Genomic DNA, 57671 nt, shown 5'->3' with positions numbered 1-57671 from the left:
GAGCAACACATGGACTGGCGCGATAACGCTGCATGCCTCACCGCTGACCCGGAGCTTTTCTTCCCGGTAGGAAACACCGGTCCGGCCGTTGACCAGATCGAAAAAGCAAAAGCCGTCTGCGGTCGCTGCTCGGTTACTGAAATGTGCCTCCAGTACGCGCTCGAAACCAATCAAGACTCTGGCGTGTGGGGTGGCCTCAGCGAAGACGAGCGCCGCGCACTCAAGCGTCGCGCTGCACGCGCCCGTCGCGCGTCCTAAGACCGCACTGCTCGTAGCACCCTAAAACCGCTGCGCTACTTTGTGCGCGTGAGCCAGGTCAGCGGAATATCGATTGTTACCTCGGTACCGCTGCCCATGAGCGTATGCCAGTCGATAGTTCCACTCAGTTCACCCTGAATAAGGGTGCGCACGATCTGCGTGCCGAGCCCCTCGCCCACTCTTCCTTCAGCGAGCCCAACGCCGTTGTCGCGAACCTGCACGGTGAGCTTGTCTGCGGTGCGGCGAGCATCAATCTCGACTGTTCCATCCGCGCGCCCGGCAAGACCGTGCTCTACCGCGTTCGTCACTAGCTCTGTCAGCGCCAAGGCCAGCGGGGTCGCATATTCGCTGGGCAGTGCGCCAAAACTTCCCACGGATGTCGGGTGCACCGTCGTATTGTGACTAGACGCCACCTCAGCGATCAGTTTCAGTACGCGGTCGAACACCACGTCGAAATCAACGCTCTGGTTGAGACCCTCAGAGAGGGTGTCGTGCACAACCGCAATCGCAGCGACTCGACGCATCGCGTGCCCCAAAGCTTCACGCGCGACCTCGCTGTGGGTTCTGCGTGCCTGAATTCTCAGCAGCGATGCCACTGTTTGCAAGTTGTTCTTCACCCGATGGTGAATCTCACGAATCGTCGCATCCTTCGTGATCAGTTCGCGCTCCTGATGGCGCACCTCGGTCACATCGCGGCACAAGACAATCGCACCAACGCGTTCGCCACGATCGCGAATCGGGATCGCGCGCAACGACACCGTCACACCGCGTGCCTCAATGTCGGTGCGCCACGGTGCCCGGCCAGTAACAACCAGCGGAAGTGACTCATCCACCTCAGGCTGACCGGCGATAAGAGCCGTCGTGACCTCGGCGAGAGATTCCGCCTCCAGCTCACCAGAGAAGCCGATGCGGTTGAACGCCGACAACGCATTCGGGCTTGCGAAGGTGACGAGACCATCAACATCCAAGCGAATCAGACCATCGGATGCCCGGGGTGCCCCACGACGCGGCGACGCAGGGGCGCCCATGTCAGGAAAATCGCCAGCAGCAATCATGGCGAAAAGATCGTTTGCACAGCCGTTGAAGGTGAGCTCTTGCCGGGAGGGCGTGCGGGCATCTCCCAAATTTGTGTGGCGAGTAATGACCGCGATGGGAGTTTCCGTGGTCGCGTTACCGCTGGCTGTGAGCCTGCGCATCACCGGTACGGCACGCACCCGGGTGGGTGTCTCTTCGTACCAAGATGGAGCTGCTGCGTCGACAATGCGCGCAGTCGTGAACGCTTCGGTTACCTGCGTTTTCCACTCGGGCTTGACCTTCTGTCCAACAAAGTCCCGGTAGAAGAGAGTTGCTGAGCTGCTGGGGCGCGCGTGGGCAACCGCAACAAACTGGTCATCATCGCTCGGGACCCACAACACGATGTCGGCAAACGCGAGGTCGGCGAGCAACTGCCAGTCGCCAACCAGCATGTGCAGCCATTCGATATCAGCCTGGCTCGAATGGCCTTGCTCCTGGACTAGATCACTGAGTGTCGACACTCTTACAGATTACCTGCGCACCAGCATCCTGTTGAACAGTGAGCGCCGCGGCTCTGGCTCGTCGGCTTCGGGCACGAGCCGGGAGGTCACGAGGTCGCGCACTGCGAGTCGCGCCGGTGAGCGCGGTGCGGCATCCACCAGCGTCTTGCCGCTCAGCACTGCGCCGTCGAATCCTGCAAGGTCATGAGGAACGAGAATCGGATGCTCAATTCCCCCGAACCGCGACAGCGTCTGAGTCACTTGCCCGTGCGGGTTCATGCCGCTCGCACTCACCCGCACCTTGTTCATCACTACACTCACGCTTCGCGTTGAGACTGTTTCGAGCAGATCTACGTGTGCACGCAAGAACCGCGAGAGGCCCACAGGATCTGCCCCGCCCACCGCAATTAGGTGGTCGGCGGCTCGCACCGCCGTAACCGCTGCGGCGTTGCGCCGAGGCGCGAAAAGGTCGCTCGTGATCTCTTCGTCATTCTCAAGACTCGAGCTGGTATCGAGCACGGTGTAATCGACCCACTGGCGACACTGCGCAATGGTCGTTCCGACTCGCTCTGCGGAGAGCTCTGGCCACCGACTGGGTCTGCCAATGCCGGTGAGCACCCAGAAACCGCCGACTGGTGACTCATAGCGTTGCCCGATGCGGGCCAGCTCGCCAGTCGTGAGGGTGTCGGTTCCTGCAAGGCGGCACGCGGCGGCAAAGCCAGGAGCCTCGTCGAGCATGCCCAAGGCTGGCGCCACCGAAGCCCCATGCGTGTCCACATCGGCAAGGGCCACGCTGTGCCCGAGCGCTGCTAACTCGGCGGCAATCGAGATGGCGACGGAGGTGCGACCGGGAGCCCCTCCAGGACCCCACACCGCGATCACCTGCCCCAGGGTGCTTCGTGCGGCGGTTTCAGATTCTGAACTCCACTGAGATCGGGCGAGCAGTGCATCCACCGCCGACCACCCAGTCGTGGCATCGACGATGTCATAGAGTCCGAGATCACTCGCATAGCGCTGCTCGCGCTCGCTGCTGGCAACCGCGATGAGTCTGACGCCGGCCTGATCGCACGCGGCGATCAGCCGATCAGTCAGGTAGCGTGCCTCGGAGGCGACAAGGGCGATGTCGGTGTGAGCCCCCGCAACGCGCGAAGCAAGCTCGGGCGCGCTCACGGCGCGTAAAATGATCTCATGGCCGTGGTGCACGGCGTCGAACGCGAACTGGTCTTCAAGGTTGACCGGCATCGCCAGCGCGAACGTCGCCATCTCAACCCTTCGCAGGAAGGTTGGCGGGGATCACAGAAAGCACATCACCGTTAGCCATCGCCTCAAGCAATCGGGCAACCCGCGAGCGGGGAACGAGCAATTCAAGCGCGCTGCTTCCTGCAGACGAAACGAGCGAGTCGTTGTCAACAAGTCGCACAACAACAGCATCCGAAATGATAACCCCAGGGGGCCCATACCCGCCGTTTTCTGCCTCGGCACTTGCCCACACATCGACGGATGCTCCAGACGACACCGTCTCAGCCAGACCACCCTGCGGCGACACAACAACTGCGGTCAGCGACAACCCCTCATGGCTTCCCAGGGAGGATGTCGGGATCAGCTCCCCCGCACCGATCGGCCGTGTCGCAATAAAGCCTTCAGCCGGCAGCTCACCTCGCGCAATGTAGAACTCGCTTGATTCGTTGAGTTTTACGCTTCGCACGACGAGATCGCTGCTCATCACGCGGTCACCCGGGGTCAAGGGCGAGGCGGCCGCATAGATCTCAATCGAGTCATCTGCCGTGGCAACCAGGGACACAACGCCCACGATCGATGCCACGACGAGCACGATACCGATAGCAAGGCGGGGGTCGAGGGCAAGAGCTCGTGCACGAGCTTGAGACTGGGTGCGACCGGAACGACGGCTCACAGTGCGCATTCCACGGGTCGGGTGTTGATCATTGCACCATCGTTCGTTACTGCCCACAAGTGGCGCAAGAGTTATCCACATCAGCCCCATTCACAGGCGCACGAGAGCATAATCGAATCATGAACGCGATCAACCCAGCAGATGGTCTCGGGCGATTTCTCACTCTGGCCGATACTGCCGAAGTGCTCAGCGTCTCTCCGCATGAGGTTCTTGACCTAGTGCGTTCGGGCGAACTGCCCGCAATCAAAGTTGGCAGCAAAGGCCAGTGGCGCATCGAAAACTCCGTACTTGAGTCCTACATTGAGGCTTTGTACGAAGAGACTCGTCGCATGAGTCTCTGGAACCAGTCCGACATTGCCACCGTGACCGAAGTGAACTTCGGAGAACAGCGCACGCGCTAGTGCTGCACCGCTAGATTCACCTGCGTTCGGCCCGGGGCAACCGGGCCTGACCGCGCCAGCCGCGCCCTCGCCTACGCCTACGCCTACGCCTACGGTCGCACGAGCACAAGACTCGCAAACGGCACCAACCGGTATTCCGTCACCGCAGTCTCACGCCGCACCACCCCTCGTTCATGGACGGCAATATCTAGGTGGTCTCGCCCCACACGATCAATCGTGCCGTGAACTTCGCCTGCGACCAGCAATAGCGACACAGCACGGCGACGACGACACAGATCGCGCAAAACATAGCTCAGCCCCAAACGCTGCGAGAGGCTCGGATGCCCGCTCGACGGCATTGTGGCGAGGCTCGGCGTGATGTGGGCCGCCCCAAGCGAGATGCCCGCCATCGCCGCGAACGGAATAATGCACTGCGCTGGGCGGCCGCTGTCGTCGACAAGGTCAGCCGACATCCAATCCCGTCCGATGGTTGCCGGGCGGATGATGAGTCGTGTTCCCGTGACCAGCACAACGGAAAGCGTGAGCGGCGATTGCTCGGAGCTGCGCGCGTGCAGCGACACAATACGGTCGCGCATGCTTAGACGGCCTAGGCGCAGCCGTTCCTCCTCGGCATCGACCTCGAGGTCGTCAGCAGTGATTTCGTTCTCAAGCTGACTTTCGAGGTCGTCAAAGAGTTTGTCCCAGCGCATGGGCTGACGGTACTGGCGACAAGGCAAAACGAACAATGTTATCCACAATTGAAAATTAGTCATAGACAATTGGTCTCAGTGCTGGTTGAGTGTGGTCTACCCCCCAACGGGGGTATACATTGCCGTCTTGACCTTTTACCTGGGAGATCATGAGTACCGAGCCGCTCCGCAAGCCTTCGCCCAGTGAAGACACTCCTCCACAGCCGCGACAGCGCACTGGACCCCTTCCCTCCAAAATCATTCGCCCGCGCTTCGTGCCCGACGAGTTTTTTGGCCACCAGCCCACTCCGAGCGCCGAGTTGCCCGACCCTGCTCCCCTGGTCGAAAACCTCACCCGCTGCGTGATCGAGGTTCTTGCCGGCGCTCGCGACCTTGAGCAGATTGCCCGGTGGGTCACCGATGACGTTTACCGCCACCTACTCAAGCGCACCGTATTATCTGCGCGTGCTCGTCGCGCAAAAGGACAGCCCATCACGCGGCCAAGCTTCACCATGGGCTCGATCCTCCTGTGTGAGCCCCGCGATGGTGCGGTCGAAGCTGTTGTGATCGTTCGCGGTCGAGCACGCACTCGTGCTGTTGCGGTGCGCCTCGAAGGCCTCGACAAGCGTTGGCGAGCCACCGCCATTAACGTTCTCTAGCCAGCAGGGTGCTGCAGGTTCAGTGCGCTCTAGGCTGCGGTGCGCAACGGGCAGCACCGTGTCTGAGTATGCACAGCCTCGGCTTAACGACGTATGCCGCCATCGACCGAGCGGTGGGAGCATACGTCGTTGCTAAACCCTATTTCTTGCGCTTGTCCTGCGCACGACGCTGCGAACGGTTAAGCGGCGCGTCGTCTGCACTCTCCGCACGCTGACCGAATGCACCACGCTCGCCACTCTGAGGCTGCTGCGGTTGCTGCGGTGCCGTCTGCTGAGCCTGGCGCTTCTGCGCACCCGCAGTCGCAGCGCGCTCAACCTGGCCGCGCTCGTTGCGAACCTCAACCTCGCCTGCGGCATCAGCGCTGGGCGCCGAGTAGCTGAGCGCTGCGGCCTGTGAGCTTGCCGGATCCAAACCTCGTGCCTGCACGGTGGTGGAGTCGCCACCGCCGCTGACCTCAACATCAAGGTTAAACAGGAAGCCGACAGACTCTTCGCGAATCTGGCCCATCATGGTCTGGAAGAGAGCAAAACCTTCGCGCTGATACTCGATGAGCGGATCGCGCTGGGCCATTGCACGCAGGCCGATCCCGTCTTTGAGGTAGTCCATCTCGTAGAGGTGATCTCGCCAGCGGCGGTCGATAACGCTGAGCACAACGCGGCGTTCGAGCTCACGCATGGCGGTTTCGCCAAGCTGCTGCTCGCGACGCTCATAAGCGATCGCCGCATCAGAGTGGATCTCCTTCGCGACGAACGTGCTTGTCAGCTTGCCGCGCGAACCGCCTTCGGTCAGAACTTCGTCAACCGTGATGCCGATCGGATACATGGTCTTCAGTTCGGTCCACAGAACGTCGAAGTCCCAATCCTCTGAGTGGCCCTCTGCTGTGTGAACTTCGACAACCTCGGTCACAACGTCTGTCAGGAAGCGCTGAACGCGGTCCTTCAAATCGTCACCCTCGAGGATGTGGCGGCGGTCGCTGTAGATAGCCTCACGCTGGCGGTTCAACACATCGTCGTACTTGAGAACATTCTTGCGAATCTCAGCGTTACGCGATTCCACCTGTGACTGAGCACTGCGGATGGCGCGGCTGACAACCTTGGATTCGATCGCCAAGTCGTCGGGAACTGTCGAGCGCCCCATGAGCGCTTCGGCTGCACCGCTATTGAATAGGCGCATCAGATCATCCTGAAGCGACAGATAGAAACGGCTCTCTCCGGGGTCACCCTGACGACCTGAACGACCACGCAGCTGGTTGTCGATACGACGCGACTCGTGACGCTCGGTGCCCAATACGTAGAGGCCACCAACATCGACGACCTTCTTGGCTTCCTTCTCGACCCCGGCCTTGACGTCGGCGAAAACGTCATCCCAAGCGGCTTCATAGTCGTCAGGAGTTTCGGTCGGGTTAAGACCACGGCTATTCATTTCAGCAACAGCCAAGAACTCGGCGTTTCCGCCGAGCATGACGTCTGTTCCACGGCCCGCCATGTTCGTGGCAACGGTGACCGAACCCAAGCGCCCGGCCTGAGCGACGATGGCAGCCTCGCGAGCGTGGTTCTTGGCGTTCAGGACCTCGTGCTTGACGCCTTTCTTGGCGAGCATCCGTGAAAGCAGCTCACTCTTCTCAACGCTAGTTGTTCCCACGAGAACGGGCTGGCCAAGTTCGTGACGCTGAGCGATGTCGGCAACAACCTGCTCGAACTTCGACTGTTCGTTCTTGTAGATCAGGTCGGACTGGTCGATGCGCTGCATCGGCTTGTTAGTCGGGATGGCGACCACACCAAGCTTGTACGTGGACATGAACTCGGCGGCCTCAGTCTCGGCGGTGCCGGTCATTCCCGAAAGCTTGTTGTATAGACGGAAGTAGTTCTGCAGCGTGACCGTGGCGAGAGTCTGGTTCTCTGCCTTGACGGTAACGCCCTCCTTCGCCTCGATTGCCTGGTGGATACCTTCGTTGTAGCGGCGGCCCTGAAGAATACGACCGGTGTGCTCATCGACGATCAGCACTTCGCCGTTCATGACGACGTAGTCCTTGTCTTTCTTGAAGAGGGCACGCGCCTTGATCGAGTTGTTCAAGAACGAAATCAGCGGTGTGTTTGCCGACTCGTACAGGTTGTCGATACCGAGGTAATCTTCGACCTTTTCGATGCCGGGTTCGAGCACACCAACGGTGCGCTTCTTCTCATCAACCTCAAAATCGACCTCGGGGATGAGCTTCTTCGCAAGATTGGCGAACTCAGTAAACCAGCGGTTTGCCTCGCCTGACGACGGGCCCGAAATGATCAACGGCGTGCGAGCCTCGTCGATCAAGATCGAGTCAACCTCGTCAACAACAGCGAAGTGGTGACCGCGCTGAACCATGTCGCTCGCCTGCCACGCCATGTTGTCGCGCAGGTAGTCGAAACCGAACTCGTTGTTGGTTCCATAAGTAATGTCTGCGGCGTACTGCTCGCGACGTTCTACAGGGGTCTGACCTGAGACGATGCATCCGGTGGTCATCCCGAGGGCACGGAAAATGCGTCCCATCAGTTCTGACTGGTAGCCGGCCAAGTAGTCGTTGACGGTAATCACGTGCACACCCTGCGCCGCAATCGCGTTGAGGTAGGCAGCTAGTGTCGCCACGAGGGTCTTGCCCTCGCCGGTCTTCATCTCGGCGATGTTGCCCATGTGCAACGCAGCGCCACCCATGAGCTGAACCTCAAAGTGACGCATGCCGAGAGTACGGCTCGCCGCTTCACGGACGGCGGCAAATGCCTCCGGGAGCAGATCGTCGAGCGATTCGCCTGCGGCATAGCGCTCACGCAACTCAGTGGTCTCATGCTTGAGCTCATCGTCGGTCAGAGTCTTGAAGTCTTCCTCGAGCTGATCGACTGCTTGCGCATAGCCTTTCAAGCGTCGAAGAAGTCGACCCTCGCCCACACGAAGTGCGCGTTCCAAAACATTCGCCACCGAATACTCCCATTCTTGTCGGACGGATCCGACGCTGGCACTGCTCGACGAAGCGCAGCCTTTAGACGCTTACGTCGCGGCAACGCGGTGAGTGCATTCAGCGCACAGCCGCGTTACCGGTTCGTAATCGTATCAAGTTCACGCCAAAAACTTGGTGTGCTTAGCCGTTGGCGACCTTACGCTTGCGCGAACGACCTCCGTCAGCAGCCTCATCGGCCTGCTCTTCTAGGCCAATAACACCATAATCCCAGCCCTTGCGACGGTAAACCACGCTCGGGCGATCGGTCTGGCTATCCACAAAGAGGAAGAAGTCGTGACCGACCAACTCCATGTGATCGAGTGCCTCTTCCACAGTCATATGGCTCGAAGGGAACACCTTTCGCCGGATAACAACGGGCGAGTAGTCGTCGTCGCCAGGCTCTGGCTCGGCGTTCGGTGTCGGAACCGAACCGGTAGCGACACTTTCAATCACTTCCGGACTCGCTGGAGTGATATCAACGACAGCAAATCCACCGGCACTAGCCTCACGCAGAGACGTGGGGCGGTGATTTCCGCGGTGAACTTTCTTGCGGTCGAGGGACTGACGAATGCGCTCAACGAGCTTACCCATCGCCAGATCGAAGGCAACATATTTATCCGAACCAGCAGATTCTGCTCGAACAAGCGGTCCTGGTCCGATCAACGTCAACTCAACACGATCGTCGCCACTTGACCCTTTGGTTTCGTGGTGGCGGCTCACTTTGATCTCGAAGGCGATTGCCTTCTCAGAGAGGTGAGCGACCTTCTCAGACTTTTCGATCGCATACTCACGGAAACGATCCGTGACTCCTACATTTCGTCCGTTGACGGTGATTTCCACGGCGACCTCCTAGCCATCATGCGCGGCCGCCCCGTGAGGCAGCTTTTATTGTGCGCCCTTTTCCTTACCGTAGCCCTCGCCGCTGGCAATGTCACGAGCCGCTCCGGTTCTTGGAGTGAACCCGATGGTTACGGCTGCGATCACCGTGCCGCCGGCCGCAGAAATCGCCCGCGCTGCCTCGTCAATCGTGGCTCCGGTCGTGAGAACGTCGTCCACAATGATGACTTTGCTTGCCCCAAGCCAGCGTGTCGCAACGAATGCGCCCCGCACATTTGTGGCCCGCTGCTGTGCCCCGAGCAGCTTTTGGCTCGTGGTCTCTTTGGCCACCCTCAACACTCGTGCGTGGCGAACTCCTGCCGCGCGCAGCACGAGCGATACCGGGTGATAGCCCCGCGTTCGAAAAGCACGCTTGCTGGTGGGAACGGCGACGATCTGAACCGGGTCTCCACCCCCACCGCCGGCCGCACTCGGTGCGTCGAGCGTCATCCGCAGCGCGGAAAGAAACGCGTGAGAAAGCGGCCGAGCTTGGTCGGTGCGATGCTGATTCTTGAATGCGAGCAGTACTCTGCGTACCGGGCCCTCATAACGCAGGGCGGCGTAGACGCGCACGTGCTGAGGAGTTGAGTGAATCGTGGGCGCCGCGACAAGGCTGCGAGCGCACTCCTGACATAGCGCGCGATCGTGACTCTGACATCCGGCGCACTCGACTGGCATGAGCACAGCCCAGGCATCCCGCAGCGCCTCGCGTGCGGTTGCGATCCACCAGCGCAGAGAGTTGTCATTGTTGTTGTCTGGGAACGTCATGCTCCGAGCGTGCACGCGCGCCCACAAGCGTGTGGGGCCCCGCGTGAGGTTTGTGGAGAGGCTCTACTGCTGCACGGCCATGTAGGAGGCGTCGAGGCCGGTACGCACCCACCCCTGACTCCCCTGCGGGCGCCACACTTCGCCATCCGCAACGAGCCTGAGGCCATCGGTATTGGTTCCGGCGCTCACAAGCTGTCGCGCGCCGTCCACATCGCCAAGGTTCTCTGTTGGTCCACCGAGGCTGAACGCGGTTGCTGCAACAGAATCGTCATTCGCCGAAAGTGTGGCCACCGTACTTGAGCCCACCCAGGCTGCATCAATGGGAGTACCCGACCGGGCCGGCAACGCGGTGGGCTCTACCAGTTGAACGGGCACGTTGCCCTGTTGCCGCACGATTCCATAAACGAGCAACTGCGGCCCAGACGGCGATGAGAGGTACACGAGCAGTCGCGCACCATCGCGCGAAATATCCAGCGACACAATCTCTGAATCTGAAGGCAACGACGACTGAATCGGATGCTCGGTGCCGTCTACCTCGAACGTGGACAGTGACGCGGCATTCCCCCGCTGCGCCGACCAGATAAATCGGAACGGATCGAGCGATGGTGCGGCCAGGCCGGAGCGATCGTCGATGACCCGAGGCGAGACTCCGACCGAAGCGAAGTACGCGGCACCGTCGCCTGCGCGATAGGCAACTGAGAGGCGGTCGGATGAGAGCACTGCTGCGGTTGCCCCGGAACCGGCTACGACATCGCTGAGCTCGCTGATTTCGCTGAGCCCGTTACTGGTGTTGAAACCGAATTCGCTCGCGGTTCCCACCACTAGCGGACCACCGGAGCTAGGCTCGATGACGGCAGCGTTCTGCCCGGAACTCGAACTCTGCAGTTCGCGCCCATCAACGGTGAGCACCACAATCGGTGTGTGCAGCGTTGCCGCGAGCTGCTGTCGCATCCGTTCGCGCGCGACAGTGTCTGCCGACAGCGCTTCTGAGCTGAGATCAACGACAGCCCGACCGCTGATCAGGCTGCTCGCGTTGCCCAGAGTCGTGGCTGTCGGGAATGCGGTCAGTACGACGCCCTGTTGGAGCCACGACGAATCTGCTGAGAGAAGAGCTTGAACCGCTCGCGACTGTGACGATTGACGCACCGCGAACCAGCGCAGATCGGGGATCAGGTAGGCAAAACTGGGGTCGAAATAGTAGAGGACCTGCTGCTCGAAGCTAACCTCGAACCCGTTGCTCGACAACACAATTCCTGGCGGCGCTGAGGCAATTCGCCACTCACCGCCGCGACGTTCAAAATCGAATGTCAAAGTTTGCGATGCCGGTGAACGCAACTCTGAGTACACGCCCCGCTCATCAATCACAGCCTGAGCCGAAAATGAGTAGGTGAGAGCGTCTTCTTCGAGTGCTGGCGAGACCGTCGGAAGCTTGTCTCGCTCTCGAATTGTTGCGCTCGCCGCAGGCTTCCACGAGTCGCTCATATCTTGAGTCAAGAATTCCCGAGCCACGGAGTAGTCCCGAGTTGGTGCACGCACCGCGTTCATAAAGTCGGTAAGAATCTGCTCCTGAGTTGAGCCCGCGACTGGACCCTCCGCAACAATTTCGAAATTGGGATCGAGTTGCTCATCGATGAGAGGACCAGCCTCAACCTCGCTCGAGGTTGGCACGCCAACGCAGCCGCTCAGGGCGGCGATCGCCACGCTCGCGACGATGAGGTAGGCAAGCTTCGATGTTTTAGCCATGTGAAGCCTCCAAGCTCGGCACCTCGTCGCTCGGGGGAAGTTCTAATGGAGACGACCGCAGATCGGTGCCTCGAACGCGCGGGATCGTCAGCCGGAAGCACGAACCGTTGTCCCCATCCGACCACACTTCAAGCCAGCCGCCGTGCAACACCGCATCCTCGAGCGCGATCGCCAAACCGAGGCCTGTGCCACCTGTGGTTCGTTGTCGAGACGGATCAGCGCGCCAGAAACGGTCAAATACGCGCTCAAGGGCAGCTGTGCTCATTCCCACGCCGTAATCGCGCACAGCGATCGCAACGGCATCCGCATCACTATCGACCCAAATAACGATCGGCAGACCGTCTCCGTGGTCAATCGCATTGCTGACCAAGTTCTGGAGGATACGGCGGATGCGGCGAGGATCAACATCCGCCTCAAAGTAGCCACCGGGGGCCACCAACCGCAGCTCAGAGCCCTTGCTTGCCGCCAGCGACGTAAGACTCTCGATTGCATCTTCGACGAGCCGTACGAGGTTCGTAGGCTCAGTCTCCATATCGACCGCACCCGCGTCGTAACGACTCATTTCGAGCAGGTCTGCAAGCAGGAGCTCAAAACGTTCAACCTGGGTATGCAGCAGCTCTGCCGTGCGCGCGGTCGCCGGCGGGAAGCTTTCGCGTTGGTCGTAGAGCACATCACCCGCGAGCCGAATTGTGGTGAGGGGTGTGCGCAACTCGTGCGAGACATCCGACACAAAACGCTGTTGCACTTGCGACAGTGCGGCCAGGCGCGTGATCTGATGCTGCATGCTCGTCGCCATGCCATTGAAGGAGCGTGCCAGTGTGGCGATGACGTCATCACCCTGCACAGGAATGCGCACCTCAAGCTCGCCTGCCGCCAGACGTTGGCTGGTTTCAGCCGCAAATTTCACCGGCCCGACTACGAGCCGAACGACGAGATAGGTTACGGCTCCGATAAGGGCGAGCAGGGCAAAACCACCGAGACCAAGAGTGCGCTGAACCACAACGAGAGTTTCTTGAGTATCGCTGATGTCGTACACGAGATAGAGCTCGTATTGTGCCCCACGAATGTCGAGTGTCGATCCGACGACCAGCCCCGGACGTATCGTGCCATCGGTCGGGTGGTTCAGTGCGACCGACTGCCAGTAAGTGCGTTGCTCGGTTGATTCACCGACAGTGTCTCTGAGTTCTTGCGAGATGACGACGTAAGAACTCAGATCCTGCGACTGAACGTTTGTGGGCACGCGAGCGCCCTCTTGGCCTGGGCTGCGAAGAATGGCATAACTTGTGCCACCGGTGCTCGACGCAACGCTCTCGATGACCCCTGCAGCGTCGCCCATCATGACGTCGAGGTCTTCGAGCCCGAGCCCCTCGTCTGCTGCATCAAAAAACTGTTGACCGGCCAACGTGGCGTTGGCAGAGGTGCGGGTGAGTTGTTCACGACTCGCGTCGAACAGGTTCGCTCCGACGCTCAGCGACATATACCCAGCGATAACCGCAACGGCCACTGACGACAACAGCACCGTGATTGCCACCGTGCGCAACTGGAGCGACGAGCGCCACAGTGCAGCGAGCCGCTGCACTAACTCGCGCCAGTCGAAATAGCGCATACCTGCTACGCGCTGCTGCCCGCGCGGTAGCCAACGCCGCGAACCGTCATAACAATCTTGGGATTGTCAGGATCTTCTTCAACCTTGGCGCGCAGTCGCTGAACGTGGACGTTCACTAGGCGAGTATCTGCCTTGTAGTGATATCCCCACACCTGCTCAAGCAGCATTTCGCGCGTGAAGACCTGCTCAGGCTTCATCGCAAGAGCGAGAAGAAGCTCAAATTCGAGAGGTGTCAGGTTGATTTTGGTGTCGCCGCGGCGCACCTCGTGGCCCGTGACATCCAACTCAAGGTCACCAACAGTGAGGGTGCCCGTGGCCGCATCGCTTGCTGGACGCAACCGGGTGCGCACGCGGGCGACGAGCTCTTTGGGGTTGAAAGGTTTGACAACGTAGTCGTCAGCGCCACTCTCGAGACCTTTAACGACGTCCGCTGTATCGCTCTTAGCAGTCAGCATGATGATCGGAACGCCCGACTCTTCGCGGATGCGCGCACAAATTTCGATGCCGTCCATACCGGGCAGCATCAAATCGAGCAGCACAAGGTCGGGCGCGGCCGACTTGAAAGCGTCAAGCGCCAGGGCGCCATCTTGGCAAAAAAACGGTTCATATCCTTCAGTGCGTAGAACGATTCCGATCATCTCTGCCAAGGCAGTGTCGTCATCGACTACTAGAATTCGCGGGTTCACGTGTCCTCGATACTTTCTAGCTCTCGGGCTAACAGGGTGAGAAGCTTTCGCATAAGAATAGTCGAGTGTGAAAGCATGAGTGCGATTCAATTGACACAGTTCAACATTCGAGGGTGAGACGTGAGCAATAACAGTCCGTGGCAATCGCCAGATAGCAGCGCAAATAACAGCGAGTCCGGGCTCTATTCACCACCGGAGTCTGCCCCGAGCGCTCCGCAGTACGGCACGCCAGCTCCTAGCTGGACTCCTCCGCCCAAACCGGGCCTCATTCCGTTGCGCCCGATGACACTCGGCACGGTGCTCTCGGCATCACTGATGGTATTGCGCCGCAATCCTCGCCCCATCTTTGGGCTTTCGGTGATCATCATGGGCATCATCACTGTCGCATCGCTCGTATTAGTCGGCATCATCACCGTCTCCGGCATTGACCGCACGCTCAGCGCTAGCGAAGCAGACGCCGCAACTATCGAAGCCGGTGCGACAGCGAGCGTCATTCTTGCCGCGCTCCTCGCAGTCTCGCTGTCACTCATCGGCGGCTCAATCCTGCAAGGAATCGTCTCCCTCGAGGTCGCACGCGGCGCCGTCGGCGAAAAGTTGCGCTTACGTGGACTCTGGAACGCCGCAAAAGGTCGGCTGTGGGCTCTCATCGGCTGGTCTGCACTCGTCGCCGTTGCTTCGTTCATCGGCATCGTCGTGTTCGCTCTCGTTGCCGCACTCTTCTTCGCCATTGGCGGCACCGCGGGAACCGTATTCGGAGTGCTCGCTGTTTTTGGTGGAATCGTCATCGGGCTGGTCGTTATGGCGTGGCTCGGCACCAAGCTCGCTTTCGTGCCGAGTGCACTCATGATCGAGCGACTAACTCTCGGGCGCGCCATACTCCGCTCCTGGTCACTCGTTTCTGGAAGCTTCTGGCGCACCTTCGGCATCCTTGCCCTGATCATCGTGATCGTGCAGACAGTGTCTGCCGTTGTGACCGCCCCGCTGAGCTTCATTGGTGGAATCGGGGCGAGTCTGCTCAACCCCACTGGCAACGAAGACGCAGCGTTTGCGTCCTTAATCGGCCTCTACGTCGTGACTATGATCATCTCGGTCGCGATCGGCGCCGTCACGATCATCATTCAGTCAGCCGCCCCCGCATTGCTCTATATCGATTTGCGGATGCGCAAGGAGGGGTTTGATCTCGAACTCACGCGATTCGTTGAAGCGCGTCAGGCCGGCGACAACTCAGTGCCTGACCCCTACCTCACGCACGACAGCAAAGCATCACGCTCAGCCGAGCCGTCACCTTACGCGGCTTCATGACCCTAGAGACTTTCTCGCCAACCGCGCCCGCAGCGTTGCCCCACTGGCTTGCTCGCGCGGTATTTCGCGAGGTTCCTGTCGACCCCGACTCGGGTCAAGCGACCGATTGGCTCATCAACGAGCTATCACAAGCTCCGTATCAGGCAGCCAAGCCAACGCTGTTCGACCGCGTCTCCAAGGCGTTTAGCGACTGGCTTGCTTCACTGACCATTGGCGATGGCAACGCCATCCCAACCGTGGCGCTCGTCGTGCTCATCGCACTAATGGCAATAGCGATAATCGCCGCGATCATCGTCTACGGCCTCCCCCGTCTCAATCGCAAGAGTCGCCACCAAGACATCCTTTTCGGCGAAGCTGATCGCCGAACGGCAGCCCAGCTGCGGGATGCCGCCGAAAAAGCGGCCGCACGAGATGACTTCGCAAGCGCAATCGCGGACATGTTCCGTGCAATCGCTCGCGGCCTCTCTGAACGCACCCTTGTCACCATGACCCCCGGTACCACCGCACACGGTTTTTCCGTACGAGCCGCACATGCTCTCCCAGAGTGCACTGAGGAACTCGCTCGCAGCGCCGACACCTTTGACCTCGTCCGCTACATGCGCAAGCCTGCGACGCGAGAACAATACGAACAGCTGCGGGCCCTAGAACTGCGTGTTCGAGCTGCCAAGCCGAACCTTACCGAGGCGGCACTGTGAGCGCCCCTACGGTAGTTACCCCGCGCATCCGCACCGCTCTCAAACGAGCACTGTTCTGGATCATCGCAGCGCTGTTTCTGCTGAGCGTGGCAATCGTAAGCGTGAGCCTCGTGGGCACAGCAGTCGAAGGTCCACCTCTCGAGCCCACGAGCCCTCACGAATCAGGAACGCAGGCACTCGCTGAGGTTCTGCGGCAACAGGGTGTCGACGTGATTGTCACCACTAGCCTCAACGATACCCGTGACGCTCTGGCAGGGTCAGGCGACAGCGCCCTCTTCTTCTCCAACTTTGACGGCTACCTGACCGACGACCAGACCGCCGAAACTTCCGGCCTGGCCAGCACCGTCGTTCTGGCCGAACCGGGAATCGCCGCACTGCTCGCCGTCGCCCCAGAAGTCGCCAATGCGGGCACAAGGGTCGGTACCGTAACGGCAGAATGCTCTTCGCCTCTCGCGTCGAAGGCCCCCGAGATCACCGCTGGCCCCTCCAGTCTGCGGATCATCGATGCTGATGCCGAAGCTACTGGCTGCTACGGAAGCGACGAGCTCGGCTACGGCCTCATCTCTCTCGATCGAGGCAACACTCAACTACTGCTGCTCGGCGCAACCACTGCGCTGACCAACGGAGAGATCACTAGCGCAGACAACGCCGCCTTCGCGCTGCGGGTGCTCGGCCAGCAGGACACCCTCGTCTGGTACACCCCCAGTTTCGCGGATGTCTCAGACAGCGGCGCGATAAAAACCTACGACGAGCTCGCCCCAGACTGGGTACTCCCCGTCGTCTGGCTCACGGCGCTCACGCTGCTCGCGGTCGCGCTCTGGCGAGGACGTAGGTTCGGGCCACTGGTCATCGAAAAGCTGCCAGTGACCGTGCGCTCGAGCGAAACGATGCAGGGTCGCGCGCGGCTGTACGAAAAGACCGCGGCACGACTTCACGCCCTCGACGCGCTGCGCATCGGATCGATCCGGCGACTCGCCGCCCTATGTGGCATGGCGAGCACAGCATCCGTCGACGACGTCATCAACCGGATCGCTGTTCTCATCGATCTGCCCGTTGCCCAATTGCGAAGTCTGCTTGTTGATGTCGCCCCCACCAACGACAACGAACTGCTTGCACTTTCGGATGAACTGCTCACGCTTGAACAGCGCGTCGAGTCTGCCGTCCGCCCCGTCTAAACACTCAACACCGCCGACACCCTCAGCACCACCGAGCCAAACAGCACCACCGAGCCAAAGATAGAGAAGAATCGAGATATGACTGACGAGCAACTGCGGCACGCATTCACTCAACTCCGCACCGAAGTAGGCAAGGCCGTTGTTGGCCAGGATGCTGCGGTGACCGGGCTCACGATCGCTCTGCTCACCGGTGGGCACGTGCTGCTCGAGGGCGTTCCCGGTGTCGCAAAGACTCTGCTGGTTCGCACTCTCAGCCGCGCGCTTCAGCTCGATACCAAGCGCGTGCAGTTCACTCCCGACCTCATGCCCGGCGATGTCACCGGTTCATTGGTCTATGACTCCAAGTCTGGCGAGTTCGAGTTTCGCAAGGGACCAGTGTTCACAAACATCCTGCTTGCGGATGAGGTCAACCGCACCCCACCCAAGACGCAGTCATCTCTGCTCGAGGCCATGGAAGAGCGGCAAGTATCTGTCGACGGGCAGTCGCTGAAACTGCCTGTGCCGTTCATGGTCGCCGCAACGATGAACCCCATCGAGTACGAAGGCACCTACACGCTGCCCGAAGCCCAGCTCGACCGCTTTCTGCTCAAGCTCGTGCTCGATCTTCCCGAGCGCGACGCCGAGATTGAGGTTCTCACGCGCCACGCTGCGGGCTTCAACCCGCGCGACCTTGCCGCTGCGGGCGTCACGCCCGTGCTCGACGCCGCAATGCTCGCTGCTGCACAGGCCGCCGTCGCCCAAGTAGGGGCGAGTCCCGACGTGATTGAGTATGCCGTAGACCTTGCGCGGGCCACACGCCAGAGCCCCTCGGTAAAACTCGGCGTGAGCCCCCGTGGTGCCATCGCACTAATCTCTGCGGCAAAGGCGTGGGCGTGGCTGACCGGAGCCGACGCGATCACGCCCGACCACGTTCAGAGCATGGTGTTGCCAGTGCTTCGCCACCGCATCCAACTTCGTCCAGAAGCCGAGCTAGAAGGCGTCTCTCCTGACGTCATCCTGCGGTCGATCGTGCAGCAAGTGCAGGTACCGATCTAATAATGGCGCTCTCTGGATGGTTCGTTGCGTTCGTGGCGTTCGGGATAGTTCCGATCGTCATCACTGGCGAACCCGCAGTGCTGATCTTGTGGATTCTCTTTGTGATCGCGCTGGGGCTCATCGACATGGCGCTCGCGGTGTCGGTGCGTTCGCTGCGTTTCGAGCGCACCTCCCCTGACCGGTTGCGCCTCGGTGAAACTACGAGCGCGACACTACGAATCACCAACCCCGCACGACGCCGACTCCGCGCAATCGTGCGCGACGGATGGCAACCCTCTGCAGGCGCGCACACCAACCGTGCGCGGCTATCGGTGCCGGGGCGCGAACGCCGCAAACTCACCACAGTGCTCACTCCGCTGCGGAGGGGAACGCGTGAGGCTGCGCACATCACGGTGCGTTCCTACGGGCCTCTCAGGCTCATCGCTCGCCAGACCACCGTCGTCGTACCCGGTTCGTTCACTGTGCTGCCGCCGTTCAATTCCCGCAAGCACCTGCCATCTCGGTTAGCTCGACTGCGCGAACTCGACGGGGCTACGAGCATCATGATCCGCGGCCAAGGCACCGAGTTCGACAGCCTGCGTGACTATGTTCGCGGCGACGATGTGCGGTCGATCGACTGGCGCGCCACTGCCCGGCGCTCTGAGCTAGTAGTTCGCACTTGGCGCCCCGAACGCGACCGACGAGTCGTAATCGTGGTCGACAGCGGGCGCACGTCGGCCGCCCGCATCGACGATGAGCCACGAATCGACACCGCGTTTGAGTCTGCACTTCTCCTTGCCGCGCTCGCCTCCAGCGCCGGCGACCACGTGGATTTCATCATCTATGACCGCCGCGTTCGCGCCCGCGTTCAGGGAGCCGCTGGCCCCGACCTGCTCTCAAAAATGGTCAACGGAATGGCCCCGGTACAACCAGAACTTATCGAGATGGACTGGAATTCGGTGCCCGGCCTCGTGCGCCAATCCACATCGCAGCGGGCCCTCGTGGTGCTCGCCACAACAGCGGAATCCCCCGGCGCGAGCCGCGGACTGCTCGCAATGCTCCCCCAGCTGACAGCCAAACACACCGTTGTGGTGGCATCCGTCGCAGACCCATCGATTGTGGATGCTACGCGCGACCGTTCGAACCGTGACGCCGTCTACCAGGCTGCGGCTGCAGAGCGCGCTCTACTCGATCAGTCGCGCGTGGCCACCGCGATCAACCAGCTGGGAGCTTCAGTAGTTTCGAAGCGCCCCACTGACTTGCCGCTCGCTCTTGCCGATCACTACATCGCGTTGAAAGCTGCGGGCAAGCTCTAGCCCGAGAAGTGGCGCCCACTGTGTGCGCAACAAAACTCGGTTCCAGCGCCCCACCAGTCAGGTTGATGCGGGCACTCAATTAAGTCCGTGCTGCGAGGACTATAGCGCTCCGCCGGCCGACGCTGGGGCCGACGCATCGTCGCCCTCGCCGACACTCTCGCGCACGAGATAATTCTCGACATCGAACAAGTTCTCTGCCCGGTTCATGATGGTGAGAAGTGTTGTCATCGAGGCGACTTCTTCGACCTGCTCTTTCAGGAACCAGAGCATGAACTGCTCACCTAGCGCGTCATCTTCGGTGCGTGCCGCAGCAAACAGTGCCTCAATTTGCTTCGTGACCCGCTTCTCCTGCGCGAGCGCGAGCGCGATCGGTGCACTCTCATCCGTGAAATCGTTGATAACGGAATCAATGCCCGGGATTGTGATGCCGAGATCCCGATCAAGCCGGTACTGCACGAACATCAAGGCGTGGTTGCGTTCTTCGATGGACTGCCGGTAGAAATGTTTGGCCAGCTGGGGCAGGTCGCGGTTGTCAAACCAGACAGCGATAGCGATGTACTGCTGCGAGGCGGCGAACTCGTGACCGATCTGTTCACCGAGCAGTTGGTCGAAACTTGTTCTCTTCATACCTCAACGGTACTCGCAGCCACCGAAGGTTGCCAGGGTACCTCCCACCAGCGAGGGAGCTGGTGGGAGGCTGACACGCTGGGTGGTGCGGCTCTTGCTAGTCGTTGTTCGACTCGGTGACGTCCGCCTGCTCCTGTGCGAGAACCGATCCATTGCCGGCATCGATCTTCACCTCGGTGACGGTGCCGTCTGCCGCAGTAACCTCGACCTCGTAAACAACGAAGCCGTTCTCATTGCCGAGCTCAGCGGTGCCCGCCGTGCCAGACACCGCTGTGGTGGCTGCAGCGGATGCCTGCTCGGGAGTGATCGTTGCAAGCGACGTCAGCGCTGCAGACTCTGCCGCTTCGTCCGCGGTTTCTTTCGCCGCGTTCTCGGGCCCTTCTGCTCCTTCGGCTGCGTCATTGGCTTCCGCAGGTGCCTTGACGCTACCGACGTACGAGGGATTCTGCTCGTTCGTGTCGCTCGCTCCACTTGGTGCAGGCGACGCGGATGCAGCGACGGCCGCTCCCGCGCCACCGAGGGCGAGGGTTGCGACAAGGGCGCTGGTGACGATCGTCTTCTTGACTGTTGACTTCATGTCGTTCTCCTTCTCATTGTCATGAACCACCACGGGGGCGGTTGCAGACTTTCCTTCGATGAACGACCGGGTGGTTTCCGGCCATAACTCGACGTTACGAGGGTGATGATGAGGCCAACGTGAGAGCTGTGCAGCTCACTGCCCGCTCTCAGGAAATGTCATTGTGATGGCTGTGACCGTCACAGACTCATGGGCGGGTACCCCTAGTTGGCGACGATGTGGGTGGCACCAGCATCGAATTCGCTGAGGTCACCGGTGTTGCCCGCGCGAGCACTGCGCCCACCGAGAATCCACTGGTAGGCCAAGAATCCGGTCAGCGCGATCGTGCCGATGCCAATCTTGATGGGCCACGGCCAGTCTTGACGCGTGACGAAGCCCTCGATGATGCCCGAAACAAGCAGTGCGAGAATCAGCCCGATGACGATAGTGAAGAGCGCGCGACCGTCTTGGGCGAGCGCTTGCGCGCGGGTGCGAGCGCCGGGCGCAACCCACGACCAGAAAATCATCATGCCTGCAGCACCGGCAACGAAGATCGCGTACAGCTCTAGCTGACCGTGCGGTGCGATGTAGAGAAAGAAGACATCGAGTCGGTCGAACTCATTCATGATCGCCGCGGTGAAGCCGAGCTGTTGCGCGGTGTTGAACAGCAGATAGGGCACATAAACGCCGACAATCCCAAAGGCAATGGACTGCGTAGCGATCCACGCGTTATTGGTCCACACGAACCCCGTGAATGACCCGCCCGAGAACTCTGAGTAGTAGCCGACAAAGTCGTCGCTGGCAAGCGCCTCACGCTCAGCTGGGCTGCCGAAGTTGGCGAGCACCTGCGGATTAGAGATCGCCCACCAGGCGAACAGGAACCCGACGAAGAACGTGGCAGCTGCAAGTGCGAGTGACATCCACCGCACCCGATAGAGAGCGGCAGGCAGTTGCACAACAAAAAACTGAGGCAATTGACTCAACAGGTTTGCGGATGCGCCGGTGAAGCGCAGGCGTGCGCGACTGAGCGTGAGCGATAAGCGATCTGCCTGTGCCGACTGCCCGCTGCTGGTCTTCATGGCCGAAAGATTGGTGGCCCCCGACTGGTAGAGGTCGATAAGTTCATCGACTTCTGAACCGGAAAGTCGGCGTTGTGCCCCCAATTGGGCAAGCCGATCCCAGTCTTCGCGGTGCGCGGCGGAGTATGAGTCGAGATCCATCTGCTTAAATGATGTCATGCCCGGCACACAAATGAGCAACACTCTTGCCTATGAGGATGAACCCGACGAGTTGGTCACCGGCGAAGCGGTGGCGTTAGAGCTTCGCTCAGCAAGTTTTGTGTTGCGCGCTGCTGGTTCGATCATCGATTTCTTGGCGTATGGAGCTGCCCTCGTCGGTCTGCTCTATGGGGCGTTCGCGTTTGCTACGAATGCTGGCCTCGACACCGCCATCGGCCAAGCGCTGACGGTCAGTTCGCTGGTGATTTGTCTCGTCGTACTCCCCACCGCTGTTGAAACTCTGAGTCGAGGAAAGTCTCTCGGCAAGCTCGCAATCGGAGCACGCATCGTTCGCAACGATGGCGGCGCGATCGGATTTCGCCACGCTTTCATCCGCGCCCTTCTCGGTGTGCTCGAGATTTTCATGACGGCGGGCGGGCTCGCCGCAATAGTCGGCCTGCTCAATAGCCGCGCGCAGCGCCTCGGCGATCTTGTTGCTGGTACCTACAGCCAGTACGAGCGCGTGACCAAGTTTGCGAACCCCGTTGTGCAACTTCCTGGGAAGTTGACCGAATGGGCTCGCACGGCAGACGTCGCCAAGATGCCGGATGCTCTGGCTCGACGCATCTCACACTTCTTGGTTGCCGCACACGGCTACACCGCTGTTACGCGTCGACAGCACGCGGCCAATCTCGCCAACGAAGCCGCGGCTTTCGTGTCACCACTACCTCACGTCGAACCCGAGGTCTTTCTCTCCGCCGTCAGCGCTCTCAGGAGAGAGCGCGAGACGGTAGCGCTCACCGGAGAAAAAACTCGGCTCGGCATTCTGGAGCCAGCGCTCACGAGTGTTCCGCGTGGCTTCCCAAGCAACCGCGGTTAGACGGCTGCCCCGAAGTGCTCCGTTGTTCGCCGCACCGCGGATCTGCATGTGGCGGCTCAACCGTTTTACTTGGACAGAATGAGGGCAAGTGCGCGGTCGCGAATCTTCTCCAATTGGGCCACCGAACCTGCCTCAACGTTCAACCGCAACAACGGCTCTGTGTTGGAGGCACGCACGTTGAACCACCAAAACGACTCCGCATCACTCGTGATGCCCGTGACCGTGAGGCCGTCAAGCTCGTCGAACTCAGCCTCGTCGGCAAAAGCCTCGCGAATGCGGGCCGTCGCGGCAGGAACATCGTCGACCACGGAGTTGATTTCACCGCTGCTGGCGTAAGGCGAATAGCGCTCGGAGAGCACCGAGAGGAGTTCGGGCTGTGAACCAAACTCGGCAAGCAAATGCATCGCGGCGAGCATCCCGTTGTCAGCACCCCAGAAATCGCGGAAGTAGTAGTGCGCGGAGTGTTCGCCACCGAAAATCGCACCGGTCGCCGCCATCTGATCCTTGATGAGCGAATGGCCAACGTTCGTGCGAACGGGAATCGCGCCAGCGGCAGTGATCGTCTCCGGCACAATGTTCGACGTGATGAGGTTATGGATGACGTGGATGTCGCCCTCGGGCTGTAGCGCCCGCACGCGGTGAATTTCGCGTAGCGCCACCACCGCAGCGACCGCACTCGGAGTCATCGGGTTTCCGCGCTCGTCGACGACGAAGCAGCGGTCGGCATCGCCATCGAAGGCGAGCCCGGCATCCGCACCGTGTTCGATCACAGCTTTCTGGAGGTCAACAATGTTGGCCGGCTCAAGCGGGTTTGCTTCGTGATTGGGGAACGTGCCATCGAGTTCGAAATACATGGGGATGATTTCGATCGGAAGCTCCGGGAGCCCTGCCGCTGTTGAGAGCACCGCTGGCACTGTCATGCCGCCCATGCCGTTGCCAGCATCTACGACGACGCGCATCGGCCGAATGCTGCTCAGATCGACGAGTTCGCGCAGGTAGCCCGCATAACCAGCAAGAACATCAACCTCACGCTGCGAACCAGGCTGGCCAACTGTCTCAATGCCCGACCCGAGATAGGCCTGGGCGCGGTCACGGATCGACCTCAAACCAGTGTTGAAGCTGATGCCCTGAGCACCCGCCCGGCTGAACTTGATGCCGTTGTACGTTGCCGGATTGTGGCTGGCCGTAAACATTGCGGCTGGAGCATTCAACGATCCGGATGCGTAATAAGTTTCATCAGTAGAGCACAGGCCGATCAGCACAACGTTGCCGCCGCGAGCGCGCGCACCCGCCGAGAATGCTGCCGCGAAACCCGGTGAGGAATCTCGCATGTCGTGACCGACGATGATTTCGCTGCCCGCAGCATCCACTTCGTCAACGAAGGCCGCGCCGAGCGCCTCAACCACATCATCAGTGAGCTGAGAACCGACAAGACCACGAACGTCGTAGGCCTTGATGAAGGGGGTTAAATCGATAGCGTCAGCTTTGCTCATGCCCCAAAACTACATGGCGTACGACCTGCCACCCCAGAGGCACAGACAGCCGCTCAGCATGGCGGGCGCACAAATCGTAGCTGTGTGGCTCTGCGTTGTAGCTCAGCGGGCCAAGAACGGCCATCGAGTCTGAGTAGACATACGTGAGAGTGGCTTCGGCTTCTTCGTTGCAGGAGACCTTGCTACACGGGCGCTGATTCATCGTGAGTCCTAGCCTACGACCGCGCACCCACAGGTGGGCAACTACGGACCGTAGAATGGTCTCGTGGTTAGATCATCGAAGCGAGTGCAGACACGCTCTGTACGCGGCAACTGGCGGGATCGCCACGGCCGCGGCATCCGCGCTGCCGTCACCGGGCCGCACCTGCCCCTCTTGCGCAGTCGCCACGGCAACTTCGAGCTCACGGTCGCCTCAGCGGCCCAATTCTTGAAGGAGATGTGGCCAGAAGAACTCGCCAACGCGCGTTTCGAAGTCGGGCTCATGCCGGGCAGCAGCCCAGAAGGCACCAAGGTTAACCGCTGGAAAGTGATTGCCGACGAGCACCGTATCGTTCTCTTCCGCCTGCCCATAGAACGCATGGCCAGGTTGCACCGCGACGACGAACTACACCGACGGATGCTCATCGAGAGCTGCGTCTTCCGTGCTGTTGCCGAATACCTCGGCAAAGACCCGTGGGAACTCGCGCCAGATCGCTTTCGACACTTCTAACGCGCGCAGCGATTCCGACTTCTGCTCCGTTCGCTGCAGCACGAGCGCATCACGTTACGGAAAGACCGTCAACGGTGAAGACCCGGGAGTCTGCGGGTCGATCGCGTATGCCGCGATGAAGCCGTATTGCGCCTGAGTCACACTGACATGCACAGGCGTGCTGTGCCCGAGTGTGTAGGTGGTTCCGTTTGAGACCGGCGCTCGCAGCGCCGCACCCGGTTCAATCGTGAATTCTTCTACGACACCGGCCGCGGATGTTAACGTCACACTCGCTGCATCGTCGCCAGGGTTCACAATATTAAGCATCGCTGCCAGACCTGCTGCAACCGTGAACTGGGTGTCGTCAACTAGCGCTGGGCTCGCCGCGAACCAAGCAAAGTCTGTCGCCGTGACCTTGCCGCCGGCAAGCACGGCAGAAGTTGTGCGCGCCGAGGCGACAATCGGAACATCAGACTCGATCTGCAAAGAATAGGCGCCCGTTTCGAGTTGTTCCATCGGAATATCCGTAACCACACCGGCACTCAGATCAAGGCTGAAGGTGATGGGTGCACGCTTGACATCCGCGGGAGTCAGCGTTGCTGAAATTGAGGCGGCTTTCTCGCCAGGAACGAAAACCCGCACAACGGCGATCAGATCATCAGCTTGAATCACAGTTCCGCGCAGCGCCTGCACCGCCTGAAGATCGGTCACAACGATTCCAGGAATCACCACGGATCGAGAAGCTAGCTGCGTAGGTCCCACAATTTCTACGCCACCAGGATCAAGACCGCGCACGATCGACTGCTGAAGTTCAGCAGTGATCTGGCCGCCCGTGCTTGTGACATGAACCACCGGCGAGGCAACACCCGGAGCAAATCCAGCCAAGGAGAGCACGCGCTGCCCGTTAGGGGGCACCACAATTCCTGCAGTACCCGCCGCCGACACAACGCCGCGCTCATCGAAGATGTCCAGGGTGACCGTTGAGGCGACCTCCGTGGGATTAGTGAGCGAAACGAGAGTAGTGCGACCCGTCGTCGTTGCCCCACCAACGAGCCAACTGTCGCCACCGACAGCCCGGCATCCCGCGGATGCAAAACCAACGTAGTCGCCAACACTTACGGACTGCGATTGGGCGCCGCTCAGTCGCACCTGGCTCTGCGGAGCCTGCACGTCAGGGGCTGCACTGAGCACTAGGGGTGCCGCGACTGCCTCGCCCGCTTCGGCATCCGAAGCGGTGATACGTGCTTGCTCCACCGCACCGGAGCTCGACGAGAATCGTGTAATCGCTTGACCGAGGGTGAATACCGAGGATGCTGCTGCGCCAGACTCATCGGACAACCGCAAGAGTGGCCCAGGGCAGGTGAGCTGCTGCGCCGTGGGTACCGGGACAATTACCGCGCTTGGCGCCTCGGCACTGAGTGAGGGCAAGTCGACAAAAGTCGCGCCCAGTACCACGGCAGCCGCCGTACCGATTCCTACGATGCCCACAATGACGCGAGCGCCGACTAGAGCAGCCGCCTTTGCCGATACCGGACGTCGCGTGCTCGATGCCGGTTCGACAGCGCCGGTCAGCTCCGAATCATCATCAAACTCAGCTCCAGTGGGCTCGTCGGGCAGGGCCGCTGCCTCATCGTGTGTGGGATCGTTGCCGGTCATTCGCTCGCCTCAATCACGGTCACGGCACTCTCTGCCTTTGCCGCACGCAACCGCCGGCGACGTGTCGTAGGAATTGCCAACAACAAGGTGAGACCAAAGATCAGTGCCTGCCCGGCGAGAATCGCCTGCCCAAGCTGAGTACCGATGTTGCTCGGTCCCGCAGCGTTCGTCGTTTCGCTCCCCTCGGGATAGTGCCAGAGGTAGCCCTGATCGGTGTCGCCGATTGGGTTAAGCAGACTGTTGCCATCGAGCGCTTCGATAATCCGCTGACGCGTTTCCGCAGCATCCTGATTCGAGTCTGGGGTCAGCACAATGAAGGCGATCTGAAGATCGTTGAGCTCGGTCGCCACATCAAAGCCGCTGCGAGATGCGATATTGCCCGCGAGTGTCGCGTTTCGTTTCGCTGCGGCCGAAAGCTCGGTGCTGGTCGCCGCAATCGTCGACTGCTCATCAAGCCCAGAGCCCCGGCCACGATGCACATCTACCGCGATAGTCGAATCTGAGGTGACTGTGAGCTGCAGCGTGCCGAGTCCGTCGCGTTGAGTTGACTCGGCCGAAACGAAAGCAGGAAGCAAACGGCCGTTGCTTGCCAACACAGGGACGGCTCCGGATGTCAGCGACCACATTGGTGCCGCGGCAAGCACGAGCACCCCGGCCAGGGCAACCAACGCGGGCAGCGCTGCGTGTCGTGCGAGGTTTTCAACGGAGACAACAACGGCACCGCACAGCCCCAACCAGTACAGGCTGAGGGCCGCGCCTGCCCAGAGCACAACCGACGATTCACCCGCCGAGCTCACCGACACATGCGTGGCAGCCACTGCGGTCACAAAACCCAGTAGAGCGAGCGATAACGATGGGATCGCGCGACGGGTCCCTGGAACGAAGAGACTCATCAGCGCGAGTGCGGCAAAAGGAGACAACAGAAGCGCAACGAGAAGCGGGGCGTACTGGTCGTTGAGTCCCAGCGTCGACAGCAGTGTGCTCCAGCCGTTTGATCCAGGAACAACGCTTCCGATCGCAAGCTGCCAGCCGTTGGATGCAACGCGAGCTACCGGCACTCCCGGATCAGCAAAGATTGCCCACACGGTGCCGCGAGCTACCTGCTGCACCACCAGCGGGGCGAACAGAGCGGCCGCCGGGAGCACGATCCACAGCAGGCGGTGCGAAGACTTGGGCCGCGCAATCATCCATGCCACCAGCGCGATCAGCAACGCAGGAATCACACTGGGGGCCGACGCCGCAATCGCCGCAAAGAGGATCGCTGCAATTGCCGACATTGCCCAGTTGTCGGCGGCCCGAAGCACCGTGAGCACAAGCCACGGAAGCAGGATGTGCACAAGCACCGCGCCCACTTGCCCCTCGCCGAGCGAGATCAAGAAGCTGGGCGCTAACGTCCATGCTGCGGCTGCGAGCGTCGGTGCCCACGTGCGCTCAGAAATGGATGCCGCACACAGCCAGGCTGCGAGCGCAGCAAGTGGAAGTGCCACCAGATACAGCACGACGATACTGAACGATGGATTCCAGAAAGTCAGCGAGCCCATCACGGCCAGAACTACAGCAAAGGGGTCTGCCGCCACGACCTGTTGCGCCAAATCGTTCCAGCCGTAGCCGATATGAGCCCACAGCTCGGCAACGCTCGACGACAGCGGAAGCAACGCTCCCCCAGACAGCGCCTGAACCTCCACAAATCGGGAAAAACTGATTACGCCAGCGACCGCAGCAAGAAGCACAACCCACGCGCCTCCATTATTGAAGAAGCGAGGGCGAGCAACCTCGAATGCCGCGTCTGGTGCATCACCGCTGCGCTCATGGGCGCGCAGCTCACGCAGCTCCGCCCACGACACCCGTAGCGGATCGACCGCGCCAAAACTGAGCCGCTTATTGCGTTTGAGATTGCGTCTCGCCGCCACTACACCGCCATCAAAGATCGCCGCAAAAGCGGCAGCAAACTCGCCGGCAACCGCCGTAGGCCGTTTGGCCACCAAATGCCCGAGCGAGCGCAAAATCGCGAGCGGCAGCAGAGTGAGCCAGTGCAGGGGCACCGCAAACCCGGGTGCGTAGACCAGGCGCCGGTGCAATTGGGCAAAGCGCTGAACCCGGTTATGTGCGGCCGCCGAAACAGAACGCTTGCCAAAAAGCTCAGGGCCTCCGGCGCTCGCAACGCGAGCATCGGCGACTGCGACAACCCGGTGACCGGCCAGACGCACTCGAACACAAAAGTCGAGTGCAGCATCCACCGATGTCAGCTTCGGATCAAAGCCGCCCAAGGCGCTCCACACTTGGCGCCGCACAAGCATTCCTGCGCCGGTTACGCCCAAAGTGTCGGTCTGTACATCGTGCTGAGCTTGGTCGAGCTCATCATTGACGAGTCCGAGCGAGCGCCCGAGGGGTGTCAGGGACTCACCAAAGTTTGAGATGACTGCAGGGTCGTCCCAACGCACGAGCTTGGGGCCAGCGACCGCAACCGACGGCGCGATCTCCACCGCACCAAGAAGGGCTCGCAGTGCGTTTGGATCGGGGGCGCTGTCGTGACTCAGCAGCCACAACCACTCGTTCTCGGCTGCCTGCGGTGCCGCCGTCTCCAAGGCTTGAGCGATTGCGCCGCCAAAAGTACGACGGCCGTGAGAGTCAGCGATCTGCGCCGGCGCAGACTCAACCATGATCGACAACGACTCATCGCTGGATTCGGCATCAACCGCGATCACCGAATCGGGTCGCCGAGTTTGCGCCGCAATCGCGGCTAGCGTTCGTGGCAGATATTTGGCGCCATTTCGGGCGACGATGACTGCTGTGACTCTCGGCTGCATTTGTTTGAGACTATGCGTCGAGGGCACTCAGCAGCACTCGACTCGCTGCGGTTGAGCGAGTCTGGGAATTACCCTCAACGAAAAGCCAGAGCAGTTAGCTGGCGCGGGTTAGCTAGCGCGCTTGCGCAGCTTGCGACGTTCACGCTCTGACAGACCGCCCCAAATACCGAATCGCTCATCGTTTTCAAGAGCGTACTCAAGGCACTGACTGCGCACTTCGCACGAAGAACAAATCTTCTTCGCATCCCGAGTCGAGCCGCCCTTTTCAGGGAAAAACGCTTCAGGATCAGTTTGGGCACAGAGCGAATCTGTTTGCCACGAGAGCGCATTGCCGTCTTCGTCGGCGAGCGGTTGCCGCACACCAGGGATCCCGAGTCGTACGGGATCAACAAACCAGTCGTCCGGAACTCCCGAGCGGTATCCGCTGTTGCCCATCTGGTCTCTCTCCCCTCCGCCTTTAATGCTTCGCATCAAATCGCGTTACATAATTACACCGTTGTAGTTACCTCACGTCAAGTCGCAGATGATAATTGCCTCGACCAGAACTTCAGGGTTATGGCGCGCCGTGACTTCCGTTAACTCAGCAAAGCGAGATCGTGATCGACCATTGCCGACACGATTTCATCAAACTTTACCGTTGGTGACCAACCTAGAATCTTCCGAGCCTTGCTCGCGTCCCCCAGTTGTAGGGCGGCATCCCCTGTGCGTAGGAGAGTGTCAGACACTCGCACGCGGTCCTGCCAGTCATCGACACCGGCGCGCTCGAACGCTGCCGCCACAAAGTCACGAACCGAGTGCGAGACACCAGTGGCTATGACAAAATCATCGGCTTCCGAGTGCTGGGCTGCTCTCATTAGGGCTTCAGCGTAGTCGGGCGCCCACCCCCAATCGCGTTGCGCATCTAGGTTTCCGAGCTCAAGGGTCTCTTGCAAGCCCCGTGAAATGCGGGCGGCAGCAGCCGTAATCTTGCGGGTCACAAAGGTCTCAGGGCGTCGCGGAGACTCGTGGTTGTACAGAATCACCGACGATGCAGCCACGCCAGCAGTGCGATAGGCACCTACAAGACCGTGTGCGTACGCCTTAGCCGCCCCATACGGGCTCGTCGGGCGCACGGTCGTCTGCTCGTTTTGTGGCGACTCAGTGGGCGCACCGAAGATCTCAGCGCTTGATGCCTGAACAAAGCGGATGTCGGTGTTGCCGCGATCGTGGATCACCTTCACCGCTGCCAACATCTCGGCAACCGCCGCGCCATTCAGTCTCGCCGTGAGAGCCGGATTTTGCCACGACTGGTAGACCGAGCTCAGGGCAGCAAGATTGTAGATCTCGTTCGGCTCAACGTCTGAGATGAGTTGTGCGATCGCGCTATCGGTGGCGAGGTCTAGTTCGTGAGCGACGACACCGTTGGTGACAACCTCATCCGCATCACGCGTGACGCCGTGAACCTCATAGCCCTGGGCAAGCAAGAGCTCTGCAAGGTACGAACCGTCTTGGCCGGTGACCCCGGTGATCAGTGCGCGTGTCATTTGATGCCGGCAAGCTCTTTCTGCTCGACGAGGTCGGCCTCAACCATCATCGCGATAAGTTCGGGGAACTTGACTGTTGGCTCCCAACCAAGCTTTGCTTTTGCTTTGGCAGAGTCGCCCACGAGCAGGTCGACTTCTGCCGGACGCCTGAAGCGCTCATCCAATTCGACATAGCTGCTCCAGTCGTCAATGCCGACAGCGGCAAAAGCATGATCGAGCAGTACGCGGATGCTCTGGGTCTCGCCAGTCGAAATGACGTAGTCATCTGGCTCATCCTGTTGCAACATCAGCCACATCGCCTCGACGTAGTCGCCCGCGAAGCCCCAGTCGCGCTGAGCGTCAAGGTTGCCGAGAGTGATCTTGTCTTGCAAACCCAGCGAAATACGTGCCACAGCGCGGCTGACCTTGCGCGTCACGAACTCTGGTCCGCGGCGCGGAGACTCGTGGTTGAACAGCACACCAGACGACGCATGCATGCCATAAGACTCGCGGTAGTTGATGGTCATGTAGTGGCCGTAAACTTTGGCAACGCCGTAGGGCGAGCGTGGCCAGAGCAGAGTGTCTTCGTCTTGCGGCACCGTCTGAACTTTGCCGAACATTTCTGAACTCGAGGCTTGATAGAACCGCACTTGCTGGCCAGTCGCTGCCATGTGAAGGCGCACCGCTTCGAGAGCGTTGAGCACGCCCATGCCGGTAACTTCGCTGGTGAGATGTGCGTTCTCCCACGAATACGCAACGAACGAGATTGCGCCGAGGTTGTAGAACTCGTCGGGCTTAGCGACGCTCATTGCGCGCATCAGGCTCGACAGGTCGGTGAGGTCGCCGGTCAGAATTTCGACATCCGGGATAACCCGCTCGAGCAATTCGCGCTTCGGGTTGTTCTGCCCGCGCATGAGGCCGAAGACCTTATAGCCCTTCGACAGCAGCAACTCTGCAAGGTAGAGGCCGTCTTGGCCGGTGATACCTGTAATGAATGCGCGCTTCATAGTTGTCTCTCTTGCTTGCGGCCGGCTCTGCCCGGGTTCTGAACCGAAACTTCGGCGGATGCAACGCTACTGGAACTTGAGCCGTCGTGCAGGGCCCGGCAGCTGAGTCAGCGGCGCAGTTTAGATCTCGGTCGGTGCGTTGTCTGGTCTCGTGGTCGCCACGATGAATGAACCGGCCTTCGCCCGTAGGCGCCACACGAACAGCGCTTGGGTGCACACCGATACGGTTTCGCCGATCGCGAGCCCCCATGCCCCGCCTGCGGCGCCGTACGTTGCACTGAGTATCAGGATGGCGGGCACGCCGACGGCGGCCGCGAGCAGCACGCTCAGCATGAACTGGCGGCGAGCGCCCATTCCGACGAGGGTGATGCGCCCCAAAGATGTGCCAAGCGCAATGCCCAAGGTAGCGACGCCAAGGCCAAGCGCTGTTGCCTGGTTGATGGCGACCTCAGCGCCAAAAAGCACTTCAGACAACCACGGGCCCAGAACGGCAAATGCGGTGAGCCCTGCAAGCCCGAGGCCAGCGTGCACAATAAAGGAACGTCGGATGCGGTGACCAAACTCTGCATCGCCCGCCTCGACAGCCCACCCCTGAAGCGCATTCCCCAGCGCAGACACCGAGTACTGCCCGATGCGATACAGCTTGTCGCCAGAGACGTACGCGGCGGCCTGAGCACTTGCCGCGGTTGCGCCAACAAAGGTGACTGCCAACGAGTTGTATGCTCCCCCAGCAACCTCTGTTGTCACGGCAGAACGGTTTGCGCGGAAGACTTCGCGAATCGCGGACCTGTCGAGACTCATCAGTTCGGTGACACCGGTGGTGCGAATCGCAAACAGGCTCACGCTCAGCAGCGCGGCTGCCACCAACAGCAGCGGGTACCAGAGCACATCACCAGCGTTCAACACGACCACCGCGGCGATGACTGTTGCCCCAATGCGCGGCGAAATCTCATAGATTGCGATCAGACTGGCGCGTCCGAGTCCAATCATGAACCAGGCGCTCGACAGCCCGGTCAGACTCATCGCGACCGCCATGACTGCGGCATCCACTCGGTAGTCACTCGGCGACACTGCGGCAGCGATCGCGCCAGCAAGCACAGCACTCGGCAACCACACCAGAAGTCGAGCCTGCACGCTCGTCGCCAGCAATCGGGGTCGGATGCTCGGCTCAGCCAATGCGATCAGCGGAGGCCCAACCGTGTTGAAGCCGAGCGCGACAATGAGCGCAAAGAACCCGCCACTGGATTGGCCGACCGCTATGGCTAGCCACGCGTCAGCTCCGGCAACTCTCGCCAGGATCGGCAGGAACAGGAACGGGGTGATCAGCGACAGAAACGGCAGCCCCGCAAAGCCGAGGATGCGTTGTGCGAAGCTTCCTCGCGCGGTCATGAGTCCAACACTATTGCGTTGCCGCCACAAATAGCTGACCGGTTCCCTGAATCTTTAGGTGGCGCTCATCGGCTGAAACAAATACTGATCCACCACGCGTGAGTGTTGCCGATCCGATCGCACCCTCGACGCCGAAATCGCCTGAGGTGCAGAGCACGATTGCAGCGCTCGACAATTCCACGGAGCAATCGCCGGCAATATCCAGCAACTGAAAGTCGCGAACTGGCGGCCGGAATACTTGTGCGGAGTTGCCCAATGCTGTGGGGTACAAGTACGGCACCGGGCTTGCCGAGAAGTCGAGCACATTCAACAGCTCAGGAACATCAACATGTTTGGGGGTGAGACCGCCGCGCAGCACGTTGTCTGACGCGGCCATCAACTCAATACCGAGACCACGAAGATAGGCGTGGATGTTGCCCGCAGGCAAGAAGAGCGCTTCACCTTTCGTGAGAGTCACCTGGTTGAGCATGAGCGCGATCAGCACACCGGGATCTCCCGCGTAGTGTCCTGCGAGCGTGCGCACGAGCGCAAACTCATCTCCCGCAGTTTCGGCGAGCGCGGTGACACCTTTCACAAGCTCCGGCACCGGGTTGTCGGCCGAAATCAGCCATTCGAACATCGCGCGAATGTCGGAGTCGTCGCGAGCGAAAGCCAACCACTCGACAAAGAGGGCTGGCTGTGGGTTGGTGCTTGCGGCATCCAGCTCAGCTAGTCGTTCGATGGATGCTCGGGTGTCGGCCATTGCCCGAAATCCGCACAGCGCCTCAAATGTGTCGCTCACCGCGAGAATCAGTTCTGGCTTAGCCGATGCGTCTTTATAGTTGCGATTCGATGCGGTAAGCGGAACGCCTGCCGCGTTCTCGCGAGCAAAACCCTCGACCGCCTGCTCGAGGGTGGGGTGTGCTTGCAGTGACAGTGGCGCACCAGCCGCGAGTACCTTCAGCAGGAACGGTAGCTGGGTGACGCCGTCACCCAGAATCTGCGCACCGTCACGCTGGATCCACTCAGTGAGATCGCGAGCGCCTCCCGCCTGAGCCGGGTCGATGATGACGCTGGGGCAACCGGGATGCGCGCCGAGCCAGAGTTCTGCCTCGGGCTTTCCTGTGGCTTCTGTTCCCAAGAGGGCCGAAATTTCTCCGGTCGAACCCCAGGCATAGTCGCGCGGGGTATTAGCGATGCCTACAAACATTAAGTCCACTCTTCTCGAAGCCTTAGACCAAAGTACCAACCGTCTAGAAGCGACGGGTGCTCACGCTTTAGGCTCACAATGATTTCGATAAGCAATGGAGCGACGACTATGTCATTTGAGACCCTCAGCAGCGACTTCTACGGCTACGAGAATGCGCTCACGGATCAGGAAAAAGACACCATCCTGAAGCTGCGTGCCTTCCTCGACAAAGAGGTGCGCCCGATCGCGAACGATCTGTGGGCAAAAGCCGAGTTCTTCGATCGCGATGTGATCGTCAAGGGACTTGCCGATCTCGGACTCTTTGGTCTCCCCTGGGCAGAAACCCAGCCGTTCAAGAACTCTGCTGTGTTCCGCGGCTGGGTCGCGCTCGAGCTTGCTCGCGTCGACGCCAGCGCCGCAACCCTCGTTGGCATGCAGAACGGTCTTGTCATGGGGTCGATCGGCGTCGCCGGTTCACAGGAGCAGCGCGATGAGTGGTTGCCCAAGTTTGCTTCCGGTGAGCTGCTCGGCGCATTCGGCCTGACCGAACCCCTCTCGGGCTCCGACACCGCTCAGGGCCTGCAGACTGTTGCCAAGCGCGACGGTGACAACTGGATCATCAACGGCGCCAAACGCTGGATCGGCAACGGCTCGATCAGCGACGTCACCATCATTTGGGCGCGCGACGAAGCCGACAACCAGGTCAAGGGCTTCATCGTTCCCACCAGCACCCCCGGCTATTCAGCAACACGCATCGAGAACAAGCAGGCACTACGCATTGTGCAGAACGCCGACATCGTGCTCGAAAACGTCGTCGTGCCGGAGAGCAACCGCCTGCAGAAGTCGCAATCGTTCCGCCAGGCTGCTGCCGTGCTGCGCCTCACCCGGGCCGAAGTGGCGTGGGCCGCGGTCGGAAATTCCATCGGCGCCTACGAAGCCGCGCTCAAATATGCGAATGAGCGCATCCAGTTCGGCAAGACCATCAGCAGCCACCAGCTCGTCCAGGAGCACCTCGCCAAGAGCCTCGGCAACATCACCGCGTCGATCGGCATGGTGACGCGAGTCTCCGAAATGCTTGATGAGGGCATCCAGAAGGATGAGCACGCTGCGCTGGCCAAGGAATATACGACCAGCCGGATGCGCGAGACCGTTGCCTGGTGCCGCGAACTGCTCGGCGGCAACGGCATTGTGCTCGACTACGGCGTAATGCGTCACTTCGCCGATGCTGAGGCAATCTATTCGTATGAGGGAACACGCGAAATGAACACGCTTATCGTGGGTCGCGCGATCACGGGCAAGGCAGCATTCGTCTAATCTTGCGTAATGCGACTGATTGAGCACCCGAGGGCGCGAGCCTGGTACCTCGCTCTCTCGCTACTGATTCTGTTTGGCGGGGATGCGTGGCGATACTCGGTCGGCTGGGTCGTCTGGGGGGTTGTTGCGGTTGCTCTCGCGGCGGCGTCCGTGGTGATTCTTGTTCAGTCGAGGAACCGCTGGAGCATCGGCGGACTGCCATACCCGTTCGTCGCGTTCATGGCTTTAGCGACGGTGTCGCTTGCGTGGTCGCAGTATCCGGCCGCAAGCGCGCTTGGGCTCCTGACAACCTGGCTCACGGTGCTCGGCGCGCTCACTCTCGCCATTAGCTTCACGTGGCAAGAACTGCTGAACGGGTTCGCTCGAGTGCTGCGCATACTGATCGCGGTCTCCCTATTATTCGAGCTCGTCGTCGCCACGATTGTTCGGGGTCCGATCCTTCCGTGGACGGCACAGCCTGAAGTTGCTGTGCCCGGCTACGACACCATCCCGAAGATGCTCTACTGGTCGCGCAACGAACTCTTCGAGACCTTCGACGATGGGCGCATTCAGGGTGTTGTCGGCAACGCCAACCACCTCGGATTCCTTGCGCTCCTCGGGGTTATAGCGTTCTCGATCCAATGGGCAACCGGCAGCATTAGCAGGCGTTGGTCGATTACGTGGATCGCGCTGGCTGCGTTGACTCTGTTCTTCACGCGTTCTGCGACGGTGACGGTGGCGCTCGCGGCTGTCGCTCTCACCGCGGTGGGATTGCTCGTCATCCGCAGCCGTCGCACTGATGCTGCTCGCCGCTGGAGCGCGGTCGGCTTCGTTGCTCTGGCGGGTGCCGGCGTCACAACCGGTTTCGCGCTGCGCGGCACCATCTTCGAGCTTCTCGGCAAGAGCAGCGATCTCACTGGCCGCGCAGAGATCTGGCAGACGGTCATCGGTCTTGCCGAGCAGCGCCCAGCGTTTGGTTGGGGGTGGATTAGCTTCTGGATGCCCTGGGCTGAGCCATTCAAGGGACTTGTTATCCGCAACGGGGTTGTGCAGGTTCAAGCGCATGACACGTGGCTAGACCTGTGGCTGCAACTGGGAATTGTCGGAGTCGTGGTGTTCGGTGCGCTGGTGGTCTCAGCCCTGCTGCGAGCGTGGCTTGCTGCTGTGGACCGCCCCCGCACAGTGCCTGGCGCGACAGATTCGTATTCAGCGCTGACACTTTTGCCAATTTTGGTAATGGTTGCGCTGATCGTGCAGAGCATCCCTGAAAGCCGTCTGCTCGGCGAATATGCGCTGGCGATGCTCGTGATTATTGCGGTCAAGACAAAACGGCCTGACTGGACGGTGCGCGCCCCATGATCCAGCCTCCACCTCGCTACAGGGTGATCATCGACACGGGTGCTGCCGTGCTCGGTTCCGCACGAGTATCCTCTGTGCTCTCGACGGCAACCGTTGCTACAGCGCTCTGTGCGTTTGCGCTTCGCCACACCATCGGCACAGCCGGACTGCTCGCCATCCTGATAAGTCTCGTTGTGCTCGTAGCGGCGTCGCTTGCCGCCCAGTGGAGCAACATCGGGTGGCGTGCGCTGGTACCTATCTCGTTGATCGTATTCACTCTCTGGGCGTGGCTCACGATCTTTTGGAGCCAGTACCAGTGGGCGTCACTAGCCTCGTTGAGCTACATGCTCGTTTTCACGGTGCTGGGCGTCTATATCGCGCTCGTGCGCGACACCATCCAAATTGTTCGCGCCTTTGGCGATGTGATGCGATTTGTCTTAGTCGTGTCGATCGGTTTGGAAATCCTGACCGGGCTTATCTTCGATACCTCGTTCAAGGCTCTCGCGATCGCGGGAAACCTTGGCACCGCTGACCCGATCCAGGGCATTTTCGGGGCTCGCAATCAATTGGGCATCATTGCGGTGATTGCGCTCATTACCTTTGCTACCGAACTCCGAACTAAGTCACTGCAGCGAGGGTACGCAATTGGGTCGCTAGTTCTGGCCAGCGTTGTGCTGGTGCTCTCCCAGTCTCCGCTCGCCTTCGGCACGGCGTTAGTAGTTCTTGCGGCCAGCGCCGCACTGTATGCGCTGCGCAGGGTTCCGTCGGGGAGACGCAGGTATTGGCAGTTCGTATTGATCGGATTCGTTGCCGCCGTTGCCATCGTCAGCTGGCTATCGCGGGTCGCGATTGTTGCCTCATTCGATGCGAGCGGAGAGCTGACCTATCGACTTCGGGTGTGGCGCCAACTCTGGTCGTTGGGCGAGGTTCACCGCCTTGAGGGTTGGGGCTGGATCGGTCCGTGGAATGCCGATCTTGCGCCGTTTACCGCGTTCGGCAATTTTGGTGGCCGGGTTCCCGACTCCGCGCACAACGCCTATCTCGATGTCTGGTTTCAGCTCGGACTCGTCGGGTTCCTGATTTTCATTGGACTCCTCGGGCTCGCCTTTATGCGTTCCTGGTTGCTCGCATCGCGCCGGCGCAGTGTTGTCTTCGCGTGGCCCGCGCTGGTGTTGCTTGTGCTTATGATCAGCGCGTTTGCGGAGAGCTCGCTGTTGATCGAGTTTGGTTGGCTGACCTTTGTCGTCTGCTGTGTGAAGGCCGCGCGGGAGCTCAGTTGGCGGAATGCCCTAGATACCAAGCCTCAGTCGTCCGTATAACTCGAGTCGCTCCGAGCGCAGTTCGTCTCTCTACGGTTACGCAGAGATCGTTTCGCAGTACTGTCGCGACTGCCAAGCTGACTCAACAATGTCGCTCACGGTGTAGCGTGCACTCCAACCTGTCAGTTCACGGATGCTGTCAACAACGCCCACGACTGCCGCCGGGTCGCCTGCACGACGATCCAACACCGTTGCGGTGAGGTCGCTTCCGGTTACTCGTAGAATCGCATCCACCATTTCACGCACCGTCGTACCGACGCCTGTGCCGATATTGAGCACAGTGTTTCCGGGTTGCTGCGGGAGTGCATCGAGCACTGCAAGGTGCGCTTGCGCCACGTCACTGACATGCACATAGTCACGCACACAGGTGCCGTCGAGAGTGTCGTAGTCGTCCCCGAAAATCAGTGGCGGCTTGGTCGCCGCGATCTGTTCGAAGCAGATCGGGATGAGGTTGAGCGCCTGCGTGTCCCCAAGCTCTGGGCTGCCCGCCCCGCCGACGTTGAAGTAGCGAAGGCTTGCGGCACGGAGCGGCCAAGCTTGCGCTGATGCCGAAATAAGTTGCTCCCCCACGAGTTTCGTCTCGCCATAGGGATTGATGGGGTGTGTGGGTGCGTCCTCGGCGATCGACCCTGAGGCTTCGCCATAGACGGCAGCGGATGACGAGAAGACCAGCTTATAGACCTCAGCTGCGTCCATTGCGAGAAGCAACTGAGCGACACTGCCAACGTTCTGTTCGTAATACCAGGCTGGTTTCTCGATTGACTCGGCCACCTGCTTTTGAGCAGCGAAGTGGATGACGGCCTCAATGCGGTGTTCGCGCATCAGGCTCTCCAAGCGCGGAGCGGAGCCATTCGAAATGTTGAGCTTGACGACAGGGATACCGGGAATGCGGTCAGAAGATCCCGTCACCAAATCGTCAACCACGAGAACATAGTCACCGCGTTCGGCCAAGAGTCGCGAGGTGTGCGCTCCGATGTAGCCTGCGCCGCCGGTGACCAAAACTCTCATGCGGTCAGTCTACGAGCGGAGCAGGGGTGCCCCGTTACCATTCGACAATGAAACCTCTCTATTCCCTGCATTCAAATCAGGCACAGTTTTCGTAGGTAACGACGCTCTGACTGAGCGCCCCTGTACCGCCGAGAACGAAGACCTTAGTGGCCGCCAGATCCTTGACAGCCTGCAGCACTGGCTTAGGCACACACGTTGGTTGCACTATGTAGAGAGGAGCACCGGTCGCCCCGGCGATGGCTGCGCCCGAAAGAGCGTCGGGGAAGTTGGTGCCCGTCGCGAAGTAAACCGAACTTGCAGCCGAAAACGCAGCCTTGTTGATTGCTTGAGACGTTGCGAAACGGTTTGAGCCTCCGTAGCGCGTCACATTTGCGCCGCCGAAGATCCCGTCAAGTTGAGCCTCGATCCCAGAGGAGACAGCACCGGTACCGCCCGCAATGAAGATTTTCGACGCCCCTAAAGCCCTCAAGAGGTCGAGCGTTTTCGAATCAAGTGAGGAACTTTCACCCCGCACCAGCACTAACGGTCCGCCAAGGCTAGCGGCAGCAGAACTGGCCGAGAGCGCATCGGGGAAGTCCGTTCCGGTCGCGATGTAGACCGACGTGGTTGCTCCCGCCGGGAACGCATCGCTCGCAATCAAACGAGATGTCTCGTAGCGATCGCTGCCATAAAGCCGCTGTACAGAGCCCGCCAAGGTTTGCAATTCGCTAACGACCGCGTTTGAGACGACCGCGGGGCCACCGAGTACAACAATTTCTTTCGGCTGCAAGCGCGTGAGTTCGGCTCTGATGCTTGACGGAATCGAGTCAGATGCGACAAGAAGCAGCGGCGCTTGCGATGTAGCTGCTGCGGTAGAAACGCTGAGGGCGTCGGCGAATTCCATACCGGTCGCAACGTAAATGCGATCAACGCCCGGAGTCGGGTAGTTCTTGTTCGTGAGCGCGGCAGAGACTGCGTATCGGTCTGCACCGCCGATGCGCTCTACTGCTGCGGATGGAGTGATATCTGTCGGGTTACCGAACCATGAGTAGTAGTAGTGCCAAAAGTTTCGGTTGCCGTAGGAAGAACAGGAATCTCCGGTACCACCAAGATTCGCCAGCGCGGCCGCGTTGGGCACGTATGGCGTGTAGTTGTAGAGCGCAGCGGTTGCGTAGTTCTGGATGGCGATCGTCTTCGTGCCGCACGCGTTGTAGGGATGATAGAGGATTTTGTGGGTGCCTGGTTGCCTTTCGAAGTTTGCTGCTTTGTACGCCTTGAATTGCCGGGTTCCTGTATAAACTTGGTATCCGAAACCTTCGTAGTCGCTGGAGCATCCCTCTGGGGTATCCGGGCATCCGTATCCCAGCGCATAGTTGACGTTCCAATAACTCGGGTATTGCTTCGTCACAAGACCCTGCTCCTTTTGCAGAGTAACCAGGATGACTTTGGCGCTGATTCCACATGCCACTTGAGCCCGATAGAGCATCGTCGACGCAAGCAAGTCGCTGCCGCCCTTAATCTCCTCGCAGATCAGATTGCCTGTAGTCTTCGAAATCTCTTTAGGCCGAGTGTTGACGCTCTGGCGCAAGCTTTTGAGGATGCCTGTTTGGGAGTTGAGGAACGACTGAATCTGTGCCTCAGTCATCGCGCTACCGTTGTAGAACTCGTCATCGCTGATGATGTTGCCCGGGTCAAATTCACTGCCACTGATGGCCGCTGCGGGGCTAGCGGGCCCCTGAACAACGACTCCGGCTGCAAGCACCGCTATCGCGCCAACCATCGCGGTCAGACGGTATAAACGGCCTTTTGCCGCCAAAAATTTATGCATTGGACATCCCCCCAGCGAACATGCGTTGTTAAAGGATATGCCTTATGGGGGAATTGTGAAGTCCCTCTTTGAGTGACACCGTGCTTTGCAGCACTCGAGCGCAAAATTTGCGCTAACGCAGGAAGGCCTCGAGCACTGCAGCCGAGCGCCGACCGTCGTGGACTTGGCTCACGAACTCGGGACCGAGCGCGGCGTGCTCCTGATATTTCGCACGATTAGCGCAGATATCAACAAGCAGTGCTTCCAAACTGTCGACGGTCGCTTCAATTACTGGCACACGAAGCCCGGTAGCAGCCTCAACATATTTTCGTACGTCAGGGAATAGATGCGCCACCACGACTCTCCCCGCCGCGAGCGCTTCAACAGCTGTCACGGAATACGTGCCGATACGAAATTGCTCGAGCACGATATCTGCGGTTCGATACAACTCCGGCATGCTATCGACGGGAACTCCCGCCACGCGTGTGTATTCGATAACTCCTGCGTCATGCAAGCGAGTGAGGACTGGCTCGATCAGTTCAGAACCCTTAATCCAACTGTTGGTAGGAGCGTGGAGGACCCTCGGGCGCGGGCGCTCGAGTACCGGGCTATTGGTCCTCCACTTCGTGGGGTCGACCACAACGGGAATCCAATCAGCTGCTGGCCAGTCCGCAAGTAAGTCTGGTGTAGTAACCAAGACAGGCACGGAAAGCCGTTCCAGGAGTTCATGGTTGGATTGTGTGATGTCGCGCAAGCGGTCGGTCCGTGGGTTCGCGTCATGGAACGGTGACCATCGATCCCTAGCCCGATGACGGTCAGGCGAACGTAGGTCTGACCCGTGGGAGAGCATCGCTACGCGAACTCCTCGCGAGCGCAGCGCTTCGACCTCAGCCTGCACATCGCCCTTGAACAGTTCTCCGAACAACGGCAACGCTGCTTCATAAATGACGTGGGTGAAGTTTTCTGCGACGTACGCAAACTGCGCTCTTTGCCAACGCACCGAGAAGTAAAATACGTTTAGAATCACAGAAACGTCAGCAGGGAATCCGTATACGTCGGATTTTAGTTGCATACTGACAGCGCCGACTCCGGGCAGCGAGTCAATCGCACGGGCAAAGCGATATCCCTGACCTGCATAATTCGCTGGTCCGATATAAACACGCACAGGCGCTGCCGGAACGGCATTGAGCGGCGGAACATCGGATGCCTTGTACCGAAATTTCTTCGCACGGAGACGACCACCGATCCAGTCGGGAAGTCGCGCTCTCAGCTCCTGGAGGATTCGATTCACTCGCTAAGCCTCTCACAAGCAGCTCAAGCGACAAGGTAAGACCACAGCACGCACAGGCGTCAAGGAACAAGCACATGACAACGCAATAGGATGGGACTCGAATTGTCCTCGATGCCCGACACGGAGCCTGCATGTACGAAACGAATTCTCTGCGACACCCCACCGCTGATATTGCCGAGACAGCGACGCTCGCAGACAGTGTTCGCGTGTGGAATTACGCTCAGATTCGCGAAGATGCCCAGCTCGGCGAGAACTGCATCGTCGGCCGCGGCGCTTACATCGGCACCGGTGTCGAGGTCGGCCCAAACTGTAAAATTCAGAACTATGCGCTCGTCTATGAGCCCGCGAAGCTCGCCGCCGGCGTATTCATCGGCCCGGCGGTCGTGCTGACTAACGACCACTTTCCGCGCGCCATTAATGCGGATGGCACGCCCAAGTCTGCTGATGATTGGCATCCGGTCGGCGTCGACATCCGCGAGGGCGCGTCAATCGGCGCAAACTCAACCTGCATCGCGCCCCTAGTGATTGGTCGTTGGGCGCTCGTCGGTGCAGGCTCAGTCGTCGTCAAAGATGTGCCCGAGTTTGCTCTAGTTGTCGGCAGCCCCGCCAAGCGAGTCGGCTGGGTAGGTACTGCCGGGCATCCACTAAAAGAGACTTCTCCTGGTGAGTGGGCATGCCCCATCACCGACGCGAAATACCGTGAGATAGCTACCGACCGATTAATTGAGGTGCAGACTAAGTGATTCCCGCAGCTAGGCCCGAAATTGGGCAAGAAGAACGCGATGCCGTAGACCGCGTAATGCGCTCGGGAATGCTTGCGCAGGGTCCCGAAGTCGCCGCGTTCGAGACAGAGTTCTCAGCAATCGTCGGTGGTGCGCACTCAGTTGCCGTCAACTCCGGAACCTCGGCGCTGCATATGGCATTCGTTGCCGCTGGCATCGGCCGAGGCGATGAAGTTATCGTTCCCTCGTTCAGTTTCGCAGCCACCGCAAACGCTGTTGCACTCTCGGGCGCAACTCCGGTATTCGTCGATATCGAGAAGGATTATTTCTCGATGGACCCCGCCGCAGTTGAAGCAGCGATTACCCCGAAAACTCGGGCCATCATGCCGGTGCACCTCTATGGACACCCAGCGCTGATGCTTCAACTCACCGCGATCGCTAAGAAGCACGACCTTCTTGTGTTTGAGGATGCCGCCCAAGCCCACGCCGCGTCCGTCGACGGAATCCCGGTCGGCAACTGGGGCATTGCGGGTTCCTTCTCGTTCTACCCCACCAAGAACATGACCTCTGGCGAAGGTGGAATGATCACGACCTCGTCTGACGAACTCGCTCGCATGGCGCGCGTTCTGCGCAACCAAGGAATGGAACGCCGCTACGAGAACGAGGTCGTCGGTTTCAATACCCGCATGACCGACATCCACGCAGCTATAGGACGAGTTCAGCTCGGCAAGCTTGCCGGATGGACGAAGCAGCGCCAGGACAACGCTCACTTCTTCAATGAGAACCTTTCCGGCGTCGTCACCCCGCCGACTGCTGAGGGTTCCGTTCACGTGTATCACCAGTACACGATCCGTGTCGTCGACCAAGACCGTGACGCATTCGCTGAAGCACTGGCCGCGCGCGGGGTCGCAACAGGGGTCTACTACCCCACCCCGATCCACCGGCTGCCGTCATTCACGCTCGACCTCGACCTCCCCGTCACTGAGGAAGTCGCAACTCAGGCTCTCTCTCTGCCGGTCTACCCTTCCCTCACTCCGCAGGAACGAGACACCATCGTCGAGGCAGTAAACGACGTAGCAAAGGCAGGTAGCTAAATGACACTACGCGCAGGCGTACTCGGCCTCGGAGTAATGGGCCGCCACCACAGCCGTGTTCTCAACGAACTCGATGGCGTTGACTTCCAGGGCGTCTATGACCCCTCGCCTGCCGTCGCTGACCAGATCGAAGGAAAGCCCGTCGTCCGCGACCTTGAAACGTTTCTCGATATGGGATTCGACTATTGCGTCGTAGCAGCGCCAACCACTTACCACCTCGACATTGGCCGCACGCTCGCTGAGCGGGGGATTCATGCACTAATCGAGAAGCCCGTGGCATCGACGACTGACGACGCAATCGAGCTACGCGATTTGTTCGCCGCTGCAGGCCTCATTGGCGGAGTCGGCCACATCGAACGGTACAACCCTGCTTTACAATCCGCACGCCAGCGCATCGAGGACGGTCTTCTGGGTGACATCTTCCAGATCGCTACACGACGACAGGGACCGTTCCCTGGGCGGATAGCCGACGTGGGTGTCATCAAAGACCTCGCTACTCACGACATCGACCTCACCGCGTGGGTGACCCAGCAGGAGTATGTGTCGCTCAACGCACGCACCGCCTTCCGGAGCGGTCGCGAACACGAAGACATGGTCGTTGCGGTCGGAACGCTCAGCAAGGGCACTATCGTCAGCCACACGGTGAACTGGCTAACCCCATTCAAAGAGCGCACCACGATCATCACTGGTGAGAAGGGTGCGCTTGTTGCCGACACCCTTACCGCTGACCTCACTTTCTTCGAGAATGGGGTCGGGCGACACGAATGGGGCGACATTTCTCAGTTCCGCGGAGTAAGCGAAGGCGATGTGACTCGCTTTGCACTCGACAAGAAGGAGCCGTTGCGCGCCGAACACGAGGCCTTTAGAGACGCAGTACTGTCCCGTGAAACCAGCGCGATCGTGACTCTCGCCCAAGGAGCAGCCGTTGTCGCTACTGCCGAAAAATTGGTAGCGGATGGCCTCGAACACCGCATCAGCGGGCTCTGAGCTGCGGGCTACGCTCCTACGCCTCAGACTCGTTGTGTTGGGCTTGTTCGCGCGTTAACGCCAGCTGCCGAGCGATATCCGTCATGTCATTTTCTAGCCGGCGAAAGCGGCGGTAGGTAGCACCAATGAACGCCAGAAACGCTAGCACTGTGATGTAAAGCAGCAAGTCGGCACCGCGCCCCACGCCCAAGAGACGTGCGGCGAAGGTCCATACTTGCGGCGCGATAATCGACGAACCCGCCGCAAGTATGAAGAAGAGCATGAATAGACGCTGAACAGCCTGTCGTCGTGCTCCACCACCGCGAAGCGTCAGCAATGCGACTAGCACCACTGCGACGAGGGCGAGAATCTGGAAAATAATGGTCACGATGCCCTACTTGAAGATAATTTCCACGAGGATATTTACGGAGTTGAGCACAGACTGACCCTTACCTCGGGAATAGTCTGTGTAGACAATATGCGTGGGATGCTCAGCCCATTTAGCGCCGTGCAGACGAATCTGGTCGATGAGCTCAGACGCGTGAGCCATACGATTTTGCTTGAGTTGCAGCTTCAAGAGAAGGTCGCGTGAAATCACACGCAAGCCGTTGTGGGCGTCTGTAAGCGCCATCCCCGTTGTCATTCTCGTGTACGCGGTCGCGAGCCGCAGAACGCCTCGCTTGAGACGGCTCATCTCTGTGCGATCGTCAAGAAACCGTGAACCGATAATGATGTCCAGGTTCTCGCTGCGTAGTTTCTGAACCATGTCGAGAGCGTCGGCAACCTGGTGTTGGCCATCCGCATCGAACGTTACAACTTCCGTCATCTCGGGGATTGCACGCACAAACTCGAAACCCGTTTGAAGGCTCGCACCCTGACCAAGATTAATGGGGTGACTCACCACAATCGCGCCAGCCGACTCCGCCTGAGCAACAGAATCATCACTAGAGCAGTCATCAACACAGACAACGTGAGGAATGGACTTGCGCAGCTCCGAAACCACCGACGCAATTACACTGCCCTCATTGAACATTGGGACAACTGCCCACGTTTGCGCCATGCCTCTAGTTTCGCACAGTCCTGTTGGCTCACGTTCCCCGCAAAACCCTGTCCAAGAGCTAGGATTAACCAACTATGGCGCACAGCAACAAACGGGTTCTCATCGTTGTGAAATCCCCAATCACTAGAGATCCCCGCGTTCGTCGACAGATCCAATGGCTGACGGACGAGGGCTGGCAAGTCGACACCGTTGGCCCGGTTGGCCATCACGTTCCGGGAGTAGAGACACACTTTGGGGTGAGCCACGCTCCGGCCTGGACTCGCTCCCGACAGATTTCCCCAATCCTGTACGCGCTGGTCCCACACGGTTTCTTGTTCCGCTACCTGCTGGAGAACCGCATTCCGAATGCGGTCAAGCAACGAATTCCAGCCAACCACTATGACCTAGTTCTCTTTAACGACCACCATTTCTTGCCGTGGATTCGCAGCCGAGCAGTTTTCACTCGCGAGGTGGTTGAGCGGGGCATTCATCTGGACATGCACGAATACGTCCCTCCGCACGCAGCGCACGATAGTCGGTGGCAAGTCTTTGCTGCACGCTACGTCGGCTGGGTTCGCAGCTTTATTGGCGACCGACGATTTAGCACTCGATCCACAGTTGCTTCAGGAATCTCTCGACTCTACGTCGCTGAGTTCGGAATTCGCCCTCTATCAATCGTGCGTAGTGCGCCGGCATATGTCGAGCAAGAACCGAGCCCCGTTGATCCGACTGCGATTCAGCTTCTCTATCATGGCGCGGCCAACGACATGCGTGGGATCCCTGAAATGCTCACCGCAATGGAGCACGTATCCCCCCGTTTCCGGCTCACTCTTATTCTTGTCGGCGATCCCGCCAAGATAGACGAGTATCAACGTTGGGTTCAAGCGAAGAACCTACGTGTGGATTTCGTTGCACCCGTTCCTGTTGACGAAATCGCCACCCACATCAACCGGTACGACGTGGAAGTAATGTTTTTCCCTCCGCGCACTCGAAATCTCGAGTTCGCCCTCCCCAACAAATTATTTGAGGCGCTGCAGGGCCGCCTCGCCCTACTGATGGGCGAAAGTTCCATGATGACCGAGCTGGTCCGAGAATACTCCAACGGAATCGTCACCGAAGGTTGGTCAGCCGAAGAATTGGCGATCAGCATCGACTCGTTGACGGCCAGCACCGTTACGGTGATGAAGGCAAACTCTGATCGCGCCGCCCGAGAAATTTCCGCGGAATCCGAACGTTCCGCATTCTTCGCGTCGATCAGAAATGTTGAGATTTAGATCAGACGCGATCGCTAAGTCTCAAGTTAGACAGTTCAGGAGTCGATCTCGCTCTCGTAGGCGGCGAGCCATAATGGGCCGCGACTCGACGAGCAGTCAACAGTTATGATTGGCTCATCATGGCCAAACGCACTCAACGGGCCCTCATCATCGTGATGTCGCCCATTACTAGGGATCCGCGCGTTCTGCGACAGATCGAATGGCTCACCAGCGAAGAGTGGACAGTCGACACTGTCGGGCCCGCCGGTCATCACGCACCCGGCGTGGATACGCACTTCGGTATCAGCGAGGCACCGCGGTGGATTCGCTCACCTGTGGGTTCCGCGATTCTCTATGGCGCTCTGCCGCACTATGTCAAGTTTCGAATCCTCTTGGGCAACCTCATCCCAGCCGTAGCGAAGAAGCGCATATCGACGAATCGCTATGAATTGATCCTGTTCAACGACCACCACTTTTTGCCGTGGCTCCGCGACAAACGAGTGTTTACGCGCGAAGTGGTCAAGCACGGAATTCATCTCGACATACACGAGTACGTACGACCGCGGGTGCCCCGCGACAGCCTGTGGCGAATGTTTGCAGCCCCTTACTACGACTGGATTCGCACTTTTATTGGCGATAAGCGTCTAAGCACACGGTCGACCGTGGCCTCCGGTATTTCGGAGTTATACGCGTCAGAGTTTGGGATACCGCAGATGTCTATAGTGCGGAATGCGCCGGCATACGTCGAACAAACGCCGAGCTGGGTGGAACCCGATGCAATTGAGTTGCTGTATCACGGTGCCGCCACCGATGTACGTGGCATTCCTGAATTACTTGAAGCGATGGAAGTACTTTCGTCACGTTTTCGGTTGACGCTCATCCTCGTTGGCGAGGAAAACAAGATCGCCGAGTACAAGCGCACGGTGCGGGACAAGAATCTGCGTGTCCACTTTGACGATCCTGTCCCTGTAGAACAAATCGCTACGCACATCAATAAATATGATGTGCTGATCATGTTTTATCCGCCGCTCAATCGGAACCTTGAATTTGCACTCCCGAACAAACTGTTCGAAGCATTGCAGGCGCGTTTGGCGCTCGTCATGGGCGAAAGCACGATGATGACGGAGATCGTTCGGGAATACGCAAACGGCGTCATTGCACCGGGCTGGTCAAGCACAGACTTAGCCGCGAGTATCGAGTCGCTTTCCACGGAAGAAGTCGTGACGATGAAAGCGAACTCGGATCGCGCCGCCCGAGAAATTTCCGCGGAGTCTGAGCGTGCAGCATTCTTTGACTCGATCACGAGGGATAACAGTTGACTCAACGGCGCATACTGCTCATCCCGTATTCGAATGTGAAAGAAGACCCCAGGGTTCGGCATCAGATTAATTGGCTCGCGAAAAGCGGCTGGACGGTCGATACCCTCGGGCTGGGAGAACACCCTGCCGACGCTGTGAGCACTCACTACGAGCTAGTGGCACAGCGCCAGTGGGTCCGTTCCCGCTTGGGATCCATGCTGATTTACGGCATCTTTCCCTCTCAGGCACGGTTCCAGTTTCTGATGCTCGACCGCATTCCGAAAGAGCTTCTCGTAAAGATTCCCGCTGGTGTCTATGACTGCATAGTCTTCGAGGATTACCATTTCTTGCCACTTCTGACGCGACGCAAAATTTTTACCCCGCTAGCCCTCACACGTCAGATCCATCTGGACATGTTTGAGTACCGGGATCCGAGGCTCGAGATCTCAAGCATCCGGCGGCGATTAACAGATCGTTACTATCGGTGGCGGCGTTCACTTATCGGTCATTCGGCTATTGATACCCGTACGACTGTTGCCAGTCGAATAGCCGAACTCTACGCCGACGACTTTGGAGTGAAATTACCCAAGATCGTTCGAAACAGTCCCCCTCCTGAAGACCTCACACCCTCCGAAGTATCGGACGACAATATCAAGTTGGTCTTCCATGGAATGGCAAGCTGGGCGCGCGGATTCCGTGAGATATTTGCTGCACTCCCACTGATTGACCGACGGTTCACGATGACCTTCATGTTGACCGGGAACCAGACGCTCATCGCAGAAGTGAAGAAGCTTGCAGAGCCGTTCGGCGATCGCGTCATCTTCGTGAGCCCGGTAGCGATGACCGAAGTACCATCGCGCATCAACGAATTCGACCTCGAAATCATTTTCCTTCCGCCAAAGACTGCGAACCTCGAATACGCGCTGCCCAACAAGCTCTTCGAAGCAATCCAAGCGCGCCTCGGGGTAGTCATCGGTCAAAGTCCAATGATGGCGCAGATCGTGAACGAGTTTGACGTGGGCATTATCGTACCCGGATGGGCTCCCGACGACCTCGCGGCAACGATCAACTCGCTCACCGCTGAACGAGTTCGCGAACTGAAAGACGCGGCCCACCAAGCGGCCGATGTGCTCAATGCAGACGCCGAAGGCGAAACTTTTCTCGCCGCAATCGGCGAGTACTCAGAAAAACGACGCTCACCCGAAGCACGGTCGCGATGAAGACCCAGCGAAGCCATGCCATCATCGCGACCCGCGTCTACGCGCCCGAAGGGACCGCTGCCGCCTATCGCCTTGAGCAGTTGGCTGCGGAGCTTGAGTCACGCGGCTACTCGGTGACAGTGTTGACAACGAAAGCCCCTGGAGGGCCACGAAGCACTGACCGGGTGCGTCGCTGGCCCGTTCTCCGAGACAAGTCAGGATCGGTCCGGGGTTACCTCCAGTACGCAAGTTTTGATATCCCATTATTTTTTAGACTGCTATTCGCGCCACGAGCAGATTTTGTTGTTGTAGAACCGCCTCCAACAACAGGTCTCGTCGCTCGAGCGGCACTGGCGATTCGCCGCATCCCTTACTTCTACTACTCGGCTGACGTCACGTCGGCAGCCGTGAAAACGATTCAGGCTCCCTCTCTGGTAATCAAGGCCGTCACAGCGATGGAACGTTTCGTACTCAAAGGCGCGCGCGGAGTACTTGCGGTCTCCGAAGGAGTACACAATGAACTTCGCGAGCTCATGGTCGACCATTCCAAAGTAACCGTCGTTGGCACCGGTGTTGATACGTCAATTTACCGACCCGATGGACCCTATTCACGCGCTCAGACACCGTATTTCGTCTATGCCGGAACCATGTCGGAATTTCAGGGATCTGAGGTTTTTGTCGAAGCGTTCGTGCGTATTGCTCAGCAACATCCGAGCGTTCGCCTCATGATGTTTGGAGGCGGTGTCGACGTGCAGAAACTCAAGAAGCTAGCGAGCCCGGTCAGCGACCGGGTGGAGTTTCTCGGATTCGTTGACTCAGAAGTAGTCGCTTCATACCTCCGCGGAGCACAGGCCGGACTAGCCTCCGTCCGCCCCGGACTCGGGTACGACTTCGCCATCCCCACGAAGGCTTTGGTGAGTGTGGCCTGCGGAACCCCGCTCATCTTTGCTGGGGTCGGACCGGTCCGTGACATTACAACCGCACACGCGCTCGGCTGGGCCGTCGACTGGGAAGTTGCCCAAGTCGCAAACGCAATGTTGGAAGCCGCGAGCGTGACGAAACCAGAGCTGCCTGAGGACACCGTAAACTGGTTGGCCGAGCACTACTCTCTACAGGCAGCCGCTTCGCGTGCGTGCGACGCCATCGCACTTAGCTTGTCCGGTACAACGCCCAAGTAAAGTCGTGAGTGGGCACGTAGGCCCGCAGCGCCGAATCGCCACCCCAGGAGAACTTGTGAAAAACGCATGGAAATTGTATCGAGAGATCCTAAGCGTCCTGCCGCCCAAAGCCCAACGATTCCTCGTGCGCTACTCACTCTCGTTATCGCTGCTAGCTACCTTGGATGCAGCCGCGCTCGGCCTCCTCGCTGTCGTCATTGGCCCGATTATCAACGGCACAGATCCAAGCTTTCCACTGATCGGAACGGTGAGCGGAAACGGAATTCTGGTTGCCATCGGCCTCATTTTCCTACTTATCATTCTGAAAGGAGTGTTGTCGATACTGGTTATTTGGCGCGCTACGCGAGTGTTCGCTAATTTTGAGCTCGTCATTGGTTCCAGATTGTTTGATAGCTACGTCAGATCAGGATGGGCCGAACGCCTTAAGCGCAACTCCTCAGACGTCGTACGACTTACTGACAGCAGTGTCGCTTCAATGGTCTCAAGCTATCTTCGACCGATAACGACTCTCCCCGGCGAGGTATTCAGTTTTGTTGCGGTCGTTGTTGTTCTTGCGTTCGTGCAGCCGCTTGTTGCACTAACCGCACTCGTCTATCTCAGCATCCTCGGCGCGATCCTGTTCTTCTGGGTTACGAAACGATCGCGACAAGCAGGCCAAGTGGGATTGCGCTACGCGCTGCGCAGCTCTCGCCTGATCACGGAAATGGTTGGTGCGCTCAAGGAAGTGACGCTGCGCGACAAATCCCAAGAAGCAGCTGATGTCGTGCGCAGCAATCGACGCAGAACCACTCAAGCCAGATCGAATGCTCAATTTTTGGCACAAGTGCCACGATTCATTTTGGAATCTGGGCTCATCGGTGGTTTCGTTGTTGTCGGACTCGTTGGGCTAGCCAGTGGTGGCGTTGCCGAAGCAACCACAGCGGTGGCGCTATTCGGCCTCGCTGGCTTCCGAATGGCCCCTTCTGTAGTTAGGTTCCAATCAATCGTCTCGCAAATGGCAACGAGCGAGCCTCAGGCACGAGCGGTTCTGGCTGAAATCAAGCGTTCCGAATTGAACACGAATGACGACGAAAAACTTGGCCTAGAAGAACTTGCAGCCAATCCCGCAAACCTCACACTTAACGATGTCACCTTTCAATACAGCCCGGGCACGGCAAACGCACTGAATGAAGTGAGCCTAAACATTGCATTCGGTTCGACGGTCGCATTTGTCGGCTCGTCCGGCGCTGGCAAGTCGACAATTATTGACATTCTTCTTGGACTCATGAAACCGACCTCTGGTGACGTGGCGATAGACGGCGTGGCGCTTGGGAGATTGACGCGCTCGTGGCGATCCCATGTCGCTTACGTCCCTCAAGACGTTGCTCTTTTTGATTCGACTGTCGCCCAGAACGTCGCGCTCACCTGGACAAATGACTATGACGAAGACAAGGTTCGCGAGGCACTGCGCCAAGCACAGCTCCTCGAAACAATCGAGTCGAGAGATGGAGGAATCTTCGCACGAATCGGTGAGCGCGGACTCTCCCTCTCGGGTGGACAACGACAGAGACTAGGAATCGCCCGCGCACTCTACGCGGAACCGCTATTCCTGGTCATGGACGAGGCAACGAGCGCACTCGACACCGAGACAGAAGCGGCGGTCGGGGACGCAATTCGCAGCCTCAAGGGCTCGATGACAATAGTCACCGTGGCGCATCGCCTATCGACCGTGAAAGAAGCTGATCAGATCTTCTTCATGCGGGACGGCTTCTTAGTAGAGTCCGGGACATTTAGTGAGCTCATATCCAAGGTTCCTGATTTTGCAAAGCAAGCGAAGCTCGCCGGCCTAAACCCGAGCTAAGAAGAGACTCGTTGATGCGCGAGAAGGGCGTCAACCACAGCTACCGAAGCAGTGCCGGTTCCATAAGGTGCTTCCGTAGTATCCGCTGGGCGTTCCCGCTCGACGGTCGAAACAAGTTTCGACAGGTCCTCACTCACGAGTTGATTCCATCCGAGCGAAACAGTCTCAACCCATTCGGTCTCGGGACGAATCGTCGTGCAGGGCACACGCAGCAAGAATGCCTCTTTTTGCAGACCACCCGAATCCGTGATGACTCCCGCGCTTTGGCTCACCGCGGAAACTAGCTCCGGATATGCCAACGGGCTGATCACCCGAATGCTCCCCTGGCTCAAATCAATCTGGTGAGTCTCAGCGAAAGCTGCGAGCCGCGGATGCGCAGCAAGAAGCACCGGAAATTTCAATGCGCCGAGTTGCGAAAGAATCTCGGCCAGTCGCTCAGGGGCATCAGTGTTGTCGGGGCGGTGCAAGGTCGAAAAATAGTACGCGTTGGGCTCGACACCGTCGGGGAGCGGAACTGGATTCTCAAGAACGCGGTCGCGTACGGAGTACAACACATCAGTCATCACATCGCCGACCAAGACAGACTTATCTGCGAGCCCCTCGTGCGCGAGATGATCCATCGCAACCTGTGTGGGAGCGAGGAGAAGGTCGGCCGCGTGGTCGGTCAGTACGCGATTGTGTTCCTCGGGCATCCGGCGATTGAAGGATCGCAACCCAGCCTCGAGGTGGGCAACGGGCACATGGATCTTGATAGCCGCGACCGCCGCAGCCAAGGTTGAATTGGTGTCACCGTATACAAGGACCCAGTCAGGCTGGTACTGCTCAATGACAGGCTCGAGCTGAGCGAGCATGGCTCCCGTCTGTTCGCCATGCTTGCCCGAACCAATCGCAAGATTCACATCAGGCGCATCAATGCCAAGGTCGCGGAAGAACACGTCTGACATGAGTTCGTCATAGTGCTGGCCAGTGTGAACAACGATGTGTTCAGCTCGTCCCTTCATCGCTTGGGAAATCGGAGCCAACTTTACAAACTGTGGGCGCGCGCCCACGACACTTAGTACTCGCACACCAGAGAGCCTAGCAAGCCCGCCGCATCGGATGATTCAGTCCAAACCCCATAAGCTAATGACCAATGGTCTCCGCAGAAAATACCCCCCACCTTCTTTACGTGGCTTGGGCGTTCCCTCCCGCACGAAATGCGGGCATGTATCGCGCACTCGCAACCGCGAATGCATTTGTCCGTGCCGGTTGGCACGTTACGGTTCTCACTGCGACCGAGGACACCTACGAGCGATTGACCGGGTCTGATCCTGAAACGCTCAATTCAGTTGATCCACGAATATCTGTAGTTCGCATACCCTTCGACCCCGAACGTGGCGACACCAACATTGGTTCGTGGTCACGGTTACGAGTGTTCTCAACGCTGCTGTGGAACGCCTCCCGGTGGCTCGTGTCGCTGGCTCAATTTCCTGAGCTGGCATATGGATCGTGGCGCAAGCCGCTTGAGCGAGCAGCCGAGCAAATCAACGCATCTACTCCGGTCGATCTGGTCATTGGAACCGCGAACCCGAACGTCGATTTCGCCCCAGCAAACTACTTGAATCGCCGCTTCGGCACCCGCTTTGTCATTGACCATCGTGATGCTTGGCACCTCAACGTTTACTCTGGAAAACGGGTAGGTAAACGCTGGTACCGATCAAACCGGCTCGAGCGGTCACTTCTAGCGCGGTGCACCGAAGCATGGTTCGTCAACACACCCATCGAGCAGTGGCACGCCTCTGAGTACCCGCAGGCTGCCGAGAAATTTCACGTCGTAGCGAACGGGTACGACACAAGCTTTGCCAGCGACGAAAACAGTGTTCGGCCGGCGAACGCGCCGTTAGTCTTTGGATATTTGGGCACCATCTACGGTCCGATCCCCCTCCGCGAGGCGCTAGAAGGGTGGGCGATCGCCCGAGCGCGGATGCCCCAAGTGGCGGATGCGCAACTGGTTTTCCGCGGACGTCTCGGCCACTTCGCCGAAGCCGATCAAGAGGCGGCCAACCTATTGAAGTCGTTCGAGAGTCAGAACGTCAGCTATGGCGGCCCTGTCAGCAAGACACAAGTGTCAGCGACGTACCAAGACTTCGACGCCCTGCTATTGATCATTAGCAAGAGTAAGTACGTGACTAGCGGCAAGGTCTTCGAGTACGCGTCGACAGGCTTGCCCATCGCGGCGCTTCACGACCCCGTCACCGCGGCCACAGGAATTCTCGAGGGCTACCCGAGCGTGCATCCTGCCCAGGGCGTCAGCGCGGAAGCATTCGCCGACGCCATTGAATCCGCGGCGATCGCCGCCGCGAATACCACCCCGCACTCACGCGAGGCTGCGCGACGCTGGTCCGAGCATCTCGAGCGCGATGCGCAATTAGCGCCGCGAATTGCTGCGCTCCGCGCGACGATTGAAAGTGGTCGACAGTGAAAAAAGTGCTACTTCTCTTGGGCGGCATTCCTAACTCATCCGCGGGCGCAACACTGACGGGTGAGAATTCGTACTTGAAGACTCTGCTCGAAGAGGACGCCGGCAACGTCGACCTAACTGTGCTGTCGTTCGGTTTTACTCGTGAAGCCCAAGGCCTCAACCGGAGCATCCGGATTGACACTGCGAAATCTCCCGCACTCGACCGCCTCCTGACGGCCACTGGGGCCGGAACTCTTTACGCGCGACTCGCGACGTTTCCCATCGGCCGACTCATCAATTCTGTCGGACCACTCGACCAAGGCAGAGTTTTTTGGCGACACCTACGGCGGGATTCTCAGGCGCTCGACACGCTCAAGAGAGCCGACATCATCGTCGCCGCCGACTTAGCGGCAGTGAAGACTGCGTGGATCGCAAGTAAGCGCGGTTGGTGCTCCCACGCCGAATACGACACTAGGGCTTACGGTCTCGGGCTCAATTTTGCGGTTTCAGATGCAGCAGACGAGCAACGGCCTTAGATTAGCGCGCTAGCCAGCGTAGGTCGTCGTCAAGAGTTGACTGACGCGTTCGGGAGTAAAGAGACCCTCTACGGTCGCTGAAATTTCCTGGGCGCTGATCGGCTCGGTCGAGGACCGCAGGTCGAGGATTGCTTCTGCATAGGCGACTGGATTCTTGGCATCCTCGACGAACCGTGAGACCCCCGGTGCGGAATAGTCAACTGCACCGGTATCGGCACCGCTCACGACCGGGCGACCGTGCGAAAGTGCCTCAGCCACAACGATGCAAAAGTTATCACCCAAGGTGGGCAGGAGAAACATGTCGGCCGCGTCTAGCTCCTTGCCAACCTCGGCCTCACTGAGTGCACCACGGAGCGTCAACTGGTTCTCGAGCCCTAAGTCACGCGCTCGCGCAGTAAGTTCGTCACGCTGAGGGCCTTCGCCCACCCACGTCAAGTGGGCTGCGACACCCCGACTCTTCAACTCAGCTATCGCCTCAAGAGCGCAGATCGCGCCCTTCCGCTCGATAATTCCGCCAACACCGACGACGCGCAGTACAGCCGAATCATTGGGAGCGGGGACTACGGTCGAAGGCGGAACAACCACGCAAGGAATCGTGACAATTGGCTTACTGCGGACCGTGCGGATTGTTCGAGCCAGTCGCTCGCACGCAACAATTACCGCGTCGGGACGAGCGAGAATCGGCATGAGCGCGCGACGACTGATGCGCCCTCGCGGCGACAGAGTTTCCGGCGCAGTTAACCCTGACCAATGCTCGGTGTGCACCCAGCGCGTGTTCTTGCCTGGTCGGGAAAACGCGAAGAGAATAATCCCCGAGAGAGCGTGCGTGTGAACGACATCCGCCTCGTTTGCTGCAGCCCGCACCGCTTTAAGGGCCGAAAACCAGTCGCGAACGCGCCACCTGTTGAACGGAACACGCAGAGTGGGCACCCCCCGAACCTCGGTCGCACCACTTCGCGACGATGCAGAAGGCTCCGAATCGAGGTGGAGCACTTTCACCGTGTGATCCGCGCGTAGCGCGAGGGCATCCCGCACGACAAAGATCCCAGACTCAACGGAGCCGGGAGCAGGGAACCACGGAGTGACCATCAGTACGCGCACCGCATCACGATAGCATCGCGCACGGTCATGCTTCTTCAGGCGAGGTTCCTGCAACCTGCCGTCGTTCAGCGACCACAACGTTCGTCCATTCCGAGCAACTAGACTTGTCTAGTTCGCACGCAGATGGCCACGCAGACACAAAGGACCCTATTTCGTGAAGATCGCAGTTGTTGCCCTCGGTAAGATCGGCCTGCCATTGGCTGTTCAGTTCGCCTCGAAGGGCCACGACGTTGTGGGCGTTGACATCAACGCCGAGTTCGTCGACCTCATCAATAAGGGCATCGAGCCATTCCCCGGTGAAGCGCACCTGCAGGAGCACTTGAGCGAACTCGTTCCTGCCGGAAAGCTTCGCGCAACCACTGACTACGCCGACGCTATTCCCGGAGCCGACGCCGTTGTGCTCGTTGTGCCGCTGTTCGTC

At 59.5% G+C, this 57671-nt stretch carries 53 protein-coding genes (1 of these 53 only partly in view); 24 read left to right on the top strand and 29 right to left on the bottom strand.

Going from position 1 to position 57671, the window contains the following annotated elements:
* Nucleotides 1-9 precede the first annotated feature (9 nt).
* The gene (locus ACTJJW_RS04765) at nt 10-258 is read left to right on the top strand and encodes a WhiB family transcriptional regulator (RefSeq protein WP_009772809.1); all 249 of its coding nucleotides are present in this window, start codon (nt 10-12) and stop codon (nt 256-258) included.
* 35 nt (nt 259-293) lie between these two features.
* Here the strand turns inward: ACTJJW_RS04765 and ACTJJW_RS04760 are convergent, their stop codons facing one another.
* Genes ACTJJW_RS04760 through ACTJJW_RS04750 form a run of 3 tightly spaced genes read right to left on the bottom strand, consistent with a single transcriptional unit; the run spans nt 294 to nt 3693 of the window.
* Nucleotides 294-1793, bottom strand: coding sequence for a sensor histidine kinase (locus ACTJJW_RS04760; protein WP_462642994.1), 1500 nt, complete (start codon nt 1791-1793; stop codon nt 294-296).
* A gap of 9 nt (nt 1794-1802) precedes the next feature.
* Nucleotides 1803-3035 (bottom strand): AAA family ATPase, encoded by a 1233-nt coding sequence (locus ACTJJW_RS04755; protein WP_462642993.1) that lies wholly within the window; start codon nt 3033-3035, stop codon nt 1803-1805.
* A gap of 1 nt (nt 3036) precedes the next feature.
* Entirely contained in the window at nt 3037-3693 is a 657-nt protein-coding gene (locus ACTJJW_RS04750; protein WP_462642992.1) for a CpaB family protein, read from the bottom strand.
* A gap of 110 nt (nt 3694-3803) precedes the next feature.
* On the opposite strand from ACTJJW_RS04750, the gene ACTJJW_RS04745 reads away from it, so the two are divergent.
* Entirely contained in the window at nt 3804-4085 is a 282-nt protein-coding gene (locus ACTJJW_RS04745) for a helix-turn-helix domain-containing protein (RefSeq protein WP_462642991.1), read from the top strand.
* A gap of 89 nt (nt 4086-4174) precedes the next feature.
* On the opposite strand, the gene ACTJJW_RS04740 is transcribed toward ACTJJW_RS04745, so the two are convergent.
* Nucleotides 4175-4774: a hypothetical protein gene (locus ACTJJW_RS04740; protein ID WP_462642990.1), complete on the bottom strand. Its 600-nt coding sequence runs from the start codon at nt 4772-4774 to the stop codon at nt 4175-4177.
* 149 nt (nt 4775-4923) lie between these two features.
* Between ACTJJW_RS04740 and ACTJJW_RS04735 the strand changes: the two genes are divergently transcribed.
* Nucleotides 4924-5412 (top strand): Rv3235 family protein, encoded by a 489-nt coding sequence (locus ACTJJW_RS04735; protein WP_462642989.1) that lies wholly within the window; start codon nt 4924-4926, stop codon nt 5410-5412.
* A 139-nt stretch (nt 5413-5551) separates the two neighbouring features.
* Here ACTJJW_RS04735 and secA read toward each other — a convergent pair whose 3' ends face one another.
* The 6 genes from secA to mtrA form a co-directional block, all read right to left on the bottom strand.
* Complete coding sequence (secA, locus tag ACTJJW_RS04730) at nt 5552-8359, bottom strand: preprotein translocase subunit SecA (RefSeq protein ID WP_462642988.1); 2808 nt, start codon at nt 8357-8359, stop codon at nt 5552-5554.
* Nucleotides 8360-8519: 160 nt separating this feature from the next.
* On the bottom strand, nt 8520-9218 hold the full coding sequence (gene hpf, locus ACTJJW_RS04725) for a ribosome hibernation-promoting factor, HPF/YfiA family (protein WP_462642987.1): 699 nt from the start codon (nt 9216-9218) through the stop codon (nt 8520-8522).
* A 45-nt stretch (nt 9219-9263) separates the two neighbouring features.
* The gene (locus ACTJJW_RS04720; protein ID WP_462642986.1) at nt 9264-10022 is read right to left on the bottom strand and encodes a ComF family protein; all 759 of its coding nucleotides are present in this window, start codon (nt 10020-10022) and stop codon (nt 9264-9266) included.
* A gap of 63 nt (nt 10023-10085) precedes the next feature.
* The gene (locus ACTJJW_RS04715) at nt 10086-11765 is read right to left on the bottom strand and encodes an LpqB family beta-propeller domain-containing protein (RefSeq protein ID WP_462642985.1); all 1680 of its coding nucleotides are present in this window, start codon (nt 11763-11765) and stop codon (nt 10086-10088) included.
* On the bottom strand, nt 11758-13371 hold the full coding sequence (gene mtrB / locus ACTJJW_RS04710) for an MtrAB system histidine kinase MtrB (RefSeq protein WP_462642984.1): 1614 nt from the start codon (nt 13369-13371) through the stop codon (nt 11758-11760). The genes ACTJJW_RS04715 and mtrB overlap by 8 nt, the downstream gene beginning before the upstream one ends.
* Before the next feature lie 5 nt (nt 13372-13376).
* Nucleotides 13377-14057 (bottom strand): MtrAB system response regulator MtrA, encoded by a 681-nt coding sequence (gene mtrA, locus ACTJJW_RS04705; RefSeq protein WP_449647198.1) that lies wholly within the window; start codon nt 14055-14057, stop codon nt 13377-13379.
* Between the two features lie 120 nt (nt 14058-14177).
* On the opposite strand from mtrA, the gene ACTJJW_RS04700 reads away from it, so the two are divergent.
* The 5 genes from ACTJJW_RS04700 to ACTJJW_RS04680 all read left to right on the top strand — a co-directional run bounded on the left by ACTJJW_RS04700 (nt 14178) and on the right by ACTJJW_RS04680 (nt 19559).
* On the top strand, nt 14178-15359 hold the full coding sequence (locus tag ACTJJW_RS04700) for a hypothetical protein (RefSeq protein ID WP_462642983.1): 1182 nt from the start codon (nt 14178-14180) through the stop codon (nt 15357-15359).
* Nucleotides 15356-16054, top strand: coding sequence for a DUF4129 domain-containing protein (locus tag ACTJJW_RS04695; protein ID WP_462642982.1), 699 nt, complete (start codon nt 15356-15358; stop codon nt 16052-16054). Before ACTJJW_RS04700 ends, ACTJJW_RS04695 begins: the two co-directional genes overlap by 4 nt.
* The gene (locus ACTJJW_RS04690; protein ID WP_462642981.1) at nt 16051-17229 is read left to right on the top strand and encodes a DUF4350 domain-containing protein; all 1179 of its coding nucleotides are present in this window, start codon (nt 16051-16053) and stop codon (nt 17227-17229) included. Before ACTJJW_RS04695 ends, ACTJJW_RS04690 begins: the two co-directional genes overlap by 4 nt.
* A 78-nt stretch (nt 17230-17307) precedes the next feature.
* On the top strand, nt 17308-18264 hold the full coding sequence (locus tag ACTJJW_RS04685) for an AAA family ATPase (RefSeq protein ID WP_462642980.1): 957 nt from the start codon (nt 17308-17310) through the stop codon (nt 18262-18264).
* A gap of 2 nt (nt 18265-18266) precedes the next feature.
* Nucleotides 18267-19559 (top strand): DUF58 domain-containing protein, encoded by a 1293-nt coding sequence (locus ACTJJW_RS04680; protein WP_462642979.1) that lies wholly within the window; start codon nt 18267-18269, stop codon nt 19557-19559.
* Nucleotides 19560-19658: 99 nt separating this feature from the next.
* On the opposite strand, the gene ACTJJW_RS04675 is transcribed toward ACTJJW_RS04680, so the two are convergent.
* The 3 genes from ACTJJW_RS04675 to ACTJJW_RS04665 form a co-directional block, all read right to left on the bottom strand.
* Nucleotides 19659-20186, bottom strand: a complete 528-nt coding sequence (locus ACTJJW_RS04675) for a ferritin (protein WP_462642978.1) — start codon at nt 20184-20186, stop codon at nt 19659-19661.
* A 97-nt stretch (nt 20187-20283) separates the two neighbouring features.
* Nucleotides 20284-20763: a PepSY domain-containing protein gene (locus tag ACTJJW_RS04670; RefSeq protein WP_462642977.1), complete on the bottom strand. Its 480-nt coding sequence runs from the start codon at nt 20761-20763 to the stop codon at nt 20284-20286.
* Nucleotides 20764-20966: 203 nt separating this feature from the next.
* Nucleotides 20967-21962 carry a stage II sporulation protein M gene (locus ACTJJW_RS04665; protein ID WP_462643208.1) on the bottom strand — a complete coding sequence of 332 codons (996 nt, stop codon included), beginning with the start codon at nt 21960-21962 and terminating at the stop codon, nt 20967-20969.
* Between the two features lie 16 nt (nt 21963-21978).
* Between ACTJJW_RS04665 and ACTJJW_RS04660 the strand changes: the two genes are divergently transcribed.
* On the top strand, nt 21979-22839 hold the full coding sequence (locus ACTJJW_RS04660; RefSeq protein WP_462642976.1) for an RDD family protein: 861 nt from the start codon (nt 21979-21981) through the stop codon (nt 22837-22839).
* A 65-nt stretch (nt 22840-22904) separates the two neighbouring features.
* On the opposite strand, the gene ACTJJW_RS04655 is transcribed toward ACTJJW_RS04660, so the two are convergent.
* Both ACTJJW_RS04655 and ACTJJW_RS04650 read right to left on the bottom strand, forming a co-directional pair.
* Nucleotides 22905-24332, bottom strand: a complete 1428-nt coding sequence (locus tag ACTJJW_RS04655) for a phosphomannomutase/phosphoglucomutase (protein WP_462642975.1) — start codon at nt 24330-24332, stop codon at nt 22905-22907.
* Nucleotides 24319-24534, bottom strand: coding sequence for a DUF3499 family protein (locus tag ACTJJW_RS04650; RefSeq protein WP_462642974.1), 216 nt, complete (start codon nt 24532-24534; stop codon nt 24319-24321). The genes ACTJJW_RS04655 and ACTJJW_RS04650 overlap by 14 nt, the downstream gene beginning before the upstream one ends.
* A 63-nt stretch (nt 24535-24597) precedes the next feature.
* Between ACTJJW_RS04650 and ACTJJW_RS04645 the strand changes: the two genes are divergently transcribed.
* A complete protein-coding gene (locus tag ACTJJW_RS04645) occupies nt 24598-25041 on the top strand; it encodes a metallopeptidase family protein (protein WP_462642973.1) in 444 nt (147 codons plus the stop codon).
* A gap of 54 nt (nt 25042-25095) precedes the next feature.
* Here ACTJJW_RS04645 and ACTJJW_RS04640 read toward each other — a convergent pair whose 3' ends face one another.
* The 7 genes from ACTJJW_RS04640 to manA all read right to left on the bottom strand — a co-directional run bounded on the left by ACTJJW_RS04640 (nt 25096) and on the right by manA (nt 34570).
* Nucleotides 25096-26676: a DUF5719 family protein gene (locus ACTJJW_RS04640; protein ID WP_462642972.1), complete on the bottom strand. Its 1581-nt coding sequence runs from the start codon at nt 26674-26676 to the stop codon at nt 25096-25098.
* Nucleotides 26673-29483: a glycosyltransferase family 2 protein gene (locus ACTJJW_RS04635; protein ID WP_462642971.1), complete on the bottom strand. Its 2811-nt coding sequence runs from the start codon at nt 29481-29483 to the stop codon at nt 26673-26675. Before ACTJJW_RS04635 ends, ACTJJW_RS04640 begins: the two co-directional genes overlap by 4 nt.
* Before the next feature lie 108 nt (nt 29484-29591).
* Nucleotides 29592-29918 carry a WhiB family transcriptional regulator gene (locus ACTJJW_RS04630; RefSeq protein WP_462643207.1) on the bottom strand — a complete coding sequence of 109 codons (327 nt, stop codon included), beginning with the start codon at nt 29916-29918 and terminating at the stop codon, nt 29592-29594.
* Nucleotides 29919-30058: 140 nt separating this feature from the next.
* On the bottom strand, nt 30059-31006 hold the full coding sequence (locus tag ACTJJW_RS04625) for a GDP-mannose 4,6-dehydratase (RefSeq protein WP_462642970.1): 948 nt from the start codon (nt 31004-31006) through the stop codon (nt 30059-30061).
* A complete protein-coding gene (locus ACTJJW_RS04620; protein WP_462642969.1) occupies nt 31003-31992 on the bottom strand; it encodes a GDP-mannose 4,6-dehydratase in 990 nt (329 codons plus the stop codon). The genes ACTJJW_RS04625 and ACTJJW_RS04620 overlap by 4 nt, the downstream gene beginning before the upstream one ends.
* 120 nt (nt 31993-32112) lie before the next feature.
* Nucleotides 32113-33381 carry a lipopolysaccharide biosynthesis protein gene (locus ACTJJW_RS04615; RefSeq protein ID WP_462642968.1) on the bottom strand — a complete coding sequence of 423 codons (1269 nt, stop codon included), beginning with the start codon at nt 33379-33381 and terminating at the stop codon, nt 32113-32115.
* A 10-nt stretch (nt 33382-33391) separates the two neighbouring features.
* Nucleotides 33392-34570, bottom strand: coding sequence for a mannose-6-phosphate isomerase, class I (manA, locus tag ACTJJW_RS04610; RefSeq protein ID WP_462642967.1), 1179 nt, complete (start codon nt 34568-34570; stop codon nt 33392-33394).
* A gap of 108 nt (nt 34571-34678) precedes the next feature.
* Here manA and ACTJJW_RS04605 point away from each other — a divergent pair, with 108 nt between their 5' ends.
* The 3 genes from ACTJJW_RS04605 to ACTJJW_RS04595 are packed head-to-tail and all read left to right on the top strand — an operon-like array spanning nt 34679 to nt 38499.
* Nucleotides 34679-35863, top strand: coding sequence for an acyl-CoA dehydrogenase family protein (locus ACTJJW_RS04605; RefSeq protein WP_462642966.1), 1185 nt, complete (start codon nt 34679-34681; stop codon nt 35861-35863).
* Between the two features lie 9 nt (nt 35864-35872).
* A complete protein-coding gene (locus tag ACTJJW_RS04600; RefSeq protein ID WP_462642965.1) occupies nt 35873-37201 on the top strand; it encodes an O-antigen ligase family protein in 1329 nt (442 codons plus the stop codon).
* Nucleotides 37198-38499 (top strand): O-antigen ligase family protein, encoded by a 1302-nt coding sequence (locus tag ACTJJW_RS04595; protein WP_462642964.1) that lies wholly within the window; start codon nt 37198-37200, stop codon nt 38497-38499. The genes ACTJJW_RS04600 and ACTJJW_RS04595 overlap by 4 nt, the downstream gene beginning before the upstream one ends.
* A gap of 36 nt (nt 38500-38535) precedes the next feature.
* On the opposite strand, the gene galE is transcribed toward ACTJJW_RS04595, so the two are convergent.
* The 3 genes from galE to ACTJJW_RS04580 all read right to left on the bottom strand — a co-directional run bounded on the left by galE (nt 38536) and on the right by ACTJJW_RS04580 (nt 42584).
* Nucleotides 38536-39507: a UDP-glucose 4-epimerase GalE gene (galE, locus tag ACTJJW_RS04590; RefSeq protein WP_462642963.1), complete on the bottom strand. Its 972-nt coding sequence runs from the start codon at nt 39505-39507 to the stop codon at nt 38536-38538.
* Between the two features lie 76 nt (nt 39508-39583).
* Complete coding sequence (locus ACTJJW_RS04585) at nt 39584-41314, bottom strand: cell wall-binding repeat-containing protein (protein WP_462642962.1); 1731 nt, start codon at nt 41312-41314, stop codon at nt 39584-39586.
* 112 nt (nt 41315-41426) lie between these two features.
* Nucleotides 41427-42584: a glycosyltransferase gene (locus ACTJJW_RS04580; protein WP_462642961.1), complete on the bottom strand. Its 1158-nt coding sequence runs from the start codon at nt 42582-42584 to the stop codon at nt 41427-41429.
* Nucleotides 42585-42715: 131 nt separating this feature from the next.
* Here ACTJJW_RS04580 and ACTJJW_RS04575 point away from each other — a divergent pair, with 131 nt between their 5' ends.
* From ACTJJW_RS04575 to ACTJJW_RS04565, 3 genes are read left to right on the top strand one after another with little or no spacing between them, the layout of a single operon-like run.
* On the top strand, nt 42716-43327 hold the full coding sequence (locus tag ACTJJW_RS04575; RefSeq protein WP_462642960.1) for an acyltransferase: 612 nt from the start codon (nt 42716-42718) through the stop codon (nt 43325-43327).
* Nucleotides 43324-44400, top strand: a complete 1077-nt coding sequence (locus ACTJJW_RS04570) for a DegT/DnrJ/EryC1/StrS family aminotransferase (protein WP_462642959.1) — start codon at nt 43324-43326, stop codon at nt 44398-44400. The genes ACTJJW_RS04575 and ACTJJW_RS04570 overlap by 4 nt, the downstream gene beginning before the upstream one ends.
* Nucleotides 44401-45387, top strand: a complete 987-nt coding sequence (locus tag ACTJJW_RS04565) for a Gfo/Idh/MocA family protein (RefSeq protein ID WP_462642958.1) — start codon at nt 44401-44403, stop codon at nt 45385-45387.
* A 16-nt stretch (nt 45388-45403) separates the two neighbouring features.
* On the opposite strand, the gene ACTJJW_RS04560 is transcribed toward ACTJJW_RS04565, so the two are convergent.
* Both ACTJJW_RS04560 and ACTJJW_RS04555 read right to left on the bottom strand, forming a co-directional pair.
* Complete coding sequence (locus tag ACTJJW_RS04560; RefSeq protein ID WP_462642957.1) at nt 45404-45754, bottom strand: DUF2304 family protein; 351 nt, start codon at nt 45752-45754, stop codon at nt 45404-45406.
* A gap of 6 nt (nt 45755-45760) precedes the next feature.
* The gene (locus tag ACTJJW_RS04555) at nt 45761-46426 is read right to left on the bottom strand and encodes a glycosyltransferase family 2 protein (protein ID WP_462642956.1); all 666 of its coding nucleotides are present in this window, start codon (nt 46424-46426) and stop codon (nt 45761-45763) included.
* 74 nt (nt 46427-46500) lie between these two features.
* Between ACTJJW_RS04555 and ACTJJW_RS04550 the strand changes: the two genes are divergently transcribed.
* The 5 genes from ACTJJW_RS04550 (at nt 46501) to ACTJJW_RS04530 (ending at nt 53173) form a co-directional block, all read left to right on the top strand.
* Nucleotides 46501-47679, top strand: coding sequence for a glycosyltransferase (locus ACTJJW_RS04550; RefSeq protein WP_462642955.1), 1179 nt, complete (start codon nt 46501-46503; stop codon nt 47677-47679).
* Nucleotides 47680-47798: 119 nt separating this feature from the next.
* The gene (locus tag ACTJJW_RS04545; protein ID WP_462642954.1) at nt 47799-48977 is read left to right on the top strand and encodes a glycosyltransferase; all 1179 of its coding nucleotides are present in this window, start codon (nt 47799-47801) and stop codon (nt 48975-48977) included.
* Complete coding sequence (locus ACTJJW_RS04540) at nt 48974-50176, top strand: glycosyltransferase (RefSeq protein WP_462642953.1); 1203 nt, start codon at nt 48974-48976, stop codon at nt 50174-50176. The genes ACTJJW_RS04545 and ACTJJW_RS04540 overlap by 4 nt, the downstream gene beginning before the upstream one ends.
* Nucleotides 50173-51333 carry a glycosyltransferase family 4 protein gene (locus tag ACTJJW_RS04535; protein WP_462642952.1) on the top strand — a complete coding sequence of 387 codons (1161 nt, stop codon included), beginning with the start codon at nt 50173-50175 and terminating at the stop codon, nt 51331-51333. The genes ACTJJW_RS04540 and ACTJJW_RS04535 overlap by 4 nt, the downstream gene beginning before the upstream one ends.
* Before the next feature lie 55 nt (nt 51334-51388).
* A complete protein-coding gene (locus ACTJJW_RS04530) occupies nt 51389-53173 on the top strand; it encodes an ABC transporter ATP-binding protein (RefSeq protein WP_462642951.1) in 1785 nt (594 codons plus the stop codon).
* On the opposite strand, the gene wecB is transcribed toward ACTJJW_RS04530, so the two are convergent.
* Nucleotides 53170-54240, bottom strand: a complete 1071-nt coding sequence (gene wecB / locus ACTJJW_RS04525) for a non-hydrolyzing UDP-N-acetylglucosamine 2-epimerase (RefSeq protein ID WP_462642950.1) — start codon at nt 54238-54240, stop codon at nt 53170-53172. The genes ACTJJW_RS04530 and wecB overlap by 4 nt on opposite strands.
* Nucleotides 54241-54305: 65 nt before the next feature.
* On the opposite strand from wecB, the gene ACTJJW_RS04520 reads away from it, so the two are divergent.
* Both ACTJJW_RS04520 and ACTJJW_RS04515 read left to right on the top strand, forming a co-directional pair.
* Nucleotides 54306-55634 carry a glycosyltransferase gene (locus ACTJJW_RS04520; RefSeq protein ID WP_462642949.1) on the top strand — a complete coding sequence of 443 codons (1329 nt, stop codon included), beginning with the start codon at nt 54306-54308 and terminating at the stop codon, nt 55632-55634.
* Nucleotides 55635-55639: 5 nt separating this feature from the next.
* Nucleotides 55640-56149, top strand: coding sequence for a hypothetical protein (locus tag ACTJJW_RS04515; protein ID WP_462642948.1), 510 nt, complete (start codon nt 55640-55642; stop codon nt 56147-56149).
* Nucleotides 56150-56158: 9 nt separating this feature from the next.
* Here the strand turns inward: ACTJJW_RS04515 and ACTJJW_RS04510 are convergent, their stop codons facing one another.
* Entirely contained in the window at nt 56159-57250 is a 1092-nt protein-coding gene (locus ACTJJW_RS04510) for a glycosyltransferase family 4 protein (protein WP_462642947.1), read from the bottom strand.
* A 154-nt stretch (nt 57251-57404) separates the two neighbouring features.
* Here ACTJJW_RS04510 and ACTJJW_RS04505 point away from each other — a divergent pair, with 154 nt between their 5' ends.
* Nucleotides 57405-57671 carry the 5' portion of a nucleotide sugar dehydrogenase gene (locus ACTJJW_RS04505; RefSeq protein ID WP_462642946.1) on the top strand. 1029 nt of this gene lie beyond the right edge of the window, so the window shows 267 of its 1296 coding nt (coding positions 1-267); it begins with the start codon at nt 57405-57407; its stop codon lies beyond the right edge, outside the window.

The sequence above is a fragment of the Rhodoglobus galactosidasius genome (assembly GCF_054957775.1).
Note: the sequence above shows the minus strand (reverse complement) of the source record. Positions and strands in the feature narration are given on the sequence as shown.

Coding starts and splice junctions, on each gene's coding strand:
- ACTJJW_RS04765 (WP_009772809.1), top strand. CDS start 10: ATGGACTGGCGCGATAACGCTGCATGCCTCACCGCTGACCCGGAGCTT.
- ACTJJW_RS04755 (WP_462642993.1), bottom strand. CDS start 3,035: ATGGCGACGTTCGCGCTGGCGATGCCGGTCAACCTTGAAGACCAGTTC.
- ACTJJW_RS04750 (WP_462642992.1), bottom strand. CDS start 3,693: ATGCGCACTGTGAGCCGTCGTTCCGGTCGCACCCAGTCTCAAGCTCGT.
- ACTJJW_RS04745 (WP_462642991.1), top strand. CDS start 3,804: ATGAACGCGATCAACCCAGCAGATGGTCTCGGGCGATTTCTCACTCTG.
- ACTJJW_RS04740 (WP_462642990.1), bottom strand. CDS start 4,774: ATGCGCTGGGACAAACTCTTTGACGACCTCGAAAGTCAGCTTGAGAAC.
- ACTJJW_RS04735 (WP_462642989.1), top strand. CDS start 4,924: ATGAGTACCGAGCCGCTCCGCAAGCCTTCGCCCAGTGAAGACACTCCT.
- ACTJJW_RS04720 (WP_462642986.1), bottom strand. CDS start 10,022: ATGACGTTCCCAGACAACAACAATGACAACTCTCTGCGCTGGTGGATC.
- ACTJJW_RS04715 (WP_462642985.1), bottom strand. CDS start 11,765: ATGGCTAAAACATCGAAGCTTGCCTACCTCATCGTCGCGAGCGTGGCG.
- mtrB (WP_462642984.1), bottom strand. CDS start 13,371: ATGCGCTATTTCGACTGGCGCGAGTTAGTGCAGCGGCTCGCTGCACTG.
- ACTJJW_RS04695 (WP_462642982.1), top strand. CDS start 15,356: ATGACCCTAGAGACTTTCTCGCCAACCGCGCCCGCAGCGTTGCCCCAC.
- ACTJJW_RS04685 (WP_462642980.1), top strand. CDS start 17,308: ATGACTGACGAGCAACTGCGGCACGCATTCACTCAACTCCGCACCGAA.
- ACTJJW_RS04680 (WP_462642979.1), top strand. CDS start 18,267: ATGGCGCTCTCTGGATGGTTCGTTGCGTTCGTGGCGTTCGGGATAGTT.
- ACTJJW_RS04675 (WP_462642978.1), bottom strand. CDS start 20,186: ATGAAGAGAACAAGTTTCGACCAACTGCTCGGTGAACAGATCGGTCAC.
- ACTJJW_RS04670 (WP_462642977.1), bottom strand. CDS start 20,763: ATGAAGTCAACAGTCAAGAAGACGATCGTCACCAGCGCCCTTGTCGCA.
- ACTJJW_RS04665 (WP_462643208.1), bottom strand. CDS start 21,962: ATGGATCTCGACTCATACTCCGCCGCGCACCGCGAAGACTGGGATCGG.
- ACTJJW_RS04660 (WP_462642976.1), top strand. CDS start 21,979: ATGCCCGGCACACAAATGAGCAACACTCTTGCCTATGAGGATGAACCC.
- ACTJJW_RS04655 (WP_462642975.1), bottom strand. CDS start 24,332: ATGAGCAAAGCTGACGCTATCGATTTAACCCCCTTCATCAAGGCCTAC.
- ACTJJW_RS04650 (WP_462642974.1), bottom strand. CDS start 24,534: ATGAATCAGCGCCCGTGTAGCAAGGTCTCCTGCAACGAAGAAGCCGAA.
- ACTJJW_RS04640 (WP_462642972.1), bottom strand. CDS start 26,676: ATGACCGGCAACGATCCCACACACGATGAGGCAGCGGCCCTGCCCGAC.
- ACTJJW_RS04635 (WP_462642971.1), bottom strand. CDS start 29,483: ATGCAGCCGAGAGTCACAGCAGTCATCGTCGCCCGAAATGGCGCCAAA.
- ACTJJW_RS04630 (WP_462643207.1), bottom strand. CDS start 29,918: ATGGGCAACAGCGGATACCGCTCGGGAGTTCCGGACGACTGGTTTGTT.
- ACTJJW_RS04625 (WP_462642970.1), bottom strand. CDS start 31,006: ATGACACGCGCACTGATCACCGGGGTCACCGGCCAAGACGGTTCGTAC.
- ACTJJW_RS04620 (WP_462642969.1), bottom strand. CDS start 31,992: ATGAAGCGCGCATTCATTACAGGTATCACCGGCCAAGACGGCCTCTAC.
- ACTJJW_RS04615 (WP_462642968.1), bottom strand. CDS start 33,381: ATGACCGCGCGAGGAAGCTTCGCACAACGCATCCTCGGCTTTGCGGGG.
- manA (WP_462642967.1), bottom strand. CDS start 34,570: ATGTTTGTAGGCATCGCTAATACCCCGCGCGACTATGCCTGGGGTTCG.
- ACTJJW_RS04605 (WP_462642966.1), top strand. CDS start 34,679: ATGTCATTTGAGACCCTCAGCAGCGACTTCTACGGCTACGAGAATGCG.
- ACTJJW_RS04600 (WP_462642965.1), top strand. CDS start 35,873: ATGCGACTGATTGAGCACCCGAGGGCGCGAGCCTGGTACCTCGCTCTC.
- ACTJJW_RS04595 (WP_462642964.1), top strand. CDS start 37,198: ATGATCCAGCCTCCACCTCGCTACAGGGTGATCATCGACACGGGTGCT.
- galE (WP_462642963.1), bottom strand. CDS start 39,507: ATGAGAGTTTTGGTCACCGGCGGCGCAGGCTACATCGGAGCGCACACC.
- ACTJJW_RS04585 (WP_462642962.1), bottom strand. CDS start 41,314: ATGCATAAATTTTTGGCGGCAAAAGGCCGTTTATACCGTCTGACCGCG.
- ACTJJW_RS04575 (WP_462642960.1), top strand. CDS start 42,716: ATGTACGAAACGAATTCTCTGCGACACCCCACCGCTGATATTGCCGAG.
- ACTJJW_RS04565 (WP_462642958.1), top strand. CDS start 44,401: ATGACACTACGCGCAGGCGTACTCGGCCTCGGAGTAATGGGCCGCCAC.
- ACTJJW_RS04555 (WP_462642956.1), bottom strand. CDS start 46,426: ATGGCGCAAACGTGGGCAGTTGTCCCAATGTTCAATGAGGGCAGTGTA.
- ACTJJW_RS04550 (WP_462642955.1), top strand. CDS start 46,501: ATGGCGCACAGCAACAAACGGGTTCTCATCGTTGTGAAATCCCCAATC.
- ACTJJW_RS04545 (WP_462642954.1), top strand. CDS start 47,799: ATGGCCAAACGCACTCAACGGGCCCTCATCATCGTGATGTCGCCCATT.
- ACTJJW_RS04535 (WP_462642952.1), top strand. CDS start 50,173: ATGAAGACCCAGCGAAGCCATGCCATCATCGCGACCCGCGTCTACGCG.
- ACTJJW_RS04520 (WP_462642949.1), top strand. CDS start 54,306: ATGGTCTCCGCAGAAAATACCCCCCACCTTCTTTACGTGGCTTGGGCG.